The sequence below is a fragment of the Thalassospira sp. genome, from assembly GCF_002709775.1.
Classification (GTDB): domain Bacteria; phylum Pseudomonadota; class Alphaproteobacteria; order Rhodospirillales; family Thalassospiraceae; genus Thalassospira.
In genome coordinates, this window is record NZ_PAQR01000001.1 from 1 (window position 1) to 44,283 (window position 44,283).

Sequence of the window (44,283 nt, forward strand, 5' to 3'; positions counted from 1 at the left end):
CAGTATAAATCGGTTTCTGCATTTGCGCCGATTGTGTCGCCACTGAATTGCCCGTGGGGCCAGAAGGCACTTGGCAATTATCTCGGCGATGACAAGTCAGTGTGGAAAGACTGGGACAGCTCGGAACTGATGAAGGCCGCAAGTGCCCCCGATGTTCAGACCCCGGCTCTGGTCGATCAGGGCGGTGCAGATGGCTTTTTGGCCGAGCAGCTTAAACCCGAAGTGCTTGAAGCAGCTGCCAAGACATCAAACTACCCGGTCACCATCCGCATTCAGGATGGCTATGACCACAGCTACTATTTCATCTCGACCTTTATCGAAGATCATATCCGCTTCCACGCCAAGCATCTTGGACTGAGCTGATTGCACCAACGATCTTCGACTTCCCCGGCACGCCGCACCCATCCCCCCCTCAGGCGTGTCGGGGCTTTTCTTTTGAGGGTGGCTGAACGGATGTTCGGCGCTAAGGCCTAATCAAAACTGCGCGCATCAATCGCATCGGCAACATCATCGGCCATTTTAAGCGTACGAATGATCAGCGGCACGACCATCGCAACAATGGACCGATCAAGGCCACGCGCGCGTTGGGCATCGCGAATTTCGCCTGCCACCTGTGCGATCACCGGGATAAAGCGCAGCACCATCGAAATCGCCAGACTGACCTTTTCCGGATTGACGCCAATCGGTCGCAGGGGCTGCATGGCGCGTTCAAGCGACGCCAGAAGGTCGGATGTTTTGGTGGTCAGGGTCACAAGCGATGCAAACAGCACAATTGCGGCAATCCGGCTCACCACCAGCAACCCCGCCTGCCAGTCAGCCAGCCAAAGCTGAGCGGCAAAAAAGATCAGAAGCAACCACAGGACCGGTTTGATCTGCGCCCACAAAATGCGCGGACCAAAGCCAGAGACGGGATAGAGCAGCAAGACGGTCGCCAGAACAACCGCCACCACCGGCCAATCGGGGATCAGGAACACGCCTGTACCAAGGGCAATCATGGCAAGGATTTTTGCTCCGGCAGCAGCCCGGTGCAGGGCGGAGTTCCCGTCGATATAAAGGCCCGCGATCACGCCATCATCTCCCGATATTTCGGAAGAACTTCGGATGGCGTGCCATCAAGAACCACGCGGCCTGCCTCGAACGCCAGTACCCGGTCATAATCGGCAATCAGATCAAGATCATGGGACACCGTGATCACCGTCTGATCGAGCTCGGCAATGGCGCGCTGTACCCGGTTGCGATTGCGCAGGTCCAAAAGCGTGGTCGGCTCATCAAACACGATATAGCGCGGCTCCATCACCAGCACGCCAGAGATGGCAAGGAGCTGCTTTTGCCCGCCACTAAGCAAATGGCTTGGATGGGTTTTGAAATCCTGAAGGTCATAGCGTGCGAGCACGTCATCAATGCGTCGATTGACCTCATCCCTGGAAAGCTTGAGCGGTTTCAGGCCAAAGGCAATGTCTTCCTCGACCACCGGATAGACGATCTGGTTATCGGGGTTCTGAAAGACAAAACCGACATGACGACGTAGCTTGCGGCCGTCCTTTGCTGCGTCCAGATCATCGACAAGGACCCGTCCCGACGTTGCGGTTTGAAGGCCATTTAGCAACCTGACAAAGGTGCTTTTCCCCGACCCGTTCGCGCCAACAATCCCGATCCGCTTTTCCGTTAGCGTCAGGTCAATATCAGCAAGCGCACGTCGCTGCTCAAACTGCACAGAGACATTTTCAAGTCGGATCATCTGGGGCGTCCGGAGTTATCAGGGAAACTGGTACGGGCTAAAAAACAGGTTCAAAACGGGCGCAAGCACATCACTTGCGCCCATAAGACGTTAGCCCGCCTTGGAAATCAAGGGATAGGCGCGGCGTACCGCAAGGCATGCGGCCGTTGCGATCACGACCTTGATGGCATCCCCAATCAGGAACGGTGCCGCACCGACGGTTGCCTGCCAATAGCTGATCTCGGCCACGACCGCGACCCAGGCATTGCCAATGGCATAGAGCACGACAATCCCGCCAAAGGCGATGGAAAGGCCCGCATTGAGAACATTCAGGCGGTTCCAGAACTTCTCGATCAGAAGTCCGATGACAAAGGCCGAAATGGCCCAGCCAAACATGAACCCGCCGGTCACCCCGATCATCACGCCAAAGCCACCGCGCCCACCAGACAAGAGCGGCAAGCCAACAGCAACCAGAACAAGGAAAAGAACAATCGAAAGTCCGCCACGACGGGCACCCAGAATGGCCCCGGCCAGCATCGGACCAAGCGATTGAGCCGTCACCGGAACACCGGTCACCGGAAGGGTAATTGGCGGAAACAGCCCAAGAACGGCGGTCAGGGCCGCGAACAGGGCGACATAGACGATATCTTTGGTCTTCATGTAACGGTTTCCCATTCCCGTTATAAGACAGAACTGCAATCAACCCCTTGAGCAGGACTGCCTTCGTTAACCGGTCCGCCCGACCGGCTCAACGCGCTATGGGATAACCGCAAATATCTTCATCGCCAAGCAAAATGACGCATGATTGACCGCCTTAAGACCCGCACACTTCTAATATGCAATGGATTTCAAAACCTTAGGCCTCACCGTCTTCGACAAAGGTTTTAAGCCGCATCAGGGCAGATTCCCAACGTCCCGCCACCTGATCAAGATAGGCACGCGCCTCGGCCAGTTGATCGGGGCAGAAGGCATATTGGCTTTCGCGCCCGACCCGATGGTTTTGCACAAGCCCGGCTGCCTCCAACACGCGCAGATGCTTTGTCACTGCCTGGCGGGTCATGTCCGCATCATCAGACAGGGCCGAGATCGAGCGCGGCCTGCCATCGGCCAGCCGATCAAAGATCGCCAACCGTGTCGGATCGCCCAAGGCGGCAAACAGGACGGAAAAATCCCGGTCCTGATCGCCATTATCTGTATTTTTTTCAGGTTTCTGCATGTTTCTTGATATTTTCCAACTGGAAACCCCAGCCATTTGTATTGGCCCGCAGCGCATCAGCAATGCGATGGGGTGGCAGTTTATCAAATCCGGTTTCGCGCACCTTTACCGATGTCATGCCGGCTGTTTCTTCCAGCCAGAATTCGACAAGGGTTTCAGGTTCGCCACTGTAATCGATATCGGGATCGACCGCATAGGGATGCCATGTATAGGCAAAATAGGCCGGTTCCTCCATCGCCTTGATCGTGGAGTTCCACGGCACATGGGTGAACCCTTCGATGGTCATCATGCCCCTGGACACCTCGCCCACGACGAACGGCGCCCTGATATCAATCCCGAACCATGTGCCGAACTCCTGATGGTCTGTCAGGGCCCGCCACACGCGCGACCGGGATGCTTTGATTTCAATCGACTTCTCAATGGTATTTGACATAACGCAACCTCCTGGTTGCATTTAAACTGCCAGAAGAGATTTCATTATGCAACTAAAAAGTTGCGTATTTGATTTTTGACCCGGAAACACAAACGCCCGGCCATTTCTGGCCGGGCGATGCGTGCTCCCGTCATCCTTGGGTCAAGGCACATGGCCTTGCCCGTGCAGCTTTCCTTATATCCCCATATCAGGATGCTGCGGATTGGCGGAGCCCCCCTGTCTCGATGATGAAGTTTTTCACGTCCTCAAGGCCATCCATTGCCTTGAGATTGGTAAACAGGAACGGACGATCACCGCGCATTTTCTTGGCATCGCGATCCATCACACCCAGATCCGCACCCACCAGCGGCGCCAGATCGGTCTTGTTGATCACCAAAAGGTCCGAACGGGTAATGCCCGGGCCACCTTTACGCGGGATTTTGTCGCCTGCCGAAACGTCGATGACGTAAATCGTGATATCGGCCAGCTCCGGCGAGAAGGTGGCAGACAGGTTATCGCCACCCGATTCAATAAAGATCGCCTCAAGCCCGGCATGCTTGGCCGCCATGTCTTCGACCGCCGCCAGATTGATCGAGGCATCTTCACGAATGGCCGTATGCGGGCAGCCACCGGTTTCAACACCGGCAATACGGTCAGCCGCAAGCGCCCCCGAACGGGTCATGAATTCGGCGTCTTCGCGGGTATAGATGTCATTTGTGATCGCAGCGATGTTGAAATCATCGCGCATCGCCTTGCACAGGCGCTCCAGAAGGGCGGTTTTACCGGACCCGACCGGGCCACCAATTCCGATACGAAGGGGAGAGCTCATGATCTAAATAGCCTCGTATATTGGGTTTCGTGTTTCATTGATGTCCAGTCGACCATCGGTGCCGCAGCACCAAGATCGGAAAGTTCAGTCTGCATGGCGTGATCGACCGCAATGGTGACCGCCCCATCAAGGGATGTCAGCGATCGCACACCATCGGTCTGGCCCAGCGGCACCAGACGCACCGCACTGGACACAAGGTTTGCCGCCATCGCATGCAAATAGGCTGTCAGCGCATCCCGTAGCGGCACATCGGACTGGGCCGCGGCAATGCCCACCGCCACCGGATAGGATGGCAAACGATCATCTTCGCGCATGGCACTGGCCCAGCGGGTAATCATTCCATCACCCCAGACCTTTTGCACGGTCGAGACAAAGGCACGTCCCTGTGCGGTTGCCTCCAGCGCCATTTCGGATGTGCCGCGCCAACAATCGGCCTCAATGCCGATGTCAAACAGAGCCGCTTCATCGCCCGCACGCGCTGCCCGCCATGCGGCACAAAACAGCACGGCATCAATCCGCCCGGCACCGAATTCCAGAACCCCTTCAACCCAGTTGATCAGGCTATCGGCCGATGTCACCCGCCCGTCTTCGACGGCATATTCAACGCCATGCGAATAGGTATAGGCACCAACCGGGAATGACGGACTTAACCACGTCATCAACCGCATCAGGCCAGCAGGGTTAAGGGTCAGATCATCCATGGTCATGGGAATGCCCGTGATGATGATCGTGGGAGTGATCGGCATGCGATGAATGGCCATGATCATCATGGTCGAAATGATCATGGCCATGGCTGTGCCCATGCGCACCACCGAGCCCGTGATAGGCGCCATTCAGCGGATCAAACGGTGCAATTTCGTTTTCCACTGCACCGCCAAGGCCGGTGATCATGTCGCGCATGACATGGTCATCAATGATGCGCAAACGCCCGTCATTCAATACCTGAACCGGGGTGTGGCGGTTACCGATATGCCAGGCAAGTTTGGCGGTTGCAATCGGACCGGCCGCCGTGATGGTCAGAACCGGTTCATCCGCCGCGCGCACGACAATCACCCCGCCATCCGCCAGGCGCAACCGGTCCCCGTCCGCCAGACGCACCGCATGTGGCAGATCCAGCAGGAACGGTTCCCCCGCATCATCATGCAAGCGAATACGGCGGCGATGCCGATCGGAAAAGGCCAGGGTTACCGTGCCGCGCACTTCCGATGTGTCGGCACGATCAACCGGGATATGTTCAATAGCGTGACGCATGGAGTTTGCTACCACCGATCAGAACAGGAAGTAACGCTGCGCCATCGGCACAACATCCACCGGCTGACAGGTCAGAAGTTCGCCATCCGCCGTCACCTGATAGGTTTCCGGATCAACTTCCATCACCGGCAGTGCGTCATTCAGCTTCATGTCCTTCTTGCCGATATTACGCGTGTTTGATACGGCGAGAAGTTCCTTCGACAGACCGAACTCGGCAGCAATTCCGGCATCAATGCCCGCTTGCGATACGAACGAGAAGCTCGATTTCGCAAGCGCATTGCCATACGCACCAAACATCGGGCGGTAATGGACCGGCTGCGGTGTCGGGATCGACGCGTTCGGATCGCCCATGGCAGCAGCGGCAATCATGCCAGCCTTGATCACCATGTCGGGCTTTGTGCCAAAGAACATCGGCTTCCAGACAACAAGATCGGCGATCTTGCCGACTTCGATGGAGCCGACATGCGCACCAATACCCTGCGCAATCGCCGGGTTGATGGTGTATTTCGCAACGTAGCGTTTGGCGCGGAAGTTATCGTTGCCTGCCCCGGCATCCTCGGGCAATGCACCGCGCTGCTTTTTCATCTTGTCGGCGGTCTGCCAGGTACGGGTGATGACCTCACCAACGCGGCCCATGGCCTGACTGTCAGACGAGATAATCGAAAACGCGCCCAGATCATGCAGGATATCCTCGGCCGCGATGGTTTCACGACGGATACGGCTTTCGGCAAAGGCGACGTCTTCGGGGATCTTCGGATCAAGGTGATGGCAAACCATCAGCATATCAAGATGCTCGTCAATCGTATTGACCGTGAACGGACGGGTCGGATTGGTCGAGCTCGGCAATACGTTGGCTTCACCGCACAGCTTGATGATATCGGGCGCATGGCCACCGCCAGCACCTTCGGTGTGGAAGGTGTGAATGGTGCGGCCCTTGAACGATGCACGGGTGTGCTCGACAAAGCCGCTTTCATTCAGGGTATCGGTATGGATCATGACCTGCACATCAAGGTCATCCGCAACCGACAGGCAGGTATCAATCGCAGCCGGGGTCGTGCCCCAGTCTTCATGAAGCTTCAGGCCACAGGCACCTGCCTTGACCTGCTCGATCAGCGATCCCGGAAGGGTCGCATTGCCCTTGCCAAAGAAGCCGATATTCATCGGAATGCCGTCTGCTGCTTGCAGCATCCGGGCAATATGCCAAGGGCCTGGCGTACAGGTGGTGGCGTTCGTGCCCGCCGCCGGGCCGGTACCGCCGCCCAGCATGCTGGTCACGCCGGAATAAAGCGCGTCTTCAACCTGCTGCGGGCAGATCCAGTGAATGTGGGCATCAATACCGCCAGCGGTGATGATGTTGCCTTCACCGGCAATGATTTCGGTACCCGGACCAATGATGATGTCGACACCGGGCTGCACATCCGGGTTGCCGGCCTTGCCGATCCCGGCAATACGGCCATCACGAATGCCGATATCGGCCTTGATGATGCCGGTGTAATCAAGGATCAGGGCATTGGTGATCACGGTATCAACCGCACCATCGGCGCGTGTTGCCTGTGACTGGCCCATACCATCACGGATCACCTTGCCGCCGCCGAATTTGACTTCCTCGCCAAGGGTGGTGAAGTCTTTCTCGACCTCGATGATCAGGTCGGTATCAGCCAGACGGACCTTGTCACCAACAGTCGGGCCAAACATGGCCGCATAGGACGGACGATCAATTTCATAAGCCATTTATTCCATCCCCCGCTTAAAGCTTGCCGTTGATTTTGGCGTTAAAGCCATAGACCGTGCCGGTACCGGCATATTTCACCAGATTGACTTCGCGCGACTGGCCCGGCTCGAAACGAACAGCGGTGCCGGCCGGGATATCAAGGCGGAAGCCACGTGCGGCTTCACGGTCAAAATCAAGACCCGGATTGGTTTCATAGAAATGATAGTGCGACCCCACCTGCACCGGACGGTCCCCGGTATTGGCAACGGTGATGGTTTTGGTTTCACGCCCCTCGTTCAGGATGAGGCTGCCTTCCTTGGTAATGATTTCACCTGGAATCATAACGCGCTCCTCTTTCCTTAACGGATCGGTTCATGAACGGTCACAAGCTTCGTCCCGTCCGGGAAGGTCGCTTCGACCTGAATTTCGTGGATCATTTCGGCAATGCCATCCATCACCTGATCGCGCGTGATCACGGTCGCCCCGTCGCGCATCAGATCGGCAACAGATTTGCCATCACGCGCACCTTCGACGACATAGTCGGTGATGATCGCGATCGCTTCGGGATGGTTCAGCTTCACCCCCCGTGCAAGGCGATTGCGCGCCACCATGGCGGCAACCGAAACCAGCAGTTTGTCCTTTTCGCGTGGCGTCAGATTCATGCCTGCCTACTCCTTGGCTTCATCGATTAAATCTCCCACAAACGCGGCAAGCGTGCGGGAAGCCCCCTTGTTTGATGGCGGAATGCTTTCCACCACGCACCGTAAACCCGGCGCAATTTCATCGGATCGCGCGCCATGAAACGCGCAATCACAATCCCCTTCATCGCGGTCGCGGCACACAACACGTCGCGCGGCTCCAGCCCCTCGGTCGCCTGCGCCAAACAGTCGCGCGCGGCTTCAAGCTGATCTTGCGCCCCATGCCCGACCAGAATGGCGGTCGCATTGGCCCGCGCACCGTCAAAGGCCGCTTCGTGATCAAGCATGCGCAACACATCACCTTCAAGATGCAGCGCATCACGCCAGATCGGACGCCCGTCTATCGAGACATCCCACGCATCGCGCGCAAGTCCGGTGGTAAACACCTCACCGCGCGCAAGGCGGCCAAACACCATCATCTCGCCGGCCATGACCATGCCGCTTCCCGATGCACGCACGGTTGTTTTGCGTTTCAGACGCGCCTGATCAAACAGGATGCTCTCATGGGGCAACCATTCAAGCCAGCCGCCATCAGCAACATCAAGCTCGACCGACATTTCGCAACCCGGTCCGACCGACCGGTAAATCTTTTCTGCCGCCTGCGCGGTAAACAGCGCGGATGCGCCTTCTTCGACCTTGCCGGCAAAGGCCAACTTGTCACCGCCGACCATGCCACCCGATGTCGTGACCAGAACAGCTGTCGTCAAATCCCCCGCCACCGGGCGTGGGAACAGGATTTTCATCGGGTCACGGTAATAAAGATGATCAAGTGCCGCATGCCCGCCCTGATGGGCCGCACCTGTGCCCTGACGGAACGTCACCTCGGCCCGGCCATCGGTGATGATGCGGGCAGGCGTTGCTGGCGTTTCCATCTCCGCATTCGGATTTGCGGATGTTGTCGGTTCAAGTTTGCGAAGCTGCACAAAGACACCTGATTAAAGCGGCCCACTTACGGGACCTTAATACCAAGGGGCTTCACAGCAAGATGCGGGCCAACCGCCAACACCCTGCTGATACAGGGTATTTGGCGGTGTTTGGTCCGATTGAAAGCACGCTGTTTGCGCAAAATTTTGGCAAATGCCGATCAAACAGTCAGATAGGCGCGGACTTTTTCGCGGTCCAACGTCTCTTTGGCGCCTGACAAAACAACCTCGCCACGCTCCAGCACGACAATCTCATCGGCCAGTTCGTGGGCAAATTCAAAATACTGCTCGACCAGCAGGATCGCCATATCGCCACGATCGGCCAGCTGTTTGATGACGCGCTGAATGTCCTTGATGATCGATGGCTGAATGCCCTCGGTCGGTTCATCAAGCACCAGCAAACGCGGACGGGTAACAAGCGCACGCCCAATGGCCAACTGCTGCTGCTGCCCACCCGAAAGGTCACCACCACGACGGCCCAGCATATCCCGCAGGACCGGGAAAAGTTCGAAAATCTCATCAGGGATATGACGCATCGCCCGCGGAAGTGCGGCAAACCCTGTCTCAAGATTTTCCTTCACGGTCAGAAGCGGAAAGATCTCACGCCCTTGCGGAACAATCGCGATACCATTGGCCGAACGTCGCCAGGACGGATCGCGCGAGATATCCTTGCCTTCCCATTTGATATTGCCATCTGCAATCGGATGCTGACCAACCACGGCCCGCATCAGCGATGTTTTGCCAACCCCGTTACGCCCCAGAACCGCTGTCACCTTGCCGGTTTCGGCATTCAGCGACACCTTGCGAAGCGCATGGGACGCGCCGTAAAACAGATCAATATTGCTGACATCAAGCATGACAGTTTTCCCCTAGCGCCCCAGATAGACTTCAATGACCCGCGGGTCTTTCTGCACGTGATCAAGGCGACCTTCGGCCAGAACCGATCCTTCGTGAAGCACGGTCACCTTGCAATCAAGGTCACGGACAAACTCCATGTCATGCTCGACCACGACGACCGAGTATTCCTTGGCAATAGACCGCAAAAGCTTCGCCGTTTCCTCGGTTTCGGAATCGGTCATCCCGGCGACCGGTTCATCGACCAGAAGAAGTTCGGGTTCCTGCATCAACAGCATGCCGATTTCCAGCCACTGCTTTTGGCCGTGCGAAAGATTGGCCGCCATTTCATCACGCTTGTCTTCAAGCATGATGGTGACCAGCGTCTTTTCGATCTTGATCTTTTCTGCCTCAGAAAGGCGATGAAACAGCGCCTGAAACACCCCGCGTCCGCCTGATGCGGCTAGAAGCAGGTTGTCAAAAACCGTATGGCTTTCAAACACGGTCGGCTTCTGGAACTTGCGCCCGATGCCCAGATTGGCAATCTCGGCCTCGTCCATCTTGGTCAGATCGATCTCGCTTTTAAAAAGCACGTCGCCGGTATCAGGCCGGGTCTTGCCGGTGATGATATCCATCATCGTTGTCTTGCCCGCCCCGTTCGGGCCGATGATGGCGCGAAGTTCGCCCGGCTCGACATAGAAGGACAGGTTATTAAGTGCCCGGAACCCGTCAAAGGTCACCGACACCCCGTCGACATAGAGGATGGTTTCCGACTTGGCGGATTTAACCTGTTCCTTATCCGAGGCATTCATTTCAACAGCTGCTTCGCTCATGCCTTGCCTCCTTCATTCGCGCGGCGTTTGCGCCAGGCGGTGATAATCGATTGCCGGTCGGCCGAACCGAATGCCGGAACCGCCCCGATCACACCTTTTGGCAGGAACAGGGTAACGGCAATGAACAACCCGCCCAGGAAGAACAGCCAGAAGTCCGGCATCGCCCCGGTAAAGAAGGTCTTGGCATAGTTGACGATAAACGCGCCCAGCACCGCACCATACAGCGTGCCACGCCCGCCAACCGCGACCCAGATAACGATTTCAATCGAAAGGGCCGGGGCGAATTCGCCCGGGTTGATGATGCCGACCTGCGGCACATAAAGTGCGCCTGCAATACCTGCCATCACGGCCGAAACGGTAAAGACGAACAGCTTGTAATATTCAACCCGGTAACCGGTGAAACGCACCCGGCTTTCGGCATCTCGGATGGCAATTAGAACCTTGCCCAGACGCGACTGGGTGATACCCCGTGCCAGCACATAACAAACCCCGAGGAACACACAGGATGCGACAAACAATCCGGCACGCGTGCCATCCGATTGCAATGAATAGCCCAGCAGATCCTTGAAATCGGTCAGGCCGTTATTGCCGCCAAAGCCCATATCGTTGCGGAAGAAGGCAAGCAAGAGCGCATAGGTCATGGCCTGCGTAATGATCGACAGGTAAACGCCGGTCACACGCGAGCGGAAGGCAAGGAAGCCAAACACAAAGGCCAGAAGCCCCGGCACGAACATCGCCATGACAATGGCAAACCAGAACATGTCAAAGCCATACCAGTACCATGGCAGTTCCTGCCAGTTCAGGAAGACCATGAAGTCCGGCAGGATCGGATCACCATAAACACCGCGATCGCCGATCTGACGCATCAGATACATGCCCATGGCATAGCCGCCGAGCGCAAAGAACGCCCCGTGGCCCAGCGACAAAATCCCGCAGAAGCCCCAAATCAGATCAACACTGAGTGCGAGAAGTGCGTAGCACAGATACTTGCCCAGCAGACTGACCATCCAGGTCGGCACATGAAAGGCCGAGCTTTCCGGCAACAACAGGTTGCTCAGTGGCACCAGAATGGCGGCCGCAATCAGAATGCCCAAAAGGATCATCCCGCCACGGTCTTTCAGGAGCCAGCCAATAACCGGCGTCATTTGATATTTTTGACGATAATCGGTCATGGATCAGGCCTCCACCGCGCGACCTTTAAGGGCAAACAGCCCCTTGGGTCGTTTCTGGATAAACAGGATCAGCGCAATCAGGACAAAGATCTTGGCCAGAACAGCACCTGCCATCGGCTCAAGGAACTTGTTGACGATGCCAAGGCTGAACGCGCCCAGCACCGTGCCCCAAAGGTTCCCGACCCCGCCGAACACAACGACCATGAAGCTGTCGATAATATAGGTCTGACCAAGGTTCGGGCTGACGTTTGAAATCTGGCTAAGCGCCACACCAGCAATGCCGGCAATCCCCGACCCCAGACCAAAGGTCAGCGCATCGACATAGCCAGTACGAATACCAACCGATCCGGCCATGCGACGGTTTTGCGTGACAGCACGCATCTGCAAACCAAACGCGGTATAACGCAGCACAGCCGCGATCCCGGCAACAACGATGATACTAAACAAAATGATCCACAGCCGGTTATAGGTCAGGACCAGACCGGTCGAAAATTCGATCGCGCCACTCATGAAATCGGGTGCTGTCACCTGCTGGTTGGTCGCGCCAAAGATCGTGCGGATTGCTTGCTGCAAAACAAGGCTGACACCCCATGTGGCAAGCAGGGTTTCAAGTGGACGACCATAAAGGAACCGGATCACACACCGTTCGATCACAACCCCGACGGCACCCGCGACCAGAAAGGCGGCCGGGACTGAAATCACCAGCGACCAGGCCGACCCGGATGGCAGGAATGACCCTAGCGCCTGCTGCACCATAAAGGTGGTATAGGCACCGATCATGATCATCTCGCCATGGGCCATATTGATGACCCCCATCACCCCAAAGGTAATGGCAAGACCAACAGCGGCCAGAAGCAGAACCGAACCCAGACTGATGCCGCGATACACATCGCCAACCGTCTGCCAGGTCGATAGGCGACCCTCAACAGATTCCAGTGCATCTTCGGCAGCTGCAACCACTTCGGGCTCATACCCCTCGGCCTCGGCACTGGCGACAAATTGCGACAGCACGGCCCGGATTTGCGGGGTGGTTTCACTTGAAAGGACTTCGATCGCAGCCAGGCGTTCTTCGGTGGTTTCACCAGCCGCCAGCGCCATGGTGGCGCGCGCCAGTTCCATCCGTGCCAGAAGCGTTTCGTTTTCTTCGCGGTCAATCGCACGCAGAAGCAACGGCAACATCGCCGGATCGCGGGCATCCATGATCTGTTCAACCGCATTGGTTCGCGTCGTCAAATCCGGGCTAAACAGGTTCAGCGTCGCCAAGGCATCGCGCAGCACACCGCGCAGACGGTTATTGACCTTGATCTTGGAAATTTCACCCGATCCGCTTTCGCCAACCTCTTCGCCGCTGACGATGTCGATATGGGTATAGACCTTGCCCTGTTTGCGGGTGATCACGATGTGCTCGTCACTTTCGCGGACATAAAGATCGCCCTCAAGCATCGCGCGCAGGATAGGCGCAACACGGGGGTCCCCGTCTGCGGCCATTTCCTCGATCACTTTGATTTTCGTGGTCGCACTTTTTGCATTCAGACCTTCGGCAACAATGCGCAGTTCTTCATCGCTATAGGCCATAGCCCCCTTGGGCAGGGCCGTCGCAAAAATCAAAAGACAGGCGAAAAGCATCCCGAAACCAAGAACAGCTTTGCGGGCCTGTTGAATGCAGAACGGAGAACGGCGCAGCATCGAAAACATGTCATTGCGCATGATCACCAAACCTTTGAATGCAAATGGGAAAATGAAATAAAGAATGGTCAGGCCGAGCCGCACAGAAAGGCAGCGCCAAAGTGCCGAAGCACCAAAGCCCAAAGTGAACAGGACGGTCGCATACAAACGACCGGCCCATCCGAAACCAATTAGTACATCGGTTTTTCACAGTTGCCGCAGACCCACGGATAGGTCCAGTCGGCGGTCAGCTTTGCGCTTTCCGGCAGGAAGTCCGACCATGCATCGCCAACGACGGTGCCTTCGGTTTCCCAAACGATGTCGAACTGACCATCATCCTGAACTTCGCCGATCAGAACCGGCTTGGACAGGTGGTGGTTGGTGTTCATAACAGCGGTGCCACCAGTCAGGTTGGCAACTTCCTGGCCATACATTGCCTGACGAACGGCATCAACATCGGTGGTACCAGCCTGCTCGACAGCCTGTTTCCACATGTTAAAGCCGATATAGGTTGCTTCCATCGGGTCGTTGGTTACGCGCGACTCATCACCGATGAAGGCGTGCCATTTCTCGATGAAGGCAGAGTTGGCATCAGACTCAACCGACTGGAAGTAGTTCCAGGCAGCAAGGTGACCAACCAGCGGCGCGGTATCGATACCGGCCAGCTCTTCTTCACCAACCGAGAAGGCAACAACCGGAATGTCTTCGGCTTTGATGCCCTGGTTTGCCAGTTCCTTGTAGAACGGAACGTTCGCGTCACCGTTAATGGTCGAAACCACTGCGGTTTTCTTGCCAGCAGATGCGAATGCCTTCACGTCAGCAACGATCGACTGCCAGTCGGAATGACCGAACGGGGTGTAGTTCTCCATGATGTCTTCATCGGAGATACCCTTGCCGTTCAGGTAAGAACGCAGGATCTTGTTGGTGGTACGCGGATAAACATAGTCGGTACCCAGAAGAACGATACGCTCGGCAGAGCCGCCATCTTCGCTCATCAGGTAATCAACAGCCGGAATGGCCTGCTGGTTCGGAGCGGCACCGGTATAGAACACGTTGCGCGAGCTTTCCTCACCTTCGTACTGAACCGGATAGAACAGCATGCTGTTGAGTTCTTCGAAGACCAGCAGAACCGATTTACGCGAAACCGACGTCCAGCAACCGAACACAACATCAACCTGTTCCTGTTCGATCAGCTCACGGGCTTTTTCAGCAAAAAGCGGCCAGTCAGAAGCCGGGTCAACGACGACTGCTTCGACTTGCTTGCCAAGCAGACCACCGTTCTTGTTCAGATCATCGACCAGCATCAGGACGGTGTCCTTCAGCGTGGTTTCGGAAATTGCCATCGTCCCGGAAAGAGAGTGCAGCACACCGACCTTGATGGTCTCTGCTGCCTGTGCGGCTGACATTGCCATTGCAGACACTGCCATGGCCCCAGCGCCGATAAGCGCTTGAAGCTTCTTATTCATTTATAGCCTCCACTGAGTTTTTATTGCACCGCGGCTACACTTGCTAAAACCGTGCCAGACTCAGAGGCCAAATCGAATAAAATCGCGAATCGAGGGATTCCCACGCAATAAGCAACTATTTTACAAGTTGTTTGGGGAAAATATTTGCGCGCCCTATTCTATCTCTGATTATTTTTCGGTCATTGATTACAATTTGATTATTTTTTGATCAGATTGACGCCGCTGGTTTCTGCCCCTATTTCAGGGGCGGAAGTTTCGCCTGCGCTGAGCTTATTGCACCACAATCCGCCCTGTGCCGGCCCGCTTCCCGCCCCGTCGGGAGACCGGCGGGGCGTTTTGTTTTGCGGGTGATCTCCCCGCCAACTAACACGCTTCGCGCAAACAAAAAGGGCGACTACGCTACGCAGCCGCCCCTTCCATTATCCCGTATCTGGAACGCCTTATTCCGGCATGCCCGCCCGGATCCATTGACCAAGCTGAGCACGTTCTTCCTCGGTCATTTCCGTCAGGTTACCCAGCGGCATGGCGCGCCCGATAACCGCCTGGGCCAGCATGCGTTGCGCATTGGCTTCGATCTGGGCCAGATCATCAAACATCACACCTGCCGGGGCTTCATCGAACCCTTCATCTGTCGGGTTGGCGGAATGGCATGTCGTGCAACGTGTCTGGACAATCGCCTGTGCATAATCGGCAGTGATGATGTCTTCATCGGCCAACTTCACCGCATTGGGATCGTAACTGGCAAACATCGCCAGCACCGCCATGCCAACGCCTGCTGCCGGAAGCTGCCAGGCAATCGCCTTGCCGGTGCCACCAGCGTTGCGGGTGTTAAAGAAGTGGCGCACCAATCCACCAATGATCAGGATCAGCCCGACAATCAGCCAGGACTGATCGTGCGAAAACAGCATCGAATAGTGGTTGCTGATCATCATCAGCAAGACCGGCAGGGTCAGATAGTTGTTATGGGTCGAGCGCTGCTTGGCCTGCAGACCCAATGCCGGATCGGGCTTTTCACCGGCCATCAGGCTGGCGACGACCTTTTTCTGATTGGGGATGATGATGCGAAACACGTTGGCGGCCATGATCGTTCCGATCATCGCACCGACATGGATAAACGCCCCGCGCCCGCTAAAGACATGGGTAAACAGATAGGCCGCGGCCATGATCAGGATAAATAGTGCAACCGCGAGCTTGCCGGTGCTTTTGCCAATCGGGCTTTTGCAGATGATGTCATAGATCACCCAACCGGCGAACAGGCTGCCAAGACCAATCAGGATCGCATCCATCTTGGTCAGCGCCAGAACACTCGGATCGATCAGATAGCTTTCCGCACTCCAGTAATACATGGTGACCAAAAGCGCGAAGCCGGTAATCCAGGTGAAATAGGCCTCGTATTTGAACCAGTGCAGCTCGGGCGGCATCGAACTGGGCGCGACCATCCATTTGTTCACATGATAAAAGCCACCGCCATGCACCATCCAGGCTTCGCCATAAACGCCTTCATCCATGTCCGGGCGCTTGCGCAGGCTAAGGTCCAGCCACACGAAATAGAATGAAGACCCGATCCAGGCGATGCCCGTAATCAAATGCGCCCAGCGCAGGATCAGATTGATCCAGTCCTGAAACAGAATATCCACGGTGCTTGAAACCTCCGTCTCGCCCATGCGCGGTTTCCGGCGCGCTGGCAGCCCTGCCTTGATGATGCCCCGGGGCCCTTGATGCGGCTCTGATGGCGCTATTTTGCCCGGGTTGCGTCCAGTCGATCTGCTTCTTGTCCTAACACAGTCCCCGGACCGCCTCTATTATTTAGGGGCCGAGCATAATCGAAATGACTTTCAAAATAATCTTTAAAATGGCAGAGTGTGGCCGCCAAATTGAACATATAATGATTTAAAAAACCCAGACGTCAGGAGCTTCCCGCGCCATGTCCGACTTTGAGGACATCCAGATTTTTGTCCGTGTTGCCGAACTTGGCAACCTTTCTGCTGCCGGGCGTGAATTGCGCCATTCGGCGGCCGTGGTGTCAAACCGGATTGCCCGCCTTGAAGAACGGCTTGGTGTGCGCTTGCTTAACCGGACCACGCGCCGGGTCAATCTGACGACCGAAGGCGATGTTTATTACCGGCACTGCCTGCGCATCCTTTCGGAAATGCAGGAAGCCGAAAACGCCATCGCCAATCAGAAAAACACCACCCGCGGCCCGGTCACGCTGACCTGCCCGGTGGCATTTGGCAACAAATACGTCGCCCCGATCATTCCGAAATTCGTCGAACAGAACCCGGATGTGCAAATTCGCCTGCATCTGTCCGACCGGTTGCTGGACCTGCTGCAAGACAAGGTCGATCTCGCCATCCGCATTGCCGAGCTTAAGGAAAGCTCGCTGATTGTGCGCAAACTGGCCGCCAATAAACGCATGCTGGTCGCAAGCCCGGATTACTTGGAAAAGAACGGCACGCCCAAGGTGCCCGCAGACCTTCTTAATCACAATTGCCTGCTGCTGCGCTTCCCGGGATCACAGCAATATCAATGGACGCTGCAAGGCCCGGGCGATGACGCCCCGGTAACCTTGGCCGTCGCCGGTTCGATGGATTCAGATAGCAGCGAAGTGCTGACCCGCTGGTGCCTTGACGGTCATGGGATTTCATTGAAATCGAACTGGGAAGTCGACGAGTATCTGCGCGACGGGCGCCTCAAACGCGTCCTGCCCGATTACCAGCCGCCATCCCATGCGGTCTATACGCTTTATCCGGAAAACCGCTATCTGCCGACCCGCGTGCGCGCCTTTGTTGATTTTCTGGTCGCCGAATTTGGCGGCACACCGCCTTGGGAACGCTGAATAAACAACGCTAAACGAAAAACGCCCCGACATCAGTTCGGGGCGTTTTTGTATTCGATTAGGCTGACCTAGTTTTTGGCGAGTTCAAGATACCCGCTCAAGACGGCTGCGACATTCAGCCCGATCACGTCATGGGCATAGCCGCCTTCCATGGTGAACACGGTTTTAAGGCCAAGCCGTCCGATCATCTGACCAATGCGATTGAAATCATCGGTCTGGAGCTTGAAGTCACAAATCGGTTCGGCTTCGTGGGCATCCACACCAAGGGCCACCACCAGCGCATCGGCCTGCCAGGTCAGAAGTTTCTGCATCGCCTTGGCAAAGCCAGCGCCCCAGGCACCAAAATCACTGCCGCCCGGAAGCGGCACATTAAGGTTCGCCCCCTGCCCGTCATTGCGACCGGTTTCATTGGCATAGCCCATGAAGAACGGGAACTGATGGGTCGGGTCGGCATGGATAGAAATCGTCAGAACGTCCCCGCGCTCATAGAAAATATCCTGCGCGCCATTGCCATGATGGTAGTCGATATCAAGGATGGCGACCTTTTTGGCACCCTTGGAAATCATGTGCTGGGCGGCGATGGCAGCATTATTCAAGAAGCAATATCCGCCATATCGATTGGCATGCGCGTGATGCCCCGGCGGACGCGTCAGCGCAAAGGAGGATTCACCATCACTCCAGGCTGCATCGGCGGCCGATATGGTTGTTTGCGCGCCCCAATAGGCGGCCTTCCATGTGCCTTGCGTGATCGGCGTGTCTGACGAAATGGCATATTGGCCAAGACGCGCACTGATATGTTCGGGCTTGCCGCCGGAAAAACCACCTGTCGGCCAGACATAGGGGAACGCATCGCCCTTGTTGCCGGCCTTGGTCCAGCTATCCCACGCGGTTTCAAGGAAATCGATATAGTCGGGATCATGGATGGCGCGGATCGGGTCGATGCCGTGATCCTTGGGATCAAACAGCTGCGCCTTGATCGCATGTGCCACCGCATCGCGAATGATCGGAATGCGTCGCGCATTTTCAAAACACGGCACCATACGGCCGTGATGCATTTCGCCTGCCCCGTCATGGGCATCGTGACGCGAATTGAAGAAAACCCGCATGGCACCGCTCTCCTACTAAAACTTTCTATCGGCCACCATCATGACGCCCGATGCTACGTGTTGCACGCAGAAAGCGGCTATTTCTTGGCGGTATAAAGCAGTTTTTCGATGGTATCGAGGAACACACCGAGCTGATTGCGCAGGTTTTCCGACTGATCGGCAAGGCGGCCTGCCATGTCGCGCGTGGTGTCGGCGGCCTCACCCGTGCGCCCGGCCATATCGGAAACCACGGTGATATTGTCGGTTACTTACTGTGCGCCACCCGATGCCTGTTCGACATTGCGGGTAATGTTGGACGACAGGTTCGCCTGGGTTTCGACATTGCCCGAAATCGTGTCCGAACGGGCGGCCAGATCATCAATCACACCGGCAATCTCGCGGATCGAACCGACAGACTGCTCAATCGCGGTCTGGATGTCCTGAACCTTTTCCTCGATGCTTTCGGTCGCCTTGCTGGTCTGGTTGGCAAGACCCTTGACCTCGTTTGCAACAACCGCAAAGCCCTTGCCGGCTTCACCCGCACGGGCCGCCTCGATGGTGGCGTTCAGCGCAAGCAAGTTGGTCTGGGCGGCGATATCGCGGATAAAGCTGACCACCTCGACAATCTCGCCAGCCGCAGTTTCAAGCTGACCGATGCGACCATCGGTTTCCTGGGCGAGGCCATTGGCGCGGTTGGCAATTTCAACCGATTCACGGGCCTGCTGGGAAACGTCACGGATTGATTCATTGAGTTCTTCGGATGCCACCGACAGTTCGCTGACATTGGCCGCCGTCTGACGGGCCGCTGCCGCGACATTGGTCGACCGCGAGCTGGTTTCATGGGCAATCGAATTGGCATCACCGGATGCCTCAGCCAAGGCAGAGGCGGCATTGGCAATATCATCAACAGCGGCAAAAGAACCGCTTTTGAATTCATCAAGGATATCGGCAAATCCCGAAAGCTTCTGTTCGATCGAGGCACTCGCCGCATTGATGCGCTTGGCCGAAGACAGATATTCCCCAACCAGCCCGGTCTCGACGATGCGCCGATAATAGCGGTTTTCCGAAACCGCCCCCATCGATGCCGCACTTTCGCGCAGGAACGCGTCATTACGGTCAATCAGACGGTTGATCGCAATGAACAGTTCGCGCATGTCCGGATGACTGTCGACATTGGTAATGCGGGCTTCGTAATCACCATCGGCTGCGGCCAGAACCACATCCAGTGCTTTTTTGATACCTGATTTTGAACCACCAAATAGCGACATTAGAACCTCGAACCTTCGATTTCGGGGGTGGGGAGCCACCCGGGGATACGACTAAAGACTTTGAACAAACCTGTCGTAGGACAAGCCAATGTCAGAAAGCTTCTTTTCCAAAGCTGCAAAGGCCGCATTCATGCCGTCCTTGCGATTGGGCACGCTGTCTTCGATCTCGCGAAGCTCCGCATACAGCGGAATGATCTTTTCGCTCAGAACCTTTGGATCCGGGACCCGGCGGTTGGAATGGTACCCAACCACATTGTGACTGGCGTCAAAGGTTGGCGTCACATGGGCATAGACCCAGTAATGATCACCGTTGCTCGCCATATTCACGACATAGGCAAAGATCTCATGACCGGAAGAAATCCGGTCCCACAAAAGTTTGAAAATGCAGCGCGGCATATCCGGATGGCGAATGAGCGCATGCGGCTTTCCGAGAACGTCACCTTCGGAATAATCAGAAAGGCGCAAAAACACCTCATTGGCATAGGTGATGTGCCCTTTGAGATCAGTCTTGCTGACGATCAATTCATCCGGTTTGAAATGGCGTTCCCTTCCCGAAGGCTGAATGCCTGAAGGCTTGTCGCTCACCTTTTAGACCCCGATACTTTTTTTAATTGAAACACTCGGACAACCTCAGGCTGCCACGAGTATTATTTAACTTATTATGATGTATAAATGATAGTGCTAACTGAATACACTAGGTTTTCATACGCTTCTTTCTCAATACGTAACACAATAATCTGGAATTATTATTGAATAAAGTATTATCCACACAGTTGTTATTCAACCCCTGCTTGTTATGGAAGACTAAATAGAGGCGTAATCACTTCGGCAACCGGCAGGTGCAAGACGCCAAACTTGCCGAGTCTGGAAAACATGGAATGAACCGCCGACAGGAAATCGTGTTGGGCATCGTCAAACATCCAGACGCGGTCTGATTGTCGCAAACAGGAATTCCGCACGTCTGTAATAATTTCATGTATCATCAACCGACACAGGAACCGTCAGGAACACAGCGGATGACGAAAGATCTTCGGAATTTTCCTTATCGCGTCGTCATACATGAAAAGCATTCCGCGCAAGGGGTGCTCGACTGGCTCGACGTCAATGTCCTGAGCAAGAACTGGACGATGGGCATTCGCAACATCGAAATCCCGCGTGGCGATTCCTCCGATCCCATCGTTGATATGGTGATCTATTTCAATCGCCGCGAAGACATGGAACGCTTCCGCGACAAGTGGGCGGGCAAGACCCGCGAACACAAGGTCAAGCTGCATGGCTGGCGCGCTGCCCTCTATGCGCTATTTCATCCACGCACCGAAATGGTCGCCTATGAAAAGGCTGCCGAACCCAAGGCCAAGAAGCCTGACCCCGCAAAGAAGCACGGCTAGATCACATATCAGGTGGTCGGCACTTTTCCGGTGCTGTCGATAACACCAAGCCAAGAAAAAAGCCCCGCACAATTTAATGCACGGGGCTTTGTCATTTCGCCGATCCGGGTGGATCGGAAACCTGACTTATTTCGGCAGTTCTGCGTCGATGCCCTGGATGTACCAGTCCATACCCAGCAGCATGCCATCATCAGCAACTTCGCCTTCTGCGATACGCAGTTCGCCAGTCTGATCATAGATCGGGCCGGTGAACGGGTGGAATTCACCCGAAGAGATTTTGGCAGCGGTTTCTTCTGCCAGTGCTTTCACGTCGTCAGGCATGTTGGTGTACGGTGCCATTTCGACCATNCCNGNNTNNATGCCACCCCAGGTGTCCTGNGANTCCCAGGTGCCATCNGCAACAGCCTTGGCACGGGCAACATAGTAGCTGTCCCAGTTATCAACGATCGCGGTCAGCTGTGCTTTCGGCGCGAACTTGATCATGTCGGACGCCTGACCGAAGCCAAGAACGCCACGGTTTTCAGCAACCTGAAGCGGTGCCGGGCTGTCGGTGTGCTGAACCATGATGTCTGCACCCTGGTCAATCAGCGCCTTGGCCGCATCGCCTTCCTTGCCCGGATCGTACCAGGTGTTGGCCCAAACGATTTTGACTTCAACGTCCGGGTTAACCGACCATGCGCCCATCATGAAGGAGTTGATGCCACGGACAACTTCCGGGATCGGGAAGGAACCGACATAACCAACAACGTTCGACTTGGTCATTTTACCGGCAATCACGCCAGCAACATAACGGCCTTCATAGAAACGTGCCGCATAGGTCGAAAGGTTGTCAGCGCGCTTGTAACCGGTTGCATGTTCGAATTTGACATCCGGGAACTGCTTGGCAACTTTTTCGGTCGGGTTCATGTAGCCGAACGAGGTGGTGAAGATCAGGTTGTGGCCGGTCTGGGCCATCTGACGGATCACGCGCTCTGCGTCGGCACCTTCCGGCACGCTTTCAACAAAGCTGGTCGAAGCAGCATCGCCGAGTTCGGCTTCAATTGCCTGACGACCGATGTCATGACGATAGGACCAACCGTGGTCACCAATCGGGCCGACATAGACAAAACCGACTTTAACGTCTTCGGCCTGGGCTGCACCCATGCCGGTTGCGAGGGCACCAACAGCCGCAACGGCGGCAAGTGTGCGCTTCACGAGGCTTGCATTCATAATTTCAGTCTCCCTGTTAGACACTCAATCAGGATTTATACGTAATTCCTGATCGCAATCAATGACGCGTTCCTGCACAAACCAAATCTCAGACAAACCGGCCAGGCTGTGCCCGGCTTGTGTGAGGTTTGGCAAGTACAGTCTTCCTCCCGGTCGGGCCGAAACATCATTTGACGTGTTCCGGTCCCGCACACAAAGCCACCCAATCCCTATTGGGCGGCCCTGAACGCCTGACCAATACAGGCCGGCGCATTCAGTCTGATTTTCGCACGGTCGCTTGAAATAATCACCAGCACGATCACGGTCGCCAGATACGGCAGCATCGACATGAACTGGCTGGGCACATGAATGCCCGCACCCTGCGCATGCAACTGCATCACCGAAATCAGGCCAAACATATAAGCCCCGGCGACCAGACGTCCCGGACGCCAGGTGGCAAACACCACAAGTGCCAGTGCGATCCAGCCACGACCTGCGGTCATGTTTTCCGCCCACATCGGCGTGTAGGAAAGCGACAGATAAGCGCCCCCAAGGCCCGCCATCGCCCCGCCAAACATGGTGGCAAGGTAACGGATCTTGATCACAGAATAGCCAATCGCATGTGCCGAATGATGGGAATCCCCAACCGCCTTAAGAACAAGACCGGCCCGCGATTTCGCCAGGAACCAACCAACCCCGATCACAGCCGCGATCGAAAGGTACACCAGGAAATCCTGCCCGAACAGGATCGGACCAAGGATCGGAATGGCGCTGATGCCCGGGATCGAAAGGGCTGGCAGCGGATCAATCGCAAAGCCGACAAAACCCGAACCGACGAGGGCCGAAAAACCAACCCCGAAAATGGTAAGTGCCAAGCCCGTCGCCACCTGATTGGCCATCAGGGTCAGGGTCAGAAAGGCAAAGATCAGCGACATCAGGGTACCGGCAACAATTGCGGCCAGAATACCCAGAATGGCCGACCCACTTGAGGCCGTAACCGCAAACCCGGCAATCGCACCGACCAGCATCATGCCTTCAACACCAAGGTTGAGCACACCGGATTTCTCGGTCACCAGCTCGCCCGTTGCGGCAAGCAAAAGCGGGGTGGATGCGGTAATCACCGTCAGGATAAAGGGAACAATCCATTCCATTATGCGGTTCTCCCTTTTGCGGCGATGGTGCCGAAACGAATGCGGTATTTGGTCAAAACATCACAGGCCAGAAGGAAGAACAGCAAGATCCCCTGGAACAACCCGGTCACGGCATTGGGCAGACCCAACGTAATTTGTGCCAGTTCCCCACCAAGATAGGTCAGCGCCATGATCAGACCGCCAAACAGAATGCCGACCGGATGCAAACGGCCCAAAAAAGCCACGATAATCGCGGTAAAGCCATAGCCGGGCGAGATGGATGGCTGAAGCTGCCCGATCGGACCGGACACTTCAAACAAACCAGCCAGACCGGCCAGCGCGCCCCCCAGAAGCAGGGTAAACCAGACCATGCGTTTCTGACGGAACCCGACATGGCGGGCGGCCTGCGGGGCCTTGCCAACAACGCGCAGCTGGAAGCCGATCACGGATTTTGACAGCAACAACCACCCGGCAATCACGACAAACACCGCAACGGCAGTCCCAAGATGCACACGCGATCCTTCAAAGATGATCGGAAGCAACCCGGCATCCGGGAAGGGACGCGATTCCGGGAAGTTGAACCCTTCGGGGTTGCGCCACGGGCCATGCACCAGGAAGCTCAGGAAAAGCGTCGCGACATAGGTCAGCATCAGGCTGGTCAGAATTTCGTTGGCGTTAAACTTTGTCCGCAACAACGCCGGGATCGCAGCCCAGAATGCACCACCCAGCGCGCCCAGCACAAACATGGCCGGCATCAAAAGGATGCTTTCGCTGTCATGGAAATAAAGCGCCAGTCCGCCACCGAAAATCGCCCCCATGGTCAGCTGGCCTTCGGCCCCGATGTTCCAGACATTGGCCCGGAACCCCATGGCAAGACCGACCGCAATGATGACAAGCGGGGTCGCCTTCACGAACAGCTCGGAAATGCCATAGCTGTTATTGATCGGCAGGATGAAGAACGTATAAAGCGCGTCAAACGGGTTCTTGCCCAGAAAGGCAAAGATGATCCCGCCGACGACAAGCGTCATAAGGATTGCCAGAACCGGCGACAGATAAACCATCGCCTGGGAATGCTGGCGACGGGGTTCAAGCCTGACCAAGGCGACCTCCCTCTACTTGCGTGTCGTGCGCCGGGTTTTCTTGGCCTTCAAGATCATGAAGCCCCCCCATCAACAGACCAATTTCTTCAATGCTGACATCTGCCATCGGACGCGGTTTGGACATTTTGCCCTCCGCCATCACAACGACTGAGTCACAAATGGCATAAATCTCGTCGAGATCCTGCGAAATCACCAGAACCGCCGTGCCCTTGGCTGCCAGATCAAGCAATGCCTGATGAATGGCGCTCGCAGCCCCGGCATCAACACCCCAGGTCGGCTGGGAAATCACCAGAACACCCGGGTCCTGCAAAATCTCGCGCCCGACGATAAATTTCTGAAGGTTCCCACCCGAAAGCGACCCGGCCTCTGCACCGGAACCGGTGGTGCGCACATCAAAGGTCTTGATGATGTTATCGGCAAATGACTTGGTTGGCACTTCACGGATAAGTCCACGTGCCGAAAGCGCCATGCGGCGAAACGCCGTCAAAAACCCGTTTTCCGACAGACTCATATCGGGCACCGCCCCATGGCCGTTGCGTTCTTCGGGCACAAAGGTTGCACCCAGACGGCGGCGGCGGCGCGGGCCAAAATGGGCGACCGCCTTGCCATCAATCTTGATGCTGTCGGGTGCGGCTTCCTGCTCGGTTTCCCCAGCAAGAGCGCGGAACAATTCGTTCTGACCATTGCCGGCAACCCCGGCAACGCCCATGATTTCCCCGCCGCGCACCTCAAGGTTAATGCCCTTAAGGTCGGTGCCAAACTGCTCATCGCTTTCAAGCGACAGGTTGGACACCGCAAGGCGCACATCGCCAAACTGGCGGGCTTCGCCACGGTCCGGCGCGGTCAGTTTCTGGCCGATCATCATTTCGGCCATCGATTTCGCGGTTTCTTCACGCGGGTCACAGCCACCGACAACCTTGCCACCACGCAGCACAGTCGCCTTCTGACACAGCGCCTTCACCTCATGCAGCTTGTGGCTGATATAAAGGATCGCGCAGCCTTCATCGGCCAGACGACGCAGCGTCTCAAACAGCTTTTCCACTTCCTGCGGGGTCAGGACCGAGGTCGGCTCATCAAGGATCAGAAGTTTCGGGTTCTGAAGCAGACACCGCACGATCTCGATGCGCTGACGCTCACCAACCGAAAGGGTGTAAACATGGCGATCCGGGTCGAGTGGCAGGCCATAGGTCTTTTCGACCTCCAAAACCTGCTTGCGCAGCGCATCCATATCGCGCACGTCATTCATCGCAAGTGCGATGTTTTCAAGCACCGTCATGGTTTCAAACAGCGAGAAATGCTGGAACACCAAGCCGATCCCCATTTCGCGCGCATCATGCGGGCTTGCGATCGTCACCGGCTTGCCTTCCCAGATCAGCTCGCCCTCATCGGCCTGCAGCACGCCATAGATGATTTTAACAAGCGTACTTTTGCCAGCACCGTTTTCCCCCAACAGCGCATGGATTTCACCAGGCTCGATACGGAAACTGATATCGTCATTGGCCAGACAGCCCGGAAAGGCTTTGGTCACGCCGCGCACTTCAAGCTGCGCTGGCCCTGCCCCCTTCACGGTATTTGCCCCGGCTTCACCGGTCGTTGACGTCACTGTTGCCACCCCCATTTAGCGATATGTCTTGCACCCAACACGCGGTTTTACCCCATAACGCACTGCAATCAAACGGTCTCAATAAGCGATCTTGTCGGTTTTGAGATCCCAGGCGGCAAACACTTCGCGCGCCTCGGGCAAATCGACATGAATAATCGGCAAGGACCGCTCTTCGATCGGCTTTGCCACCTCATCATAAAGGAACTGATCATCAAACCCGATGGCAGCGGCATCTTCGCGACCATTGGCGTAATAGATCTTGTCCAAGCGGGCCCAATAGATCGCAGACAGGCACATCGGGCAAGGTTCGCAACTGGTATAGATTTCACACCCCGACAGATTGAACGTGCCCAACTTCGCGCAGGCGGCACGAATGGCGCTGACCTCGGCATGGGCAGTCGGGTCGTTCTGGGATGTGACATTGTTCCATCCTTCGGCAATCACTTCGCCATTGCGAACAATGATTGCCCCGAACGGTCCACCGCATCCCTCATCCATCTTTTGCCGCGACAAATCCACGGCATGGCGCATATGGCCCTTGGCATCACACACAGCCAAACTCTCCTCTACGAAACCTCCGGCCCGGTTTCCCGAACCGCCTGATCAGGCCGTCATTGCGCGGCCCTTTATCATTAATGCCACCTTCAATGAAGGTGTTTCACTCAACCCACCCCGTCTGATGCGGATTTGGGCGTTTGTGTATGTGCCATCTGTGCTTCACGCACGGACAGCACCTGTGCGGCAACCGATGCCGCGATCACCACCGGCTGTTTGCCGGTAATGCCTTGAATTCCAATCGGAGTGGTCAGACGACCGATTTCAACCGCACTCAACCCCCGATCAGAAAGACGTCGGATGAAGCGTGCACGCTTGGTTTGGCTTCCGATCATGCCAACAAAACCAAGATCATCCCGCACCAAAGCCGCCCGGCAGATCTCGAAATCAAGCGCATGGTTATGCGTCAGGATCAAAACATGAGCCCCGGCCGGAATATCGGCGACCTCGGCTTCAGGCTTATCACTTTGACATACCTGAACATTTTCGCCCTCAACACCGGCCAAAAACTCGTCGCGCGAATCGATCAGGCGAATATCAAACGGAAGCGGCGCCAAGGCCTGCACAACTGCCTTGCCAACATGCCCGGCACCAAAAATCCACATCGGAGTGCGTGCATCATCAAGGCGCAAACAAAGCGTTTCCACCCCGTTCAGCGATACAATCCCGCCGCGTGCGGCCCCGAAACTACCCGCAAGCATCTTGGCATGCGCACCACTCACCCGCGCGATCTCGCTGCAATCGGTCGGCATGGTGACCCAGTGGCCATCGGAACGGACCGGCGCAGTTTCAATTTCTTGCAACACCGTGCGCAGCGTTTCTTTCGCAACCCCGCGCAACAGATGAAAACCAACCTCGACCGAGCCACCGCAACATTGCCCAAGCCCCGGGCCGAGCGGAAAACGCACGATCTCGGCAAGCGGCAGGGTATCGACCCCGGCGTCCAGTCCTTCTCGGACGCGCCGCGTCACCTGATGCTCAAGATTTCCACCGCCAATCGTGCCGGAAATGGCATCGGGCGTAATCAGCATGAAGGCACCCACTTCGCGCGGCGTCGACCCGCGAATGGCCGCCACACTGACCAGCATCACCGGACCCGGTTGGGACAGAAGCCTGATATGATCACTGCGCGACAGGGCCATGATCTATTCCCCCGCCATCGATTGCGTGGTGTGAACCCTCTCGATCATGCGCTTGGCACAATCGGCAACCGCATGCAAAACCGCCTCGGGCGTTGCCGGGGTATCCAGGGCCGGGACGATCTTGTGGTTCGTCACCGATGCCACCGCATCGGCAATCGCACGATGCACCGAAATCGCCAGCATCAAGGGCGGTTCACCAACCGCCTTTGAACGATGGATGGTTTTTTCAACATTTCGTCCGGACGACCAAAGTTCCAATCGGAAATCTTCCGGCCGATCAGAACATGCCGGGATTTTATAGGTCGACGGCGCATGGGTGCGCAGGCTGCCCTTGTCATCCCACCACAGTTCTTCGGAGGTTAGCCAACCCATGCCCTGAATGAAGCCGCCTTCAATCTGGCCAAGGTCAATCGCCGGGTTCAATGACCGCCCGACATCATGAATGATATCAACCCGCGTCACCTTGTATTCGCCGGTCAGGGTATCAATCAAAACTTCGGAACAGGCCATGCCATAGGCAAAGTAATAAAACGGCCGGCCGGACGCGCTTTCGCGGTCATAATGGATTTTCGGCGTCGCGTAATAGCCGGTCGCCGACAGCGACACACGCGCGAGATAAGCCTGCTTGATCAGATCGGCAAAGGCCAGCTCTTCCTTGTCGCCGACAATGACCTTGCCCGGCACAAAGCGCACGGCACTCTCGGCAACACCGTATTTCTCGGCCGCAAAGGCAATCAGGCGGTTCTTGATCGTCATCGCCGCATCGCGCGCGGCCATGCCGTTCATATCCGCCCCGCTTGAGGCCGCGGTTGCCGATGTGTTGGGCACCTTGCCCGTGTTGGTCGGCGTGATCTTGATCTGATCAAGATCGATCTGGAATTCCTCGGCAACGACCTGGGCGACCTTGATAAACAGGCCCTGCCCCATTTCCGTCCCACCATGGTTCAGATGCACCGAGCCATCCTGATACACATGGATCAGCGCACCCGCCTGATTAAGGAACGTCGTGGTAAAGGAAATCCCGAACTTCACCGGCGTCAGCGACATGCCCTTCTTCAGAACCGGGCTTTCAGCATTAAACGCGGTGATCTCTTCGCGGCGCTTGCGATAGTCGCTGGCGTTCAGGATATCGTCGGTCAGCTCCGAAAGGACATTATCCTCGACCACCATGTGGTACGGCGTCGTATCGCGCCCCTTGCCGCCGTAATAGTTGGCAATGCGCACATCCATCGGATCGCGCCCAACGGTCATTGCGATTTCATCAATGATACGCTCAATCGCAACCATCCCCTGCGGCCCGCCAAATCCACGAAACGCCGTGTTGGACACAAGATTGGTTTTGCAACGATAGGACCGGATTTCGACATCGCCAAGGTAATAGGCATTGTCAGTATGGAACATTGCACGGTCGGCAATCGCGGCTGACAAATCGGCCGAAAAACCGCAATTGGCGGCATACTGGATATCCAGCCCGCAAATCCGCCCGTCATCATCAAAACCGACATCGTAATCGACAATGAAATCATGACGCTTGCCGGTCATCACCATGTCGTCATCACGATCCAGTCGGAACTTGGCCGGACGACCGGTTTTGGTCGCAACAATGGCCGCAAGGGCCGCCCATTGCATCGCCTGCGTTTCCTTGCCGCCAAAGCCACCGCCCATGCGGCGCACTTCAACCGTGACCGCATTGGCCGGACGGCCCAGCACATTGGCAATATTGTGCTGCACTTCCGATGGATGCTGGGTGGAGCAATGCAGCAACACCTCACCATCCTCGCCCGGAATGGCAAAGCTGATATGGCCTTCAAGATAGAAATGATCCTGCCCGCCAATTTCCATCCGCCCCGAATGGCGATGCTTGGCACGCGCAAGCGCCGATTTGGCATCGCCCTGCTTCATGACATGTGGCGGTGCGACGAAAAGTTGCTTTTCCAGTGCCTCGACCACATCAAGGACAGCTGGCAGTTCTTCATATTCGATCTCGGCCAGTTGGGCGGCCGCACGGGCTTGCGCGCGGGTTTCTGCCGCGACACAAAAGACCGGCTGGCCATAAAACTGCACGATGCCATCGGGCAGGACCGGCTCATCATGGGTGTGGGCCGGCGAAACATCATTCACGCCGGGAATATCATCAGCGGTCAAAACGCAAACCACACCCGGGGCCGAACGAACCTTCGACAGGTCCAGCTTGGTAATCTTGCCATGCGCAATGTTCGAGGCACCCGGTGCAAGATGAAGGGTTCCAAACGGCTCATTGATGTCATCAATATAGACCGCCTCACCCGCCACATGCTTCGGGCCGCTATCATGTTTGGAGCTTGATCTGACACCCCCGCTTAATCCGGCGGTCGGTGCAATGACCTCGTCCTTATCGGCTTTCATGGCTTGATCAGACATGCGCGGCCTCCTTGCCAACAAGGCGGGTGGCAATATCGGGCGCGCTGGTTTCGATAAACAGCTTGGTCAAAAGGTTTTGCGCCACCAGCATGCGATATTCCTTCGATGCGCGCATATCGCTCATCGGGGAAAACTCGCTTGCCAGTGCCAGTTGCGCGGCATTGAGGTTCACCTCATCCCAATCCTTGCCGATCAGGGCCGCTTCGCATTTTTTCGCCCGCATCGGGGTGCCGGCCATACCACCAAAGGCCGCGCGGAACTCGGAAACCTTGCCGTCCTCATCAACCTTGATGGCAAAGGCACCCAAAACGGCGGTGATATCCTGATCAAAACGTTTGGAGATTTTATAGGCCTTGAACACCAATCCAGTTTTTGGTTTGGGCACGACGACACTTTCGACAAACTCGCCCGGATGGCGGTCCTGCTTGCCATAGGTGATAAAGAAGTCTTCCAGCGGCACTTCACGCCGGACATTCCCCATGCGCAGCACAATTTTTGCTCCCAGCGCAATCAGGGCCGGTGGCGTATCGCCAATCGGCGATCCGTTGGCAATATTCCCGCCCACGGTGCCAGCATTGCGGATTTGCCGCGATCCGATCCGGCGCACCAATTCACCAACATCACTTGCCACCCGACCCAGCGCATCATGCGCCCGGCTATAGGTCACACCAGCGCCAATCACCAAGGCATCGTCGGTCTCGGTGACCGATTTCAGATCGGCAACATCACCAATGTAAATGATCGGATCGAGACGCTTGAGCATCTTGGTCACCCAAAGCCCGACATCCGTACCCCCGGCCAGAACCGTGGCATCCGGGTGCGCCACCAAAAGGGCGGCCAATTCATCCGACGTGCGCGGTGCAAAATACCGCCCGGCGGGATGTTCGAGTGCCAGCGTGCCCTCACCCTCAACCATCGCAGTCAGCTTGGCAGCAATATCAGCCCGGCGTTTTTGTTCGCCACTGTCATTGGCGGCAACGCCACCTGCCTTGCGGACGGCCTCGATAATCGGGCCATAGCCGGTGCAGCGGCACAGGTTCCCCGCCAGGGCATCATTGATCGCCCCCCGGTCATCCTCACCACCATCCAGCCACAGCTGATACAGGCTCATGACAAAGCCCGGCGTACAAAAACCGCATTGCGACCCGTGGGTATCAACCATCGCCTGCTGCACCGGATGCAGGCTGCCATCCTTGGATTTAAGGTGTTCGACGGTCAGAAGCTGCTTGCCATCAAGGGTCGGCACAAACTGGATGCAGGCATTGACCGTGCGATACGCCATTCCGCCTTTGCCATCGGGTTCGCCCAGCACCACCGTGCAGGCCCCGCAATCACCCTCCGCGCAGCCTTCCTTCGTTCCCGCCTTGCGCTCGGACAGGCGCAGATATTCAAGAACCGTCATCTGCGGATCAACACCCCGCAGGCTGCGTTCCTCGTCGCCAAGCAGAAAACGGATATCAGAACGGAAGGATCCGGTCGCACTTGCCATGTCTGACCTCAGCTGCCGCGATAAGTGGAATAGCCGAACGGCGACAGCAACAGCGGCACATGATAATGCGCCTGCCCATCGGAAATGCCGAAACGGATCACGACCTGATCCAGGAATTTCGGCTCGGGAAGCTCCGCGCCACTGGCATCGAAATAATCGCCGGCATAAAAAACAAGCTGATACTGACCCGGTTTGAAAGAGGCACCTTCCAGCATCGGCCCATCGGTGCGGCCATCTGCATTGGTCACGGCTTCGGCAACCATGTCGTCATGGCCATTGCCAAAGCGATGCAGCTCAATGCGGATTCCGGCAGCCGGGCAGCCTTTTGCCGTATCCAGTACATGGGTGGTCAGTCGTCCCATGCCGGGCCTCCTCTCTGAATGTACGATCTCTATTCTTTTCGGTGGTCTCTCGCTTCTCCCCGTGGTCGGCATTCTGTTTGTGTTTTTGTGCCGAACCATTTTTTAAGCGATTTAAAAAGGGTCGCATTAGGACCCACCCTCGGGAAAGAGGGGATAAAGTGAAACTATATCAACAAATCTTTGAAAAACGAAAACAACAGTTTCAGGCACTATGAACGCAAACACAGGCGAAACGCCTTGATAGACCGCGAATAACGCGGCACTAATCTGATCCCGTCCAGGAACATTATCAAAACAGCCTTGATAGTGCGGCACGTCTTTGGCCCGCCACGCACAGGTTTCTTTCTTGCTGCGCTGCGGCCGATGGTTAATGCTACACCAAACGGGCCCGACAACAAAGCCGGGCGTACGGGTTCAGTCCCACAGAATTCAGGAGAAGGTTCGCATGAACGACCAGACATATGCGCGTGATTTGATTGGTTACGGTGAAAACCCGCCCAAGGCCAACTGGCCGAACAAGGCGCGCGTCGCTGTTCAGTTCGTGTTGAACTACGAAGAAGGCGGCGAAAACTGCATCCTCCATGGCGATCGCGCGTCCGAGGCCTTCCTGTCGGAAATGATCGGTGCCGACATGCGCGAAGGTGTCCGCCATATGAGCATGGAGTCGATCTATGAATATGGCTCGCGCGTTGGTGTCTGGCGGATCCTGAACCTGTTCCGCGAACGTCAGATCCCGATCACCATCTTTGCCGTCGCCATGGCGCTGGCCCGCCACCCGCGCGTCGGCGAAGTCGCGATGAAGGACGGTCACGAGATTTGCTCGCACGGTTATCGCTGGATTGATTACCAATACATGGCCGAGGATCAGGAACGCGAACATCTTCACAAGGCGATCGAGATCATCAAGGACGTCACAGGCGTTCGCCCGCTTGGATGGTATACCGGACGCACCAGCCCCAACACCCGCCGTCTGGTGGCAGAGGAAGGCGGTTTCTTGTATGACGCCGATGATTACAGTGACGAACTACCGTTCTGGAGCACCCAGACGGAAACCCCGCACCTGATCGTGCCCTACACCCTTGATGCCAATGACATGCGCTTTGCCGCCATGCAGGGCTTCAATTCCGGTGAACAGTATTTCCAGTATCTCAAGGACAGCTTCGACACCCTTTATGAAGAAGGGACCGAAACCCCGCGCATGATGTCGATCGGCCTGCATTGCCGTCTCGTCGGGCGTCCGGGCCGGTTCGCAGCCCTCAAGCGCTTTGTCGATTATGTCCAAAGCCACGATAATGTCTGGTTTGCGCGGCGCATTGATATTGCGCGCCACTGGCGCGAACATCACCCGTTTGGTGGCTAAGACAGCAGCTCAGCCTGGTCAAGAAACACAAGGTCGATATGACAGAAACCAATCAGTCCCTGTTTGAAACCCGCCCGCCAAGCACGCTCGCCGAAAGCGCGTTTGTCTCGCTCTATGGCTGGGTTTACGAACATTCGCCGTGGGTTGCCCATCAGCTTTATGCGCGCGGCATTACCGATGATCTCGACACCCCTGCGTCCCTTGCCGATGCCATGGCGGCCATCGTCAACGGTGCGGTTGATGAAGATAAACTCTCGCTTCTGCGCGCCCATCCGGATCTTGCGGGCAAGCTTGCGCTGGCTGATTTGACCGAGTCATCTCAAAACGAGCAAAAGGGTGCCGGCCTTGATCAATGCACGCCTTATGAACTTGCCCGCTTTACCGAACTCAATGACCTCTATAAACAGAAGTTCGGTTTTCCGTTCATCTTTGCGGTCAAGGGCTTCCATCGCACCGATATTCTCGATGCGTTTGAGCGCCGCGTGAAAAACGATACCGAAACCGAATTCAACGAGGCGATCGCACAGGTTCACCGCATTGCCAAATTGCGGCTCGAAGCGCTGTAGGATCAACCACAGCACCCGGTCCGGTGAACAATGACGAACGCCAAATAATAAACGACTATTTCAGGATAATACGACCATGAGCCATCAGGAAAACACCGACGCACCGGAATTTGCACGGCGCTTTGTCAATCTGGCCGACGAACGTCTGGGCGCAGAGGCAATCTTTGCGACCGACGATTTCTTCGCCGACAAGCAGCGCATGCTGCAAACCGCTGACGCGGTGTTTTACCCGGATCGCTATGACGATCACGGCAAATGGATGGATGGCTGGGAAAGCCGCCGCAAACGTGTCGAAGGCCATGATTACTGTGTTGTCCGCCTCGCGACCTCGGGCCGGATTTACGGTGTTGATATCGATACCAGCCACTTCACCGGCAACTTCCCGCCGGCGGCATCGCTTGAAGGCTGCTATTGCCCGGATGGTGATCCGGCAGATGATGCCAAGTGGGACGAAATCGTTACCCCCATGGGCCTTGGCGCCAGCGCGCATCATTATGCCGATGTGACCTCAGATGCGATCTATACCCACGTCCGTCTGCACATTTACCCGGATGGCGGCGTGGCGCGTCTGCGCGTTTATGGTCGCCCGAACCGCGACTGGACTGAAATGGCCGCCAAGGGCGAACAGGTCGATCTGGCCGCGATGATCAATGGCGGTGTGGTTCTGGACTGGTCCGATGCCCATTACGGCAACCCTAACGCCATTCTGGCCCCCGGCCGCGGGGTCAATATGGGGGATGGCTGGGAAACCCGTCGTCGTCGTGAACCTGGCAATGAATGGCTGATTGTCGAGCTCGGCAATCCCGGCGAAATCGAAAAGATCATCGTCGATACCTGCCACTTCAAGGGCAACTATCCCGACCGCGTGTCCATTCAGGGCGCATTTGTTGATGGTGAAAAGGACAAGTCGCTGCGCGCACGTTCGATGTTCTGGTCGACCATCCTGCCTGAAAGCAAAATGCAGGCGGACCACATCCACGAATTTGATGCATCCGCCCTTAACGTCAATGGTCCGGTCACCCATCTTCGGGTCAACTCGATCCCCGATGGCGGCATTAGCCGTTTGCGCATTCTTGGCAAACCGACGAAGTAACGGGGCCAAGTGATGCAGCTTCCCATCGAATATCTGACGCCAGAGGCCTTCGAACCTTTTGGCGAGGTCATCTCGACCGCGACCGCGCGCGATAGCTACAAGATCAATCAGGGCACCACTACCCGGTTCCATGATATCTCGCGCGTCGATGTCGGCGACGAGGGCGGTGCCCCGATCATCAGCATCTTTCGCGGCACCCCCCGGCCCAAGCCGATCGAAATCAGGATGATGGAACGCCACCCGCTGGGATCACAGGCCTTCATCCCGCTCTCGGGCCAGAAGTTCCTGATTGTGGTGGCCACGGGCAGCGAAACACCCAAGCCCGAAGACCTGCGCGCGTTTCTAAGTGATGGCACGCAGGGCGTGACCTACGCCAAAAACGTCTGGCACCACCCGTTGCTCGTCCTTGAAGAAGACAGCGACTTCCTGATCGTTGATCGCACAGGCCCGGGCAATAACCTCAATGAGGTCGACCTGCCTTTGGTCGATGGCGAAGTCATCACCCTTGATTGGGCCTGATCTGATCTAGCCCGAAATCAGTCCAAGCTCTTGCAGGTAACCGTGCAGCTCTGCGCTGTTACCTGCAACATATCCCGCACCGGCATCGCTCAGGATGTCGGAATCCGGCTCACTGCGATGCCCCCCGCCCAGAAAACCGACCGATTGCATGCCCGCTGCCTTCGCCGCAATCACGCCTGACGGACTATCCTCAATCACCAGACACTGCTCTGGCAACCAGCCGCATGTTTCTGCAGCCAACAGGAAAACATCCGGTGCCGGTTTGCCACGTTTGACCTGCTCGGCGGAAAACACCCGATCTTCGAAAAAGCCCGCAAGATCGGTCAGCCGCAAACATTGATCCAATCTTGCCAGATCACTGCCCGACGCCAACGCAACCGGGTTTGGAATATTGCGCAAAAGATCAGGAATACCGGCAATCGCCCGCAATTCGGCTTCAAAGGTCCGGGCCAGCTCGGCCTCACAGCGTTCCTGATAGGAAACGGCTTCAATCTCCGCCCCAAACTGAGCATTGAGTGCTGCGATCATTTCGCCGTATGTCACACCACCAAAATCGCGCGCCAGTTCACGTGCCGTGATCGTGACGCCGTAGTCGGGCAGCAGCTTCTCATCGACAGCAAACGACAAAATCTCGCTATCGATCAGAACCCCGTCACAATCAAAGATGATGTGTTCGATCATGAATGCTTATTGCGCCGGGGCCGCCGCCCCGCCATTGAGATCAAGTGCAAGCAAACGTTTCTGAATGGTCTGCGAAAGCACCGGGCCGGCACCGGCCTGAAGGGCGCGCTGATAGGCGGCACGCGCCATTTCTGTCTTGCCCATCGCCAGCGCATTATCGGCGAAATGCGCAATATGCTCAGCCGTTGGCATCGCCTTATTGGCACGAATGAATACTTCCTCGGCTTCCTGATAACGACCCTGGCGATAGAGGATCAAGCCATAGGTATCGAGTGAGCCGGGATCATCCGGGGCAACTTGCAGGGCCTGCTTTGACAGGCGCTCGGCTTCCTGCAAATTCTCACCGCGTACCGCATAATGATAGGCCAGCCAGTTGGCCGCCCCCATATTGCCCTGACCGGCGGCCTGATAGGCCTCAGCCGTCATGGTATCGCGATAGGATGAAATCACGCTCTCAATCGATGGCTGATCCAGCCCATCCACCCAGGTCAGCCCTACCCTTACTGCCTTGCAGCCTTGTGCATTTGCCTGCTGGCACATCGCCACTGCTTCCTCGACCGCGCCGATCACCGTGGCATTGGGTCCTGCGGCATATTCCTTGCCCGCCGCATCACGCGCCAGCGCCTTGAAATCAATCATCGCCCGATAACGATCATCGACCTTTTCCTGGGTGGGCGCTGCAAACATATCCTGCGCTTCCCATTTCGGGCCGGTTTCCCCGCAGGCGGCAAGAGCCAACAACAGACCCAAACCAGCAAACGGGGCCAAAGCGCGAACAGATGGAATAAAGCGTTGGGGCAAGATGAACGTTCCCTGCTTGATGAAAACCCGAACAGCACTGTAGCGGTTTTACGTAAGACAGATATTAACAAAGCACGACAAAATCGCAGCCCGAACTTGACATAAATACTACTGAGTAGCACCATTCAGGATATGAAGGAGGCTGCCCATGACCGTGAAGTCGTCTATTTCTCTGACAGATAGCCAAAATGCCTTTGCCCGCGAGCTGGTTGCGCAGGGCAAATACCCCAGTGTCAGTGCCGTGCTTCAACAAGGTCTCGAACTATTGCGCAATAAATCCGAAACCGAGTCCCTTGAGACCGAGGCACTGCGCCAGATCATTACAGCGCGACGCAAAGGCGAGTTTGTCTCAAGCACAGAAATGAAAGACCGGATTTCAGCGATAGCAGCCAAAAGGCGTGCGTCGCATGACCTATGAGGTCATCTATTCGGCGGATGCCGAACGTGACTTTGAACTGATTTTCGACTTCCTGTTTAAGAGCTATGTCGAATTTGGTGAAGCTTCCGACAGTGCGGCTTCACATGCGCAACAACGGCTTATTGATATCCACGACGACATCGAAAAACTCGGAAATGCGCCTTATTGCGGCACATTGCATGACACCATCGCGGCGGGACTTCGCCACGTAACGCTTGGCCGTGCCATTGTCTGGTTTGACATCAACGAGGACGACAGGACAGTCCGTATCCTCGCCATATTTTTTGGCAGCCAGGATCATGTGCGGCACATGCTGGCACGGCTTCTTCAGTAGTCATCGACGACCAAACCTGCACGAAAAAGCCGCCGGGATCATTGATCCTCGGCGGCTTTAACAAGCAGGCGTTAAACGCCAATATCAGAGTAACAAGCCTGCGGCTTAGGCGCGGCGTTCTGCGATCATCTTTTTGATTTCGGTGATCGCAAGGGCCGGGTTCAGGCCTTTCGGGCAGGTGTTGGTGCAGTTCATGATCGTGTGGCAACGATACAGGCGGAACGGATCTTCGAGTGCATCGAGACGTTCACCGGTATATTCGTCACGCGAGTCAGCCAGCCAACGGTATGCCTGCAGCAGAACTGCCGGGCCGAGGTAACGGTCCGAGTTCCACCAGTAGGACGGGCACGCGGTCGAGCAGGAGAAGCACAGGATGCATTCCCACAGACCGTCAAGCTTGGCGCGCTCTTCACGCGACTGCAGACGTTCGCCGTCCGGCGGAGTCGGGCTGTCAGCCTTCAGCCACGGCTCGATCGAGGCAAGCTGTGCGTAAGGCTGGGACAGATCCGGCACCAGATCCTTGACGACTGGCATATGCGGCAGCGGATAGATTTTGACTTCGCCCTTGATGTCATCGATCGGCTTCAGACACGCAAGCGTGTTACGGCCATCGATGTTCATCGCGCACGAACCGCAAATGCCTTCACGGCAGGAACGGCGGAAGGTCAGGGTCGCGTCGATCTCGTTCTTGATCTTGATCAGCGCGTCGAGAACCATCGGCCCGCACTTATCCAGGTCGATGTCATAGGTGTCAGTACGCGGGTTATCGCCACTGTCCGGATCAAAACGGTAAATCTTGAACGAACGGACATTCTTCGCGTCAGCCGGCGCAGAGAACGTTTTGCCCTCTTTGACGACCGAATTGGCGGGAAGATTGAATTCTACCATCTCTCAAATCCTCTCTTGCCGCGCCTTAATAGACGCGCTCTTTCGGCTCGATATACGACACTTCATCGGTGAGCGTGAAGGTATTGACCGGACGATAGGTCAGATCAACGCCATAGCCCTTCTCGGTGTCAACCGTCGCAATCGTGTGCTTCATCCAGGTTTCGTCATCACGCTTCGGGAAATCTTCGTGGGCATGTGCACCACGCGATTCATGACGCGCTTCTGCCGAATTCATGGTTGCTGCGGCACAGGTCATGAGGTTCTCAAGCTCGAGAGTCTCGACCAGGTCCGAGTTCCAGATGAGGGAGCGATCCGAAACACCGACGTCGGGAAGCGTCTTGGCGGTTTCAGAAAGTTTGTCCTTGCCCTCTTTGAGGATTTCCGAGGTCCGGAACACGCCGCAGTTGCCCTGCATGACGCGCTGCATTTCCAGACGGATATCCGCGGTCGGACGGGAACCCTTGGCCCAGCGCAGACGGTCAAAGCGTGCAATCGCTTCGTCGCCATCGGTGGTTTTGAGTTCCTTGAAGGAAGCCTTGGAATCGACCACTTCGGCCGCATGCAGACCGCATGCACGACCAAACACAACAAGGTCGAGCAGCGAGTTCGTGCCCAGACGGTTTGCACCATGGACCGAAACGCAGGCTGCTTCACCAGCCGCCATCAGGCCCGGAACGATTGCGTTCGGGTCTTTGGCCGTCGGACGCAGAACCTCGCCCTTATAGTTGGTCGGGATACCGCCCATGTTGTAATGGACCGTCGGCAGGACCGGAATCGGTTCCTTGGTCGCATCAACACCGGCAAAGATTTTTGCGGTTTCGGTAATACCCGGCAGACGTTCCCACAGCACTTCCGAACCAAGATGTTCAAGATGCAGGTGGATGTATTCGCCGTGCTCGCCAACACCACGACCATCACGGATTTCCTGTGCCATACCACGCGACACAACGTCACGCGATGCAAGGTCCTTAACGGTCGGCGCATAACGTTCCATGAAACGCTCGCCTTCGGAGTTGGTCAGATAACCACCTTCACCACGGGCACCCTCGGTGATCAGGCAGCCTGAACCGTAAATGCCGGTCGGGTGGAACTGAACGAATTCCATGTCCTGCAGGCCAAGACCTGCACGGGCCACCATGCCATGACCGTCACCGGTACAGGTATGCGCCGAGGTGCAGCTGAAGAACGCACGGCCATAACCACCAGATGCCAGAATGACCATCTTGGCGTTGAAGCGGTGCAACTCACCGGAATCAAGATCCCAGGCCACCAGACCTTTGCACGAACCGTCTTCGTCCATGATCAGATCAAGGGCGATATATTCGACAAAGAATTCTGCTTTGTGCTTCAGGCACTGCTGATAGAGGGTATGCAGCATGGCGTGACCGGTACGGTCAGCNGCNGCACANGCACGTTCAACCGGCGCCTTGCCGTGNTCACGGGTGTGGCCACCGAACGGACGCTGATAGATTTTGCCATCTTCGGTACGCGAGAACGGCATNCCGTAATGTTCAAGTTCATGAACCGCCGGAACGGCGTTACGGCACATATATTCGATNGCGTCCTGGTCACCNAGCCAGTCCGAACCCTTGACGGTGTCATACATATGCCACTGCCAGTGATCCTCGGACATGTTGCCAAGCGACGCACCGATACCGCCCTGGGCAGCAACGGTGTGCGAACGGGTCGGGAAGACCTTGGTAATACATGCGGTTTTCAGGCCGGCTTCAACCGTACCCAGTGTCGCGCGCAAACCCGCGCCACCCGCACCCATAACAACGACGTCGTAGTTATGGTCGATAATTTTATAAGATTCACTCATTGGCTCAGGCTCCGGCAAAAACGATACGCAGGACTGAAATGATCGCAGCGACAGACAGGAAGGCTGCCACAGCCTTGATCAGCATCAGCGAGATCATTTCTGCTTTACGGTTGTGCACATAGTCTTCGATCACGACCTGCAGGCCATGCGTGAAGTGCACGGCAACGCTGACGATCAACAGGATCATCATGGTCGAATGGAAGTACGAGCCCAGCCAGGCTTGGACGGCATCGTAATCTGCCGTATGCCCGGCAAGAATCGAAACAATGAACCAGATGCCGAGCGGAAGGTTTGCAGCAGCCGTCACGCGCTGGGTCCACCAGTGCGAAGAGCCACTTTTGGCAGAACCGAGACCGCGGACACGGCCCAGATCGGATTGCATCTTCATGACAAGTTGTCCCCTCTTGCCCGGCCTTAGGCCAGACCGATGATCCAGGTGAGAATGGTCAGCACAACTGCCGCGCCAAGGACGATCGGGTTGCCTTTGGCAGCACCCTCATTCGTCAGGCCGCGACCGGTATCCCAGACAAGGTGACGGATACCGTTGCAAGCGTGGTAATAAAACGCCGCTGTCCAACCGAACAGCAGCAGCAGACCAAACCACGAGGTGAAAAATCCGTGATAGCCTTCAAAAGCATCACGACCGGCGCCGGCACCAATCAGCCAGGACGCCAAAAATACGAAACCAATGGCAAGGCCGACACCCATCGCACGGAATGTGATGGACATCTTTGCCGTCATCGGAAGCCGGTACACCTGCAAGTGCGGAGACAGCGGCCGATTGGCTTTGCTCATAGCGGAAATGCCTCTTCTCAAAGTAGCTGGCGGGAAAGCAGGGTTTATTTACCCATGCAGCGGGTTTGAGTCAATCTGAACCCCTTTTTAAACCAAAGATTTCAGCGACAAAAACGTCTCAACTGCCTCCGTTAAACTACGTAGGTTGACCTCTCAGACACCGTAAACACCCTGCGGGATGGGTGCTGCGAAAGACACGGGTCATTCACTTACGGCGTAACGTGCTTTTAGCAATCGCACAATTAGACCTTCTTACGCAAGGAAACTGCCAGCGGATCGGGTCTTATTTATTGCAAACACATATGAATGCGCCCCCACCCGATCAAGATCGGGGCCGAGCGCGCGGTGAAATTACCTTGGCGCAGCCAAACGAAAAGTTAAGCCGCCCCGTGATTTATCGCGGTTCAGCGCGGGATCAGCACCGTGTAGTCGAAATCAAGCAGCACATCAGACTGATATTTGCCATCCGCGTCCTTCAGCGGGAAGTCACTGGCCTGACGATCGCGCACCGCAACAAGGCGCAGGCGAAGTGCCCCCAGATCACGTCGACCGGGCACTTCAAACTTGCCCAGGACTTCCGACCACGCAAAAATCGTATCCCCGGCAAAGGCCGGATTGGCATGCGTCCCGGCATTGATCGCGGCAATCCTGAATGCGTTGCCAAGCCCGTTAAACGACAGCGCCCGGCACAGCGAAATAATGTGCCCGCCATAAATCAGGCGCTTGCCAAACCGCCCGCCATTGGCCGCGACCTGATCGAAATGGACCTTGGCCGTGTTTTGATAAAGCCGGGTTGCGATCTGATGTTCGGCTTCTTCAAGGGTCATGCCGTCGACATGATCAATCTTCTCGCCGACATAATAGTCATCCCAGCAATGGGGTGATCCCGCAAGCTGGGTTGAATAGCCTGAAACATCCAGCCCGACCGGGATCTGAAAGGCCTCGGGCGCGACCACACCGGGCAATTCCGGCAAAACGGTTTCCGGGGCCGGTGCGCTTTCATCGCGCTTGCGCACCATGACCCAGCGATTGTAATCCAGCACCATCTCGCCGCGCTGATTGCGCCCGACGGAATTGACATACACCACGCCAGTCTTGCCGTTGGAATTTTCCTTGATCCCGGTCACGGTGGAAACCGAACTGACCGTATCGCCGGGATAGACCGGCACACCAAACACACCCCCGGCATAGCCCAGATTGGCCACCGCATTTAGCGACACATCGGGCACCGTCTTGCCAAACACCATGTGAAAGGCCAGCAAATCATCTACCGGGGCGGCCTTATAGCCGATGCTTTGGGCAAATTCGTCAGACGACTGCACGGCAAAGCGCGGGCCATACAGCCCGGTATAAAGCGCAACGTCACCACTGGTGATCGTGCGTGGTGTGGCGTGGCGGATTTCCTGTCCGATCTGGAAATCCTCAAAATAATTGCCCGGATTGGTCTTTGACATGCGACTGCCTCCCCTGAAAGGCCGGTTTTTCTGTGAAATGCCGATGCGCGCCGCTTTGGCTGTCGTTGACGCAGCCATTTTTACCCGGCGCGAACCGTTTTGTCTGGTGACGACGAAGGCGCTTAGGCCCCGTCCATCTCTGCAATCAAATCTGCCATCGCGACCAGTTTCTTGGCCGACACCACATGCAGATTTTCAATCAGTTTGCCATCGACCACGACAACACCCTTGCCGGCGGCACTGGCTTCTTCGTGCGCAGCTATGATCTTGCGCGCCCATTCAATTTCGCCCTCTGCCGGGGCAAAGGCTTCGTTGGCCACCGCAATGGTTTTGGGATGAATAAGCGTCTTGCCGTCAAAGCCGAACTCGCGCCCCTGTTTGCAGGACGCCTCAAAACCGGCATCGTCAGACAGATCAAGATGCACACCATCAAGAATCGCAAGCCCATAAGCACGTGCCGCCAACAGGCAAAGACCAAGGCTGGTCACCATCGGCAAACGGTCCGGGGTATGCGCACAGTTCAGATCCTTGGCAAGATCGGACGTCCCCATGACAAACCCGCCCAAACGCGGATGCGCTCCGGCAATTTCCCTGGCATTGAGCATCGCAAGCGGGGTTTCCATCATGCACCAGATGGTCATGTCCGCATGTGCGCCTTCGGCCTCCATGATATTGGCGACCTGTCGCACCGTATCGGCACTTTCGACCTTGGGCAGCAGGATGGCATCGGCTGACGTCTTGGATGCCGCGACGATGTCGGCATAGCCCCACGGCGTGTTCAGGCCGTTGGTTCTGATCTGGATTTCGCGTTTGCCATAGCCGCCCTCGGCCAGCGCACTGACAATCTGATCGCGCGCGCTATCCTTGGCGTCGGGGGCCAGCGCATCCTCAAGATCCAGAATAAGCCCGTCGGCCGGAAGGCTTCTGCCCTTCTCAAGGGCGCGGGCGTTCGATCCCGGCATATACAAAACAGAGCGGCGCGGACGTGGGGCAGCAGCCATCAGGAATCTCCCGTTTGATAATATTCGTACAATATTTGATATTTATTTTTACGAAAATTACCCAAACTCGCTTTTCACTGCAAGCCACTTTTTGCGGTGCGGCATAGCAAGCCAACCGCCAGCAGGGGAATCATCCACCAATCAGAAGAATATGGCGCCACTGCTGGAAGGCAACTCTATTCCGGCGTTCCAAACAATCCAGTCATCAACATGCTGGTGACTGATGGGACCTCATTCAGCGCGCGGCCATTGGCGAGAAACACCACCACCGTGTCCTG

At 56.3% G+C, this 44,283-nt stretch carries 48 protein-coding genes; 9 read left to right on the forward strand and 39 right to left on the reverse strand.

Annotated elements, in window-relative coordinates; genetic code table 11:
* Positions 1-363, forward strand: a 363-nt coding sequence (locus tag CMO10_RS00005; protein ID WP_297018162.1) for an alpha/beta hydrolase-fold protein, incomplete at its 5' end; no start/stop codon positions are given.
* A 107-nt stretch (positions 364-470) separates the two neighbouring features.
* Here the strand turns inward: CMO10_RS00005 and CMO10_RS00010 are convergent.
* From CMO10_RS00010 to CMO10_RS00095, 18 genes are all read right to left on the reverse strand, one after another.
* Positions 471-1,067, reverse strand: a complete 597-nt coding sequence (locus CMO10_RS00010; protein ID WP_297018164.1) for an energy-coupling factor transporter transmembrane component T family protein — start codon at positions 1,065-1,067, stop codon at positions 471-473.
* Positions 1,064-1,738, reverse strand: a complete 675-nt coding sequence (locus CMO10_RS00015; protein ID WP_297018167.1) for an energy-coupling factor ABC transporter ATP-binding protein — start codon at positions 1,736-1,738, stop codon at positions 1,064-1,066. The genes CMO10_RS00010 and CMO10_RS00015 overlap by 4 nt, the downstream gene beginning before the upstream one ends.
* A gap of 90 nt (positions 1,739-1,828) precedes the next feature.
* Positions 1,829-2,377, reverse strand: coding sequence for a biotin transporter BioY (locus CMO10_RS00020; protein ID WP_044829625.1), 549 nt, complete (start codon positions 2,375-2,377; stop codon positions 1,829-1,831).
* Positions 2,378-2,573: 196 nt separating this feature from the next.
* On the reverse strand, positions 2,574-2,933 hold the full coding sequence (locus CMO10_RS00025) for an ArsR/SmtB family transcription factor (protein ID WP_297018172.1): 360 nt from the start codon (positions 2,931-2,933) through the stop codon (positions 2,574-2,576).
* Positions 2,920-3,366: an SRPBCC family protein gene (locus tag CMO10_RS00030; RefSeq protein ID WP_297018174.1), complete on the reverse strand. Its 447-nt coding sequence runs from the start codon at positions 3,364-3,366 to the stop codon at positions 2,920-2,922. Before CMO10_RS00030 ends, CMO10_RS00025 begins: the two co-directional genes overlap by 14 nt.
* Before the next feature lie 187 nt (positions 3,367-3,553).
* Complete coding sequence (gene ureG, locus CMO10_RS00035) at positions 3,554-4,174, reverse strand: urease accessory protein UreG (RefSeq protein ID WP_044829628.1); 621 nt, start codon at positions 4,172-4,174, stop codon at positions 3,554-3,556.
* Complete coding sequence (locus CMO10_RS00040) at positions 4,171-4,977, reverse strand: urease accessory protein UreF (protein ID WP_363928316.1); 807 nt, start codon at positions 4,975-4,977, stop codon at positions 4,171-4,173. Before CMO10_RS00040 ends, ureG begins: the two co-directional genes overlap by 4 nt.
* Positions 4,868-5,425: an urease accessory protein UreE gene (locus CMO10_RS00045; RefSeq protein WP_297018176.1), complete on the reverse strand. Its 558-nt coding sequence runs from the start codon at positions 5,423-5,425 to the stop codon at positions 4,868-4,870. Before CMO10_RS00045 ends, CMO10_RS00040 begins: the two co-directional genes overlap by 110 nt.
* 18 nt (positions 5,426-5,443) lie before the next feature.
* Complete coding sequence (gene ureC, locus CMO10_RS00050) at positions 5,444-7,156, reverse strand: urease subunit alpha (protein ID WP_297018179.1); 1,713 nt, start codon at positions 7,154-7,156, stop codon at positions 5,444-5,446.
* Positions 7,157-7,172: 16 nt separating this feature from the next.
* On the reverse strand, positions 7,173-7,478 hold the full coding sequence (locus CMO10_RS00055) for an urease subunit beta (RefSeq protein ID WP_008888419.1): 306 nt from the start codon (positions 7,476-7,478) through the stop codon (positions 7,173-7,175).
* 17 nt (positions 7,479-7,495) lie between these two features.
* Positions 7,496-7,798, reverse strand: a complete 303-nt coding sequence (locus tag CMO10_RS00060; protein WP_062956784.1) for an urease subunit gamma — start codon at positions 7,796-7,798, stop codon at positions 7,496-7,498.
* A 26-nt stretch (positions 7,799-7,824) separates the two neighbouring features.
* Positions 7,825-8,757 (reverse strand): urease accessory protein UreD, encoded by a 933-nt coding sequence (locus CMO10_RS00065; RefSeq protein WP_297018182.1) that lies wholly within the window; start codon positions 8,755-8,757, stop codon positions 7,825-7,827.
* A 161-nt stretch (positions 8,758-8,918) separates the two neighbouring features.
* Positions 8,919-9,614 carry an urea ABC transporter ATP-binding subunit UrtE gene (gene urtE, locus CMO10_RS00070; protein WP_044829634.1) on the reverse strand — a complete coding sequence of 232 codons (696 nt, stop codon included), beginning with the start codon at positions 9,612-9,614 and terminating at the stop codon, positions 8,919-8,921.
* 12 nt (positions 9,615-9,626) lie between these two features.
* The gene (gene urtD, locus CMO10_RS00075) at positions 9,627-10,424 is read right to left on the reverse strand and encodes an urea ABC transporter ATP-binding protein UrtD (protein ID WP_297018187.1); all 798 of its coding nucleotides are present in this window, start codon (positions 10,422-10,424) and stop codon (positions 9,627-9,629) included.
* The gene (gene urtC, locus CMO10_RS00080; RefSeq protein WP_297018190.1) at positions 10,421-11,596 is read right to left on the reverse strand and encodes an urea ABC transporter permease subunit UrtC; all 1,176 of its coding nucleotides are present in this window, start codon (positions 11,594-11,596) and stop codon (positions 10,421-10,423) included. The genes urtD and urtC overlap by 4 nt, the downstream gene beginning before the upstream one ends.
* 3 nt (positions 11,597-11,599) lie before the next feature.
* Entirely contained in the window at positions 11,600-13,222 is a 1,623-nt protein-coding gene (gene urtB / locus CMO10_RS00085; protein WP_472910344.1) for an urea ABC transporter permease subunit UrtB, read from the reverse strand.
* Between the two features lie 230 nt (positions 13,223-13,452).
* Entirely contained in the window at positions 13,453-14,727 is a 1,275-nt protein-coding gene (gene urtA, locus CMO10_RS00090) for an urea ABC transporter substrate-binding protein (RefSeq protein WP_297018195.1), read from the reverse strand.
* Positions 14,728-15,167: 440 nt separating this feature from the next.
* Entirely contained in the window at positions 15,168-16,391 is a 1,224-nt protein-coding gene (locus CMO10_RS00095; protein ID WP_297018199.1) for a urate hydroxylase PuuD, read from the reverse strand.
* A gap of 260 nt (positions 16,392-16,651) precedes the next feature.
* On the opposite strand from CMO10_RS00095, the gene CMO10_RS00100 reads away from it, so the two are divergent.
* Complete coding sequence (locus CMO10_RS00100; RefSeq protein ID WP_297018202.1) at positions 16,652-17,563, forward strand: LysR family transcriptional regulator; 912 nt, start codon at positions 16,652-16,654, stop codon at positions 17,561-17,563.
* A 68-nt stretch (positions 17,564-17,631) separates the two neighbouring features.
* Here the strand turns inward: CMO10_RS00100 and CMO10_RS00105 are convergent, their stop codons facing one another.
* The 4 genes from CMO10_RS00105 to CMO10_RS00120 form a co-directional block, all read right to left on the reverse strand.
* On the reverse strand, positions 17,632-18,669 hold the full coding sequence (locus CMO10_RS00105; protein WP_297018204.1) for a histone deacetylase family protein: 1,038 nt from the start codon (positions 18,667-18,669) through the stop codon (positions 17,632-17,634).
* Between the two features lie 77 nt (positions 18,670-18,746).
* Positions 18,747-18,887, reverse strand: a complete 141-nt coding sequence (locus CMO10_RS00110; RefSeq protein WP_297018206.1) for a hypothetical protein — start codon at positions 18,885-18,887, stop codon at positions 18,747-18,749.
* Between the two features lie 30 nt (positions 18,888-18,917).
* Positions 18,918-19,916, reverse strand: coding sequence for a methyl-accepting chemotaxis protein (locus tag CMO10_RS00115; RefSeq protein WP_297018208.1), 999 nt, complete (start codon positions 19,914-19,916; stop codon positions 18,918-18,920).
* Positions 19,917-19,967: 51 nt separating this feature from the next.
* Positions 19,968-20,501: a PAS domain-containing protein gene (locus CMO10_RS00120; protein WP_297018210.1), complete on the reverse strand. Its 534-nt coding sequence runs from the start codon at positions 20,499-20,501 to the stop codon at positions 19,968-19,970.
* 431 nt (positions 20,502-20,932) lie between these two features.
* Between CMO10_RS00120 and CMO10_RS00125 the strand changes: the two genes are divergently transcribed.
* The gene (locus CMO10_RS00125; RefSeq protein ID WP_297018212.1) at positions 20,933-21,304 is read left to right on the forward strand and encodes a hypothetical protein; all 372 of its coding nucleotides are present in this window, start codon (positions 20,933-20,935) and stop codon (positions 21,302-21,304) included.
* Positions 21,305-21,430: 126 nt separating this feature from the next.
* On the opposite strand, the gene CMO10_RS00130 is transcribed toward CMO10_RS00125, so the two are convergent.
* From CMO10_RS00130 to uraH, 9 genes are all read right to left on the reverse strand, one after another.
* The gene (locus CMO10_RS00130) at positions 21,431-22,498 is read right to left on the reverse strand and encodes a BMP family ABC transporter substrate-binding protein (RefSeq protein ID WP_472910345.1); all 1,068 of its coding nucleotides are present in this window, start codon (positions 22,496-22,498) and stop codon (positions 21,431-21,433) included.
* A gap of 224 nt (positions 22,499-22,722) precedes the next feature.
* Positions 22,723-23,643 carry an ABC transporter permease gene (locus CMO10_RS00135; protein ID WP_297018214.1) on the reverse strand — a complete coding sequence of 307 codons (921 nt, stop codon included), beginning with the start codon at positions 23,641-23,643 and terminating at the stop codon, positions 22,723-22,725.
* Positions 23,643-24,722 (reverse strand): ABC transporter permease, encoded by a 1,080-nt coding sequence (locus tag CMO10_RS00140; protein WP_297018215.1) that lies wholly within the window; start codon positions 24,720-24,722, stop codon positions 23,643-23,645. Before CMO10_RS00140 ends, CMO10_RS00135 begins: the two co-directional genes overlap by 1 nt.
* Positions 24,709-26,340: an ABC transporter ATP-binding protein gene (locus CMO10_RS00145; protein WP_297018216.1), complete on the reverse strand. Its 1,632-nt coding sequence runs from the start codon at positions 26,338-26,340 to the stop codon at positions 24,709-24,711. Before CMO10_RS00145 ends, CMO10_RS00140 begins: the two co-directional genes overlap by 14 nt.
* A gap of 63 nt (positions 26,341-26,403) precedes the next feature.
* Positions 26,404-26,877: a nucleoside deaminase gene (locus CMO10_RS00150; protein WP_200892690.1), complete on the reverse strand. Its 474-nt coding sequence runs from the start codon at positions 26,875-26,877 to the stop codon at positions 26,404-26,406.
* 110 nt (positions 26,878-26,987) lie between these two features.
* The gene (gene xdhC / locus CMO10_RS00155; protein ID WP_297018223.1) at positions 26,988-28,022 is read right to left on the reverse strand and encodes a xanthine dehydrogenase accessory protein XdhC; all 1,035 of its coding nucleotides are present in this window, start codon (positions 28,020-28,022) and stop codon (positions 26,988-26,990) included.
* 3 nt (positions 28,023-28,025) lie between these two features.
* The gene (gene xdhB, locus CMO10_RS00160) at positions 28,026-30,422 is read right to left on the reverse strand and encodes a xanthine dehydrogenase molybdopterin binding subunit (protein WP_297018226.1); all 2,397 of its coding nucleotides are present in this window, start codon (positions 30,420-30,422) and stop codon (positions 28,026-28,028) included.
* Positions 30,415-31,911: a xanthine dehydrogenase small subunit gene (gene xdhA, locus CMO10_RS00165; protein WP_297018229.1), complete on the reverse strand. Its 1,497-nt coding sequence runs from the start codon at positions 31,909-31,911 to the stop codon at positions 30,415-30,417. The genes xdhB and xdhA overlap by 8 nt, the downstream gene beginning before the upstream one ends.
* Before the next feature lie 8 nt (positions 31,912-31,919).
* Positions 31,920-32,273, reverse strand: a complete 354-nt coding sequence (gene uraH, locus CMO10_RS00170; RefSeq protein ID WP_297018231.1) for a hydroxyisourate hydrolase — start codon at positions 32,271-32,273, stop codon at positions 31,920-31,922.
* Between the two features lie 445 nt (positions 32,274-32,718).
* Here uraH and puuE point away from each other — a divergent pair, with 445 nt between their 5' ends.
* The 4 genes from puuE to CMO10_RS00190 all read left to right on the forward strand — a co-directional run bounded on the left by puuE (position 32,719) and on the right by CMO10_RS00190 (position 35,811).
* Positions 32,719-33,633 carry an allantoinase PuuE gene (gene puuE / locus CMO10_RS00175; RefSeq protein WP_297018234.1) on the forward strand — a complete coding sequence of 305 codons (915 nt, stop codon included), beginning with the start codon at positions 32,719-32,721 and terminating at the stop codon, positions 33,631-33,633.
* 38 nt (positions 33,634-33,671) lie between these two features.
* Positions 33,672-34,199: a 2-oxo-4-hydroxy-4-carboxy-5-ureidoimidazoline decarboxylase gene (gene uraD / locus CMO10_RS00180; protein WP_297018237.1), complete on the forward strand. Its 528-nt coding sequence runs from the start codon at positions 33,672-33,674 to the stop codon at positions 34,197-34,199.
* 76 nt (positions 34,200-34,275) lie between these two features.
* Positions 34,276-35,292, forward strand: coding sequence for an allantoicase (gene alc, locus CMO10_RS00185; protein WP_297018241.1), 1,017 nt, complete (start codon positions 34,276-34,278; stop codon positions 35,290-35,292).
* A gap of 12 nt (positions 35,293-35,304) precedes the next feature.
* Complete coding sequence (locus CMO10_RS00190) at positions 35,305-35,811, forward strand: ureidoglycolate lyase (RefSeq protein WP_297018244.1); 507 nt, start codon at positions 35,305-35,307, stop codon at positions 35,809-35,811.
* Positions 35,812-35,817: 6 nt separating this feature from the next.
* Here the strand turns inward: CMO10_RS00190 and CMO10_RS00195 are convergent, their stop codons facing one another.
* Positions 35,818-36,492: an HAD family hydrolase gene (locus CMO10_RS00195; RefSeq protein WP_297018247.1), complete on the reverse strand. Its 675-nt coding sequence runs from the start codon at positions 36,490-36,492 to the stop codon at positions 35,818-35,820.
* Positions 36,493-36,498: 6 nt separating this feature from the next.
* The gene (locus tag CMO10_RS00200; RefSeq protein WP_297018250.1) at positions 36,499-37,179 is read right to left on the reverse strand and encodes a tetratricopeptide repeat protein; all 681 of its coding nucleotides are present in this window, start codon (positions 37,177-37,179) and stop codon (positions 36,499-36,501) included.
* Positions 37,180-37,441: 262 nt separating this feature from the next.
* On the opposite strand from CMO10_RS00200, the gene CMO10_RS00205 reads away from it, so the two are divergent.
* Together CMO10_RS00205 and CMO10_RS00210 are read left to right on the forward strand one after the other, a co-directional pair.
* Positions 37,442-37,711, forward strand: coding sequence for a ribbon-helix-helix domain-containing protein (locus CMO10_RS00205; RefSeq protein WP_297018252.1), 270 nt, complete (start codon positions 37,442-37,444; stop codon positions 37,709-37,711).
* On the forward strand, positions 37,701-38,045 hold the full coding sequence (locus CMO10_RS00210) for a type II toxin-antitoxin system RelE/ParE family toxin (protein ID WP_297018254.1): 345 nt from the start codon (positions 37,701-37,703) through the stop codon (positions 38,043-38,045). The genes CMO10_RS00205 and CMO10_RS00210 overlap by 11 nt, the downstream gene beginning before the upstream one ends.
* A 105-nt stretch (positions 38,046-38,150) precedes the next feature.
* On the opposite strand, the gene CMO10_RS00215 is transcribed toward CMO10_RS00210, so the two are convergent.
* The 6 genes from CMO10_RS00215 to CMO10_RS00240 all read right to left on the reverse strand — a co-directional run bounded on the left by CMO10_RS00215 (position 38,151) and on the right by CMO10_RS00240 (position 44,005).
* Complete coding sequence (locus CMO10_RS00215) at positions 38,151-38,933, reverse strand: succinate dehydrogenase iron-sulfur subunit (RefSeq protein ID WP_297018256.1); 783 nt, start codon at positions 38,931-38,933, stop codon at positions 38,151-38,153.
* A 25-nt stretch (positions 38,934-38,958) separates the two neighbouring features.
* A complete protein-coding gene (gene sdhA / locus CMO10_RS00220) occupies positions 38,959-40,755 on the reverse strand; it encodes a succinate dehydrogenase flavoprotein subunit (RefSeq protein WP_297018258.1) in 1,797 nt (598 codons plus the stop codon).
* Between the two features lie 4 nt (positions 40,756-40,759).
* Entirely contained in the window at positions 40,760-41,143 is a 384-nt protein-coding gene (sdhD, locus tag CMO10_RS00225) for a succinate dehydrogenase, hydrophobic membrane anchor protein (RefSeq protein WP_062956811.1), read from the reverse strand.
* Positions 41,144-41,169: 26 nt separating this feature from the next.
* Positions 41,170-41,550 carry a succinate dehydrogenase, cytochrome b556 subunit gene (gene sdhC, locus CMO10_RS00230; protein ID WP_062956812.1) on the reverse strand — a complete coding sequence of 127 codons (381 nt, stop codon included), beginning with the start codon at positions 41,548-41,550 and terminating at the stop codon, positions 41,170-41,172.
* 404 nt (positions 41,551-41,954) lie between these two features.
* Positions 41,955-43,004, reverse strand: coding sequence for a MaoC family dehydratase (locus CMO10_RS00235; protein ID WP_062956813.1), 1,050 nt, complete (start codon positions 43,002-43,004; stop codon positions 41,955-41,957).
* Between the two features lie 122 nt (positions 43,005-43,126).
* The gene (locus CMO10_RS00240; protein WP_297018261.1) at positions 43,127-44,005 is read right to left on the reverse strand and encodes an HpcH/HpaI aldolase/citrate lyase family protein; all 879 of its coding nucleotides are present in this window, start codon (positions 44,003-44,005) and stop codon (positions 43,127-43,129) included.
* Positions 44,006-44,283 lie beyond the last annotated feature (278 nt).

Coding starts and splice junctions, on each gene's coding strand:
- urtE (WP_044829634.1), bottom strand. CDS start 9,614: ATGCTTGATGTCAGCAATATTGATCTGTTTTACGGCGCGTCCCATGCG.
- CMO10_RS00215 (WP_297018256.1), bottom strand. CDS start 38,933: ATGGTAGAATTCAATCTTCCCGCCAATTCGGTCGTCAAAGAGGGCAAA.
- sdhD (WP_062956811.1), bottom strand. CDS start 41,143: ATGAAGATGCAATCCGATCTGGGCCGTGTCCGCGGTCTCGGTTCTGCC.
- xdhC (WP_297018223.1), bottom strand. CDS start 28,022: ATGGCCCTGTCGCGCAGTGATCATATCAGGCTTCTGTCCCAACCGGGT.
- CMO10_RS00015 (WP_297018167.1), bottom strand. CDS start 1,738: ATGATCCGACTTGAAAATGTCTCTGTGCAGTTTGAGCAGCGACGTGCG.
- CMO10_RS00115 (WP_297018208.1), bottom strand. CDS start 19,916: ATGTCGCTATTTGGTGGTTCAAAATCAGGTATCAAAAAAGCACTGGAT.
- CMO10_RS00205 (WP_297018252.1), top strand. CDS start 37,442: ATGACCGTGAAGTCGTCTATTTCTCTGACAGATAGCCAAAATGCCTTT.
- CMO10_RS00235 (WP_062956813.1), bottom strand. CDS start 43,004: ATGTCAAAGACCAATCCGGGCAATTATTTTGAGGATTTCCAGATCGGA.
- urtC (WP_297018190.1), bottom strand. CDS start 11,596: ATGACCGATTATCGTCAAAAATATCAAATGACGCCGGTTATTGGCTGG.
- CMO10_RS00125 (WP_297018212.1), top strand. CDS start 20,933: ATGACGAAAGATCTTCGGAATTTTCCTTATCGCGTCGTCATACATGAA.
- CMO10_RS00040 (WP_363928316.1), bottom strand. CDS start 4,977: ATGGGCACAGCCATGGCCATGATCATTTCGACCATGATGATCATGGCC.
- CMO10_RS00100 (WP_297018202.1), top strand. CDS start 16,652: ATGTCCGACTTTGAGGACATCCAGATTTTTGTCCGTGTTGCCGAACTT.
- CMO10_RS00095 (WP_297018199.1), bottom strand. CDS start 16,391: ATGGGCGAGACGGAGGTTTCAAGCACCGTGGATATTCTGTTTCAGGAC.
- alc (WP_297018241.1), top strand. CDS start 34,276: ATGAGCCATCAGGAAAACACCGACGCACCGGAATTTGCACGGCGCTTT.
- CMO10_RS00030 (WP_297018174.1), bottom strand. CDS start 3,366: ATGTCAAATACCATTGAGAAGTCGATTGAAATCAAAGCATCCCGGTCG.
- urtB (WP_472910344.1), bottom strand. CDS start 13,222: ATGCTTTTCGCCTGTCTTTTGATTTTTGCGACGGCCCTGCCCAAGGGG.
- CMO10_RS00025 (WP_297018172.1), bottom strand. CDS start 2,933: ATGCAGAAACCTGAAAAAAATACAGATAATGGCGATCAGGACCGGGAT.
- uraD (WP_297018237.1), top strand. CDS start 33,672: ATGACAGAAACCAATCAGTCCCTGTTTGAAACCCGCCCGCCAAGCACG.
- CMO10_RS00045 (WP_297018176.1), bottom strand. CDS start 5,425: ATGCGTCACGCTATTGAACATATCCCGGTTGATCGTGCCGACACATCG.
- CMO10_RS00210 (WP_297018254.1), top strand. CDS start 37,701: ATGACCTATGAGGTCATCTATTCGGCGGATGCCGAACGTGACTTTGAA.
- CMO10_RS00195 (WP_297018247.1), bottom strand. CDS start 36,492: ATGATCGAACACATCATCTTTGATTGTGACGGGGTTCTGATCGATAGC.
- CMO10_RS00240 (WP_297018261.1), bottom strand. CDS start 44,005: ATGGCTGCTGCCCCACGTCCGCGCCGCTCTGTTTTGTATATGCCGGGA.
- CMO10_RS00190 (WP_297018244.1), top strand. CDS start 35,305: ATGCAGCTTCCCATCGAATATCTGACGCCAGAGGCCTTCGAACCTTTT.
- puuE (WP_297018234.1), top strand. CDS start 32,719: ATGAACGACCAGACATATGCGCGTGATTTGATTGGTTACGGTGAAAAC.
- urtD (WP_297018187.1), bottom strand. CDS start 10,424: ATGAGCGAAGCAGCTGTTGAAATGAATGCCTCGGATAAGGAACAGGTT.
- CMO10_RS00020 (WP_044829625.1), bottom strand. CDS start 2,377: ATGAAGACCAAAGATATCGTCTATGTCGCCCTGTTCGCGGCCCTGACC.
- CMO10_RS00135 (WP_297018214.1), bottom strand. CDS start 23,643: ATGGAATGGATTGTTCCCTTTATCCTGACGGTGATTACCGCATCCACC.
- CMO10_RS00055 (WP_008888419.1), bottom strand. CDS start 7,478: ATGATTCCAGGTGAAATCATTACCAAGGAAGGCAGCCTCATCCTGAAC.
- CMO10_RS00200 (WP_297018250.1), bottom strand. CDS start 37,179: ATGTTTGCAGCGCCCACCCAGGAAAAGGTCGATGATCGTTATCGGGCG.
- xdhA (WP_297018229.1), bottom strand. CDS start 31,911: ATGGCAAGTGCGACCGGATCCTTCCGTTCTGATATCCGTTTTCTGCTT.
- xdhB (WP_297018226.1), bottom strand. CDS start 30,422: ATGTCTGATCAAGCCATGAAAGCCGATAAGGACGAGGTCATTGCACCG.
- urtA (WP_297018195.1), bottom strand. CDS start 14,727: ATGAATAAGAAGCTTCAAGCGCTTATCGGCGCTGGGGCCATGGCAGTG.
- CMO10_RS00060 (WP_062956784.1), bottom strand. CDS start 7,798: ATGAATCTGACGCCACGCGAAAAGGACAAACTGCTGGTTTCGGTTGCC.
- CMO10_RS00105 (WP_297018204.1), bottom strand. CDS start 18,669: ATGCGGGTTTTCTTCAATTCGCGTCACGATGCCCATGACGGGGCAGGC.
- sdhC (WP_062956812.1), bottom strand. CDS start 41,550: ATGAGCAAAGCCAATCGGCCGCTGTCTCCGCACTTGCAGGTGTACCGG.
- ureC (WP_297018179.1), bottom strand. CDS start 7,156: ATGGCTTATGAAATTGATCGTCCGTCCTATGCGGCCATGTTTGGCCCG.
- ureG (WP_044829628.1), bottom strand. CDS start 4,174: ATGAGCTCTCCCCTTCGTATCGGAATTGGTGGCCCGGTCGGGTCCGGT.
- CMO10_RS00145 (WP_297018216.1), bottom strand. CDS start 26,340: ATGGGGGTGGCAACAGTGACGTCAACGACCGGTGAAGCCGGGGCAAAT.
- uraH (WP_297018231.1), bottom strand. CDS start 32,273: ATGGGACGACTGACCACCCATGTACTGGATACGGCAAAAGGCTGCCCG.
- CMO10_RS00110 (WP_297018206.1), bottom strand. CDS start 18,887: ATGGCCGGGCGCACGGGTGAGGCCGCCGACACCACGCGCGACATGGCA.